This is a genomic window from Streptomyces sp. NPDC102437 (genome assembly GCF_044765565.1).
Taxonomy (GTDB): Bacteria; Actinomycetota; Actinomycetes; order Streptomycetales; family Streptomycetaceae; genus Streptomyces.
Map to the genome: position 1 here is coordinate 1 of NZ_JBIWKI010000032.1, position 57,671 is coordinate 57,671.

Sequence of the window (57,671 nt, forward strand, 5' to 3'; positions counted from 1 at the left end):
CGGCATCCCGCAGGCCGGCTTCAACTCCGCCGACGCCATCGCCAAGCTGAAGGCCCAGGGCGTCCCCGCGTCCAAGCTGCTGCTCGGCATCGGCTTCTACGGCCGCGGCTGGACCGGCGTCACCCAGGACGCGCCCGGCGGCACCGCCACCGGCGCCGCACCCGGCACCTACGAGGCGGGCATCGAGGACTACAAGGTCCTCAAGAACAGCTGCCCGGCCACCGGCACCGTCGCCGGCACCGCCTACGCCCACTGCGGCACCAACTGGTGGAGCTACGACACCCCGGCCACCATCGCCACCAAGATGAACTGGAAGAACCAGCAGGGTCTCGGCGGCACCTTCTTCTGGGAGCTCAGCGGTGACACCGCCGACGGCGAGCTGATCAAGGCGATCAACTAGAGGGGCCCTGGTGCCGTAGGAGCACCTGGTCACGACACCAGCGGACGGGGCGGTGGGCCGGTCAGCCCTCCGCCCCGTTTTCGTCCGTGTTGGGGTGATCCGGCGGGGTCCGACAGGACGTGGTTCACACGGCGTTCCCGCTCCGGCCGATGCGCAAGCGGATCACTCCGGCATGATGGAGCCGCACCCGCTCCGACCATGTGTTCCCAGGACCGCGGTGTGGCCCCGAGGACGAGGATTCCGCTTGTCACGCCAGGTTCTGACGGTCTGTCCCGAGCGGCCCGACGGCTTTCGAACGATCGGTGAAGCGCTGGCCAGGGCGCGCAACGGCGCCGTGATCAGCGTCCGTTCCGGCACCTACGCCGAGAGTCTGGTCATCACCGTCCCCGTCACCGTCGTCGCCGAGCAGTCCCGCGGCAGCGTCGAGATATGCCCGCCCCGCGGCAGCGCGGTGGTGCTCCAGGCCGAAGCCGTGATGCTCACCGATCTGGTGCTGCGCGGCCGCGACGAGGAGCTGCCGGTGGTGGACGCGCCGCGCGGCCAGATCGCGATGGACGGCTGCGACATCACCGGTGCGTCGTGGACCGCGCTGCTGGCCCGCGGGTCCGGCTCGGTGGCGCTGCGCGACTGCCGGGTGCGCAATCCGCGCGGCGCCGGGATGGTGGTGACGGACGAGCTGGTCACCATCGTCCGCCAGCACGCGTCCGCGTCCGGGTACGAGTGCGGTGCGGGTGCGGGAGCGGTCATGCGGGAGTACTTCGACGCTCTGCCCAGGGACCGTTCGTTCGGCAACGTGCGGCTGGCCCGGCAGGTCCTGGAGGGAATGATGACGCGTCAGGCGGGCCGGGTGAGCACCATGGCGGCGCCCGGTCTGGACGATCTGCGGCTGCTGCTCCCGGAGGATGTCGTACGCCCGCAGGCGGTGCCCGAATGACGCCGACAGCGGTGTGCGGCGCGGCCCCGGCCGCCGCACCGGACGGGTTGCGGCCGCGGCGATGGTGCTGCCGGTGGCCGGTCCGGCCGCCGCGGCCGACGGCGAGAAGGTCAGGCTGCCGGTGATGCCGGCGCGTCTCGATGCCGGTGATCCGTGCACCGGCAAGTCGAAGGCGCGGGCCACGGCGGTGCCGTGGGAGCAGCAGAACCTCCAGCTCGGCCGTACCTGGGAGTTCGGCCGGCACCTTCGCGCTGAACGGCTCCACGATCGGGGTGAAGCTGCTCGACCGTGGCGACGACTGGTCGAAGGGATGGGAGAAGGCACATCACGCCGCCGCCCAGATGAAGGTGACCTGCAGCTCCTGACGATCTGCCGCTTCGGGCCGGGCCCCCGCCGGGGGCCGGCCCGCCGTGATCAGCGATGAGGGATGTTGCATGGTCATGCGATGCGGTGCATAATCTTGCCATGTCCAAAGTCCTCACCTCCCTCCCCACCGGCGAGCGCGTCGGCATCGCCTTCTCCGGCGGGCTCGACACCTCCGTAGCCGTCGCCTGGATGCGCGACAAGGGCGCCGTCCCCTGCACGTACACCGCCGACATCGGCCAGTACGACGAGCCCGACATCGCGTCCGTGCCCGGCCGTGCCTCCGCGTACGGCGCCGAGATCACCCGGCTCGTCGACTGCCGTGCCGCGCTGGTCGAGGAAGGGCTTGCGGCGCTCTCCTGCGGTGCGTTCCACATCAGGTCGGGCGGCCGCCCGTACTTCAACACCACGCCGCTGGGGCGCGCCGTGACCGGCACGCTGCTGGTACGGGCCATGCTCGAGGACGGGGTGCAGATCTGGGGCGACGGCTCCACGTTCAAGGGCAACGACATCGAGCGGTTCTACCGCTACGGCCTGCTCGCCAATCCCCACCTGCGGATCTACAAGCCCTGGCTGGACGCGGACTTCGTCACGGAGCTGGGCGGCCGCAAGGAGATGTCCGAGTGGCTGCTCGCACACGGGCTGCCGTACCGGGACTCGACGGAGAAGGCGTACTCCACGGACGCCAACATCTGGGGCGCCACGCACGAGGCCAAGACCCTGGAGCACCTCGACACCGGCGTCGAGACGGTCGAGCCGATCATGGGTGTGCGGTTCTGGGACCCGTCGGTGGAGATCGCCACCGAGGACGTCACGGTCGGCTTCGACCAGGGCCGCCCGGTGACCATCAACGGCAAGGAATTCGCCTCCCCGGTCGACCTCGTCATGGAGGCCAACGCGATCGGCGGCCGCCACGGTCTCGGCATGTCCGACCAGATCGAGAACCGGATCATCGAAGCCAAGAGCCGCGGCATCTACGAGGCCCCCGGTATGGCGCTGCTGCACATCGCCTACGAGCGCCTGGTCAACGCGATCCACAACGAGGACACCCTGGCCGCGTACCACAACGAGGGCCGTCGCCTCGGCCGGCTGATGTACGAGGGCCGCTGGCTGGACCCGCAGGCGCTGATGATCCGCGAGTCGCTCCAGCGCTGGGTCGGCGCGGCCGTCACCGGCGAGGTGACTGTGCGGCTGCGGCGCGGCGAGGACTACTCGATCCTCGACACCACGGGCCCGGCGTTCAGCTACCACCCGGACAAGCTCTCGATGGAGCGGACCGAGGACTCGGCGTTCGGCCCGGTGGACCGGATCGGCCAGCTCACCATGCGGAACCTGGACATCGCCGACTCCCGTGCCCGGCTCGAGCAGTACGCGGGCCTGGGCCTGGTCGGCAGCGGCCACCCGACGCCGATCGGTGCCGCTCAGGCCGCCTCGACCGGTCTGATCGGCGCCATGGACCAGGGCGGCGCCCAGGCGATCGCCTCCCGCGGCGAGGCCACGGACGAGGAGACGATGCTGGACCGCGCCGCGATGGAGTCCGGCACGGACTGACACCGGACCCCGGCCACCGGCCGTACGCATCCGGACAGCGGGCCCCGGCGGATTTTCTTCCGCCGGGGCCCGTCGGCGTACGGGGAACAAGCACGTGCCACCGATGCCACGTCCCGGCAGGACCGACGCGGCTTCCACGTCACCGACGGTTCACCCACCGCTGATGAGGTGATCCACGTCGGTGCTCCCCGCCGGCCGGATCAAGGAGATTCCATGCCCAGTCAGCGCCTTTCCCGCAGTCACCTGATGGCCACCGGTGCGGTCGTCGTCGCCGCGGCCACCGTCGCGGTCGCCCTCACGGCGACGGCCGGTGCGTCCGGCACGAAGGAACACGCGAAGGCCGCCATCAAGGACGGCAGGGCGAAGAACGTCATCCTGCTCATCGGTGACGGCATGGGCGACTCGGAGATCACCCTCGCCCGCGACTACACGGTTGGTGCGGCCGGCCGCCTTGACATGGACAAGTTCCCGCTGACCGGCGCGTACACGACCTACGCCGTGCACGCGGACGGAACTCCCGACTACGTCACCGACTCCGCGGCCAGCGGCACCGGCTGGGCGACCGGCGTGAAGACCGTCAACGGCCGGATCTCCAAGACTCCGGGCAGCGACAAGGCCGTACCGACCATTCTGGAACTGGCGCAGAAGGGCGGGTACGCGACCGGCTCGGTGACCACCGCCGAGCTGACCGACGCCACCCCGGCCGTCCTGGCCTCGCACGCCACCGACCGCTCCTGCCAGGGCCCCGCCGACATGGCCAAGTGCCCCACCGACACCATCGCCAAGGGCGGCCCCGGCTCCATCGCCGAGCAGAGCGTGAACCACAAGGTCGACGTCCTCCTCGGCGGCGGCAAGCAGCGCTTCGACCAGAAGGTGACCGACGGCCGGTACAAGGGCCTGACCGTCACCGAGCAGGCCCGGAAGCTGGGCTACCAGGTCGTCACCGACAACGCCTCCCTGAAGGCGGTCAAGGGCGGCAAGCCGGTGCTCGGCCTCTTCGCGCCCGGCAACGTTCCCACCGAGTGGACCGGCAAGCCCGCCGCGGTCGGCGGTACCGACCCGCAGCGCTGCGTCACCTCCAACCCGAACCGCCCCGTCGGCACCCCTGAGCTCGCCGACCAGACCGCCAAGGCCATCCAGCTCCTGGAGGCGAAGCAGAAGCGCAACCACGGCAAGAAGGGCTTTTTCCTCCAGGTCGAGGGCGCGTCGATCGACAAGCAGGACCACGCGGCCGACCCGTGCGGCCAGATCGGCGAGACCGCCGCGTTCGACCGCGCGGTGAAGACGGCGCGCGCGTACGCCGCCAAGCACCCCGACACCCTCGTCGTCACCACCGCCGACCACGGCCACAGCAGCCAGGTCGTGCCCCTGGAGGCCCAGCCGCCCGGCCTGACCTCCACTCTGGTCACCGACGAGGGCCAGCAGATCAAGGTCAACTACTCGACCAACACGCCCGGCCAGTCGCAGGAGCACACCGGTACCGAGGTCCGGATCGCGGCCCAGGGCCCACAGGCCTTCCGGGTCCTGGGCGTCACCGACCAGACCGACCTGTTCACCACCCTCCGCGAGGCACTCCGGGTGCGCTGAACCACCCGGGGAACCGTCCCGCGGCCCCGTCGGCACGAGCGCCGAACAGTCGTGCGCGGAACCGGTTCTGTGTGCGCCGGTTCCGCAGGCGGGCTCGAGAGTTCTGCGCGTTCTCGGCTGGCTCAGCCGGGGGTGACGGTGTAGGTGAACGACTGCGAGGAGTCGCTGCCGCCCGCGCTGGTGAGGGTGACGGTGACCGTACCGGTGCCGCCCGGGGAGTAGGCGACGATGGTGGTGTCGTCGAGGATGTTGTAGGCGGTCGAGTCGGGGCCGTACGAGATGTCCACGACGTCGCTGAGGTTGGTGCCGATGATGGTGGAGGCCGTGCCGCCGTAGTCCGGCCCGGTGGTGGGGTCCATGCTGGTCACCGTCGGAGCGGCCACGTAGGCGAAGGTGAGCCCGTTGGTGGTGCCGCCTTTGGTCGTGACGCTGACCGGGACGGTCTGGGGGGTGGTCACGGGGGGAACCTGGACGTTCAGCGTGGTGTCGTTGACCACGGTGGGAACGGCGGTGTTGGAGCCGAAGGACATCGATGTGGCGGTCTGCAGGCTCGAACCGGTGAGGGTGACCGGGATGCCGCCGAGCGGTCCCATGGTCGCACTGAGGCCCGATTTCGTCGGAGGCGTGATGTAGTAGTACCAGACCGGCAATGTCGTTCCGCCCGGCGTGGTGACGGTGACCTGGACCGCAGCGTTGTTCGAGGGTGCCACAGCGGTGATCTGGGTGACGCTGTCGACCGTGAAGGTGGCCGATTTGGTGCCGAACTTCACACTGGTGGCGCCCGTGAAGTTCGTGCCGGTGAGGACGACCTGGTTACCGCCCGAGGTGGGTCCTTGGTTCGGGTCCAGAGTGACCATGGGCTTCTCCTTCGTGCTGGGTGTCTGCTTCGCCGGGATGGCGGCCCTGCTTGCGGAACCACGAATGGCCTGTGATGTCGGCGCCATTTCAGTGTGGTTGGGTCCTCGCGCAGGGCGTCCTGCATAAAACTGAAGCAGGCATTCCAGGGATGTAGCAGGGCACATATGATGCACTGAGTGGTGAATATGACAAGATGAATTAGTTCCCGGTGGCGAAATCTGCGCCCGAGTGCTTCGGTTGACCACTTATGCAGGGTCGCAACGGGTGGGACGATCAGGGGAACGCGCGGAATCGACTCCTGAAATTCGCGGGCGTTATGGGACCGCAGAGCATGAAATCCTCAACTCGCTCTGACACTCACCGTTTCGGGAGTCCGGTCGAGAGGAGTCGGCAATGCCAGTCGGTCAAGCCCCGCCAGAAATCGAGAAGTCCGGGAGTTCCTCGCCCGCTGCCCTGCCCCCGGTGGCCAACGCCGGAACGATCCCGGTGGGACCGGCACCCCATTCCGTCGCCATGCGGCCCGACGGGGTGCGCGCCTATGTGACCAACTCGGGCAGCAACACGTTGAGCGTGATCGACACCGCCGTGGACGCCGTCGTCACCACCATCGGTGTGGGGGCCGGCCCATGGGCTGCAGCGGTCACCCCCGACGGCCGGTACCTCTACGTGACCATGCCCGGCTCGGGAACCGTCGCCGTCGTCAGCACGGCCACCGCCACCCTCGTCGGTACCGTCGGCGGCCTCAACGCTCCGCGCGGACTGGCCGTCACACACGACGGGGCCCGTGTGTACGTGGCGAACTCCAGTGCCAACACCGTGAGTGTCATCAGCACGGCCACCAACACCGTCACCGCCACCATCACCGTGGGGAACGGCCCCCAGGCCGTCACCGTCCGCCCCGACGGGCTACGGGCCTACGTCAGCAACTCCACCGGCGGCACCGTGAGCGTGATCGACACGGTCGGCAACACCGTCGTGGCCACCCTGACCGGCTTCAACGCGCCGCTGGGCGTGGCCGCCACGCCCGACGGCACCCGTGTGTACGTGGCGAACTCCGGTGCCCGCAAGGTGAGTGTCATCGGCACGGCCACCAACACCGTCACCGACACGATCACCGTCGCGAGCAGCCCCTCCTATCTGACCGCCTCCCCGGACGGGACACTCGTCTACGCATCGATGACCGGCGCCGGCTCGCTGACGGTGATCAACCCCAGCAGCAACAGCGTCAGCGAAACGATCCCGGGATTCGCCGGACCCCACGAGGTGGCAACCACACCGGACGGCGGATACCTGTATGTCGTCGACCACGGCGACAACACGGTCGGCGTCCTGAGAAGGCCGGCCAGCATCTCCCCCAACACCGGCCCCCGGGGCGGCGGAACGACCGTGATCATCAAGGGCCGGGGTTTCCTCGGGACGACCGCCATCCGCTTCGGGATCCGGCCGGCCACGGACTTCGTCGTGGTCAACGACACCACGCTGAGCGTTACCGTGCCTTCCGCCATCAGATCAGCCGTACCCGTCACCGTGACCGCCAGCGGCGGAACGGCGATCGTCGGCCACTACTACTACCGCCGGCTGCCCGTCGTGAACCAGATCTCGGCCACCTCCGGGTCGATGAACGGGGGAAACACCATCACCCTCACCGGACAACGGTTCGTCGGGGTCAAGACCGTACGGTTCGGCACCGTCGAGGCACCCGCCACCGTCCTGTCGGACACCCAACTCACCGTGACCGTCCCGCCGTCGGCCCTCGCCCATACCGTCCCCATCTACATGGTCAGCCCGGGAGGCGTATCCGACAGCCTCTCCTATACCTACATCGGCAGCCCCGTCATCACCAGCATCAGCCCCACCTCCGGGCCCCGCACAGGAAGCCGCATCGTGAACCTCAACGGCACCTTCCTGTCCAAGGTCACCAGCGTCACCTTCGGCGGCGTGCGGGCCCTCTCGTTCAAGGTCATGTCCGACATCAAGGTCCAGACGGTCACACCGCCGACGTCCACCCCCGGCCCCGTGGCCGTGGTCGCGACGACCTCCACCGGAGCCACGGCCACGTCCCCCACGCCGTACACCTACACCTGACAGCAGGGGCGTCGCATGGCATCGGCTCGCTCGGTTACTCGGACACCGAGGCAGGCCCCCCCCCGGCGGGAGGAGCGACGATATGAGCCACCCGCGCGTGACCGTCGTCATCACCCACAACCGCAACGACGAACTGCTGCGCACCCTCGAACGGCTGGCGCAGTTGCCGGAACGACCGCCGGTGATCGGGGGACTTCCGGTCCATGACGCAAGCGGCGGCCTGCCGTACCCCGATCTCCTACGCAAGTAGTGGGATCGGGCCATCAAGCGACTCGGGCTGCCCGAATATTTGCGACACAAGCGGGCCACCGTGACCTTGACGAGCGGCGTGTCCGTTCACGAGGTGTCTCGCCGGCTCGGGCATCGCTCGATCAAGGTCACGGTGGACAAGTACGGCCACCCCACCCAGAACGGCCGGGAACGATGCCGTCAGGTGATCGAGGCGGCCGTGGCGCCGCACATGCTCACAGCAGGCCGAACGACGCCAGGACGCGGCGCTGACCCGGTGTCGGCCTTGCGGGCCAGTAGAGGTAGCAGACGCCGCCCGTGCCGCTTCTGACCTTGCCGTTCGCGTCGTAGCGCTTGGTGCGCAGCCAGATGTTCTCCCATTCCCGGCGCTTGTAGACCCGGCGCACCGCCTCGTTGTCCGGCGAGGCCGGGTCGTTCGCGATGATGTCGCCGTCGTCGGTGAACCCGATCACGGTCATCAGATGGCCGGAGGTGCCGTAGCCGGCGCCGGTCAGCTCCTCCTTGAGGAAGGACTGCGACGTTATGGCCGGGATGCCCGCGCGGACCAGTGCCTCCAGGTCCTCGATCGAGTCCAGCCGGGTCACCACCGAGCTCATCTCGTCGTACGTCGCGGCGTACGCGGCGTTGAACGGCCAGTTGCCGCAGCCCTCGTACTGGTAGTCGTAGGTGAACCGGGCGGCGTGGCAGACCTGGGGGTCGGCCAGGCCGGGCTTGACCCAGGAGAGGTCCTCGGTGGTGGGGCGGCGGCCCCAGTACTCGATGATCATCTGCGAGGAGGTGGGGCTGCACCAGGCCTCGCCGCCGTTGTCGTACTCGGGGTACTGGCCCGCGTGGACATTCTGCGAGTAGCGCGGGACCCGCAGCTCGCGGGCGAGGCCGGGGGTGCTGGCCGGCACGGTGAAGCGGTCCGGGATGTCGGAGGCCATCGCGCCGATCCGCCGGACGGTGGGCGTCAGGCGGCTGCCCGGGGTGCGGTGGAGGGTGAGCCGCAGCCGGTAGGAGTCCAGTCGCAGTCCGCTCGCCGGGTCGTCCACCGAGAAGGTGTCGGTCCAGATGGAGCTCTTGCCGTCGGTCTGGTCGTCGACGGAGGTACGGCGGATGTCGCCGTCGCCGGCGGCCCAGCGGCCCATGACGTACCAGGGTGTCCAGGTTCCGTCGGAGTAGCTGCCCAGGAGCTCGATCTGGATCCAGGTGCCCGCCGGGGTGTCGGCGTTCCAGGAGGCGATCACCTCGGTCGCCGGAACCGAGGACCGGTGGACCGGCGAGGTCCAGGTCGCGTACTCCCAGGTGGCGGTCCTGCCGGTGTGCGGATCGGTGTAGTCGGTGCGCGCCGTGGCGTGGTCGATCACCAGCCCGGGACGGCGGCCCGCGACGGCCCGCGTCCCGGCGCCGGTCCCGGAGCGCCAGTCGGTGTAGCTGTGCCAGAAACGGTTGTCCACGGCAGGAGCCTTGGCCGAGCGGGCGTGGGGCGGGGTGGCGGAGGGGGCGTCGGCGGACGGCAACGCCCCGGCGGCGGTCGCGGAGCCTGCGGACGACACCGCCCCGGCGGTGGCCGCTGCCGCCAGCGCGGCGGTCAGCACGGTTCGGCGTGAGGTCGGTCTGTTCATGGGCGAGACCCCCGGTCGGAAGCGGAATGGGAAATGGGGCCGGCTGGGGCCTCTCGTCCGGATCGTGCCGGGCTCGCGTGCCCCGGCGCCTGATCCGGCCTGACCCAAACGAAAGACCCCAGGTGCACGACAGTGCGCCAACTATTGCGGGTCGTGACCGGATCCGGCCAGCGATTCGACTCACGTCGGCAAACCAATATTGGTGTGGACCACTGACATGACCTGCGGTTGCTCCGGAGCGGCTCGTAGGCTGGTGGGCATGAACGACCTCTCGCTCCTCTCCGGGCGGCTGCACGCCCTGGCACCGTCCTGCGGACCGGTCCGGCTGATCGCCGTGGACGGCCACGCAGGCTCGGGGAAGAGCACCTTCGCCGCCCGCCTGGCCGCCGCGCTCGGCGGCGCCCCCGTCCTGCACCTGGACGACATCGCCGCGCACGACTCCTTCTTCACCTGGACCGACCGGCTGCGGAAGCAGGTGCTCGTACCACTGGAGCGCGGCGAGCGCGCGCGGTACGCGCCGTACGACTGGACCGCGCGGAGCTTCGGAACGCCGCGCGCCCTGGAGCCCGCGCCGGTGGTCCTGATCGAGGGGGTCGGGGCCGGGCGCCGGGCACTGCGGCCGTCGCTGGCCCGGCTGCTGTGGATGGACCTTCCCGCCGCACGGTCCTGGGAGCGCGGCCGGCGCAGGGACGGGCCGGCGCTCTCGGAGTTCTGGGACGGGTGGACGGCGGCCGAGGCGCAGCACTTCTCGGCCGACCCTTCCCGCCCCCACGCGGACACTCTGGTACGGCAGTTGCCGGTGGGGTACGAGTTGCTGGAGGGGCCCGGAACGGCAGCAGGAACGAACCATTCCGTCACGGACCGTGAGCACGTGGCCCCGTCGTCCTGAATGGTGAGAAATCACCCCGGAAGTGCCCCAACTCTGCTTGACCCGAGGGCGGTACAGGTCTTACGTTCTCAATGTGCGGCTTTTCGAAGCCCCGACAGACGCGAAGCCCCCGGTTGTTCCCCCGTGATCGGGGGCTTCGTTCTGCCCTCGCGCCCCCTCCCCCACACCGGTCCGGCGGATTCCGCTCACCCTGGGTCACGGCCTCCCTTCGGCCTGCGGCGCTCTTAGCCGCACACCCCCTGCGCAGGTACGATGCCTCTCGGTGCGGTCAATTCCCGTCCGTGGCAAAGTGATTCGGCGCCCCCGGGTGGGCAGAATCGTGCGGCGGGACATCCTGGGGGCACGGTTTGTGGGGGACCAGATGGACATCGGCACGCAGGGCGCACAGGCCCCGGCCGACCTCGCCTGGCTGCGCGGCGTGGACGCCTACACCATGGGCGCCTACCCACAGGCAGAAGAGGAGTTCAGGGCCGCGGTCCGGCTCGATCCCGGCATGGCGGACGGCTGGCTCGGCCTCCATGCGCTGAGGGTCGACACGACGACGGCGCTGCTGCGCATGTACCGCCATCGCGAGCGCTTCGGCGAGCAGCGCACCCGCCACAGGCGCACGCTCAACTCCTGGTACTGGCTGGGCTGGTGGGTGCAGCCGGTGCTGGAGAGCGCACGCGACCTGCTGCTGGCGCACGCCTCGCACTGGCTGGACGGCCGCCACGTCCCCGAGCTGGACCGCGCCCTCGCGGGCCTGCCGCCGGTGGACGCGGACCCGCAGGTACGCTTTCTGCACGCCTGCCGCTCGTACCTGGTCAAGGACTGGGAGCTGCTCGTACGCAACACCGAGCAGCTGGTGGACGATCCGCTGCTCGGCATCGAGGCGGGGCTGTTCGGCGGCATGGCCCGGGTGCGTCTGGAGATGTACGGGCAGGCCGAGCCGCTGCTCGCCACCGCGCTGATGCGCTGTCGCAGCGAGCAGCCGCAACGCAAGGAGCTGCGCTACTGGCTGGCCCGTGCGCACGAGGGCACCGGCCGCAGCGCCGCCGCCCTGCCGCTCTACCGGGCGGTGCACCGGATCGACCCGGCGTTCATGGACACCTCGGCCCGGCTCGCCGCGATCGCGGACTACGACGGCCTGGAGGGCTCCGACGAGGCGGCGGGCCTGGCCGCCGTGTCACTGGCCGGGCTCGGCACGGACGGCACCGTGTCGGAGGCGCAGCCGGAAGCGGATCCGCTGCCCGGCGCCGATCCGGTGGACGGCCGGGAGCTGCGGCCCGGCAGCGAGACGTCCGGCCTTCCGGGCGTCGTGATGCCGCCGCCGTCCGGCGGGGCACGGCGCAGGGGCACGGCGCCCGGACAGCCGCCGTCCCCGTTCCCCGCGGGGCCCAGCGATCCGGTGCTGCTCGCCGAGGCGCTGGCCGAGCTGGAGCGGATGGTGGGGCTGGAGCCCGTGAAGCGCCAGGTCAAGGCGTTGTCCGCGCAGCTGAACATGGCGCGGCTGCGGGCCGGTCAGGGCCTGCCCGTGCAGCCGCCGAAGCGCCACTTCGTCTTCTCCGGCCCGTCCGGGACCGGCAAGACGACGGTGGCCCGCATCCTGGGCCGGGTCTTCTACGCGCTGGGGCTGCTGGGCGGCGACCATCTGGTCGAGGCCCAACGGGCGGACCTGGTGGGCGAGTTCCTCGGCCAGACCGCGGTCAAGGCCAATGAGCTGATCGACTCGGCGCTCGGCGGGGTGCTCTTCGTCGACGAGGCGTACAGCCTCGCCAACAGCGGCTACAGCAAGGGCGACGCGTACGGCGACGAGGCGTTGCAGGTCCTCCTCAAGCGCGCGGAGGACAACCGGGACCATCTCGTGGTCATCCTCGCGGGCTACCCAGAGGGCATGGACCGGCTGCTGGCCACCAATCCGGGGCTCTCCTCGCGCTTCACCACCCGGGTGGACTTCCCGAGCTACCGGCCGCTGGAGCTCACCTCGATCGGCGAGGTGCTGGCGGCGGAGAACGGCGACGCGTGGGACGAGGAGTCCCTGGACGAGCTGCGTTCCGTCAGCGGCCATGTCGTCGAGCAGGGCTGGATCGACGAGCTGGGCAACGGCCGGTTCCTGCGCACCCTGTACGAGAAGAGCTGCGCCTACCGCGATCTGCGGCTATCCGGCTATCCGGGGGTGCCGAGCCGGGACGATCTGGCCACCCTGCGGCTGCCGGACCTGATGCAGGCGTACGGCGAGGTGCTGTCGGGCCGGGGTCCGGTGGACCGGGGGCAGCAGGAGCCACCGGCGCTGTGAGCCCGGTCTTCCGGAGGGGCGGGGCCACGGCCTCTCCAGCAGCCGGAAGTACGACCAGGGCCTCTCGTTTGGATCATGCCGGGCTCGCGTGCCCCGGTGCCTGATCCGGCCTGATCCAAACGAAAGACCCTAACGCACCGACGCGGTGAGTTCGCCGTATCCGGTCGTCGTGCTCGCGGGCTCCGCCGCGCGGCGTGGCACCGCCACCCGGTGGGCCGGGTCGCGCACCTCGCCGACGAGCATCTCCAGGACGTCCTCCATCGCGACCAGGCCGAGGATCCGGCCGGAGGCGTCGGCGACCTGTGCCAGGTGCGTGGCCGCCCTGCGCATCACGGTCAGGGCGTCGTCGAGGGGCAGCTCGGCCCGTACGGTCGCCATCGGACGCCATACGTGCTGGGGGACGGCCCGCTCGCCGTCCTCCAGGTCCAGCACATCCTTGACGTGGAGGTAGCCCATGAACGGACCGCCGCCCTCCGCGCACACCGGAAACCGCGAATAGCCCGTGCGTACGGTCAGCTCCTCGATCCGGTGCGGGGTGACGGACGGGTCCACGGTCACCAGGGAGGCGCGGTGCAGCAGCACATCGGTGACGGGCCTGCTGCCCAGCTCCAGGGCGTCCTCCAGCCTCTCCTGCGCCTCCGGCTCCAGCAGACCGGCCTGGCCGGAGTCCTCGACGAGCCGGTTGAGCTGCTCGCTGGTGAAGACGGCCTCGACCTCGTCCTTCGGTTCGACGCCGAAGATCCGGAGCACCAGCCGGGCGCAGGCGCCCAGTGCGGCGGTGACCGGGCGGCAGACGCGGGCGAAGCCGACGAGGCCGGGGCTGAGCCAGAGCGCGGTCTTCTCCGGCGCCGCCATCGCGAGGTTCTTCGGGACCATCTCGCCGATGACGAGGTGGAGGAAGACCACGAGGGCGAGCGCCAGGACGTAGCCGAGCGGGTGGATGAGGCCCTCGGGCAGGTGGATCGCCTGGAAGACCGGCTCCAGCAGATGAGCGACGGTCGGTTCGGCGACCGCACCGAGGGTCAGTGAGCAGACGGTGATGCCGAACTGGGCGGCGGCCATCATCTGCGGCAGGTTCTCCAGCCCGTACAGCACTTGGCGGGCTCGGCCCGAGCCGGCCGCCGCGAGAGGCTCGACCTGGCTGCGCCGTACGGAGACGAGGGCGAACTCGGCACCGACGAAGAAGCCGTTCGCCAGCACGAGGAGCGCGGCGAAGAGCAGTTGGACCAGGCTCATCGCGCGGCCTCCAGGACGTCCTCGGCCACCGGGACCTCGGCGGTGCGGACGAAGCGGACCTTCTCGGCACGGTAGTGGCCGACCTGGCGGACGGAGATCCGCCAGCCGGGCAGCTCGGCCCGGTCGCCGGGGGCGGGGATGCGTCCCAGCAGATCGGCGACGAGTCCGGCCACGGTCTCGTACGGCCCGTCGGGGACGTCGAGCCCTATCCGGCGCAGGGTGAGGACCCGGCAGCTGCCTTCGGCGTCCCAGGCCGGGCGGCCGTCCTCCGGGGCGGCGGGGGCCAGCTCGGGCCGGTCGGCGCCCTCGGCGTCGTGCTCGTCCCTGACCTCGCCGACGAGCTCCTCGATGATGTCCTCCAGGGTGACGACTCCGGCGGTGCCGCCGTATTCGTCGACCACGACGGCGATCGGCTGCTCGTTGCGCAGCCGCTGGAGCAGCTGTTCGACGGGCAGTGTCTCCGGGACCAGCAGCGGCGGTACGGCGATCCGTCCGGCGGGGGTGCGCAGCCGGTCGTGGGCGGGCACGGCGAGCGCGTCCTTGAGATGGATCATGCCGACGACCTCGTCGATCCGCTCCCGGTAGACGGGGAAGCGGGAGAGGCCGGTGGCGCGGGTGAGGTTGAGGACGTCCTGTGCGGTCGCCGAGGACTGCAGGGCGCTCACCTTCACCCGTGGGGTCATGACGTGCTGGGCGGTGAGTCCGGCGAGCGACAGGGTCCGTACGAAGAGGTCCGCGGTGTCCTGTTCAAGGGTGCCGGCCTCGGCCGAGTGCCGGGCCAGGGAGACCAGCTCCCCGGGGGTGCGGGCGGAGGCCAGCTCGTCGGTGGGTTCGACGCCGAGCAGCCGCACCAGCCGGTTGGCCACGGTGTTCAGCAGGCTGATCACCGGGCGGAACACGGCGGAGAAACGGTGCTGGGGACCGGCGACGAACCGGGCGACCTGGAGCGGCCGGGAGACCGCCCAGTTCTTGGGCACGAGTTCGCCGATCACCATCTGGACGGCGGAGGCCACCATCATCCCGATCACCACGCTGATGCCGGGGACGGCTCCGTCGGGCAGCCCGGTCGCGGTGAGCGGGCCGTCGAGCAGCTGGGCGAGGGCCGGTTCGGCGAGCATGCCGACGACCAATGAGGTGATGGTGATGCCCAGCTGGGTGCCGGAGAGCTGGAAGGAGAGTTCTCGCAGGGCTTCGACGACGGTACGGGCCCGCCGGTCGCCCTCGGCGGCGGCGCGCTCGGCGTCCGGCCGCTCCACCGTGACGAGCCCGAATTCGGCTGCCACGAAGAATCCGTTGGCGAGGATGAGAAGGAATGCCGCGCTCAGAAGCAGCAGGGGGGTGGTCATGCCGCCGCCTCCGGGGAAGGGGCGGCGCAGGTACTACCGGACGATCCGTCCATTGCTGGAAGGAGTCACTCCTTGGGTCGCAGGAAAGCCCCGCCGGTCTCATGGACCTCTGGTGCGGGGCGGGGTGCACAGGGGCACCTCCGCCCTCCAGAGTAATCAAGAAGAGGCCGTACGGGGCAGGGGGCTCAGCCGATGTCTGTTCCGGTGCCGCGGCTCTCGGCGAGGGCGCGGAGGGTACGGGCGTCACGGATGGCCTGCTGTTTGGCGATTCCCGGCTGGATGCCGAGGGCGGGCATGCTGGTCCCGTCGCTGAGGTCCAGAAAGACCCAGGGGTCGCCGACGCGCAGGTTGACCCGGAGGATCTCCGCCCAGGACAGCCGGCGCGTCCGGGTGAGATTGACCACGGTCACCCCGTCCTCGTTCGCGACGACCTTCGGGCGGCTGAGCAGCGCGAGCACTCCGAAGAACAGCAGTGCCGTGAAGACGAAGCTGGCCCGCTCCCCCGGACCGAGCTGCTCCAGGGTCAGCGCGACGACGGTGATGACGAGGAACATCACCGCCCCCACGGTCAGCAGGACCACCCGGGTCCGGGTCGGCCGGAACGTGACCGGGAGGGTGGGGAGTTCGGGCCGGGGTGCGGGGGCGGACATGTTGTCCTTCTGTCTTCCGGGTGGTCGCCGGGCCGTCAGAGGCGGCAGGCGTGGATGGCGGTGGTGAGGATGGCGCGGGCGCCGAGGTCGTACAGATCGTCCATGATCCGCTGGGCCTCCCGGGCGGCGACCATGGAGCGGACGGCGACCCAGCCCTCGTGGTGCAGCGGCGAGATGGTCGGCGACTCCAGGCCCGGGGTGAGGGCGACCGCGCGCTCCAGGTGCTCGACGCGGCAGTCGTAGTCCATCATCACGTAGGAGCGGGCGACCAGGACGCCCTGGAGGCGGCGGAGGAACTGCTGCACCTTGGGGTCGTCGTCCGGTGCGCCGGTGCGGCGGATGACGACGGCCTCGGACTTCATGATCGGCTCGCCGATGACTTCGAGTCCGGCGTTGCGCAGGCTGGTGCCGGTCTCCACCACGTCGGCGATGACCTGGGCGACACCGAGCTCGATGGCGGTCTCGACCGCGCCGTCGAGGTGGACGACGGAGGCGTTGACGCCGATGTCGGCGAGGTGCTTGGCGACGATGCCCTCGTAGGACGTGGCGATCGTCATGCCGTCGAAGTCCTGCGGACCCTTGGCCGTGCCGGGCTTGGTGGCGTAGCGGAAGGTGGAGCGGGCGAAACCGAGCTGGAGGATCTCCTCGGCGTCCGCGCCGGAGTCCAGCAGCAGGTCGCGGCCGGTGATCCCGATGTCGAGCCGGCCGGAACTGACGTAGATCGCGATGTCGCGCGGCCGCAGGTAGAAGAACTCGACCTCGTTCTCGGGGTCGACGAGGACGAGTTCCTTGGACTCCTTGCGCTGCTGGTAGCCGGCCTCATGGAGCATCGCCATCGCAGGCCCGGAGAGTGAACCCTTGTTGGGGACGGCGATGCGCAGCATGAGGTCAGGTTCCTTTGCGAGGAGGGAGTACCGGTGCGGATGTGCGGACGTACTGGTGCGGAGGTGGTGCTCAGAGGTGGGCGTAGACGTCGTCGAGCGAGATCCCGCGGGCGACCATCATCACCTGGACGTGGTACAGCAGCTGGGAGATCTCCTCGGCGGCGGCGTCCTTGCTCTCGTGCTCGGCGGCCATCCAGACTTCGGCGGCCTCCTCGACGACCTTCTTGCCGATGGCATGGACGCCCTTGTCCACGAGCTCGGCGGTACGGGAGGTGGAGGGGTCGCCGTTGGCGGCCTTGAGCTGCAGCTCGGCGAAGAGCTCTTCGAAGGTTTTGTTCGCCATGATGGTCTTAGAGTACGGGGTCGGCACCCGGTGCTCAGCGCCAGGGCTCGCTGACCGTACGCAGCGTGGCGGCGGTGGCGACGGCCGCGGTGACGGCTTCGTGCCCCTTGTCCTCGTTGGACCCTTCGAGGCCTGCCCGGTCGAGCGCCTGCTCCTCGGTGTCGCACGTGAGTACGCCGAAGCCGACCGGTACTCCGGTGTCGACGGCGACCTGGGTGAGGCCATTGGTGACGCCGTGGGACACGTATTCGAAGTGCGGGGTGCCGCCGCGGATGATCACGCCTAGCGCGACGACCGCGTCGTAGCCGCGGCCCGCGAGGACCTTGGCGACGACCGGGAGTTCGAAGCTGCCGGGCACCCGGAGCAGGGTCGGCTCGTCGATGCCGAGTTCGTGCAGGGCGCGCAGGGCGCCGTCGACGAGGCCGTCCATGATCTTCTCGTGCCACTGCGCGGCGACGACCGCCACGCGCAGGTCACCGCAGTTGCGTACGGACAGTTCGGGTGCGCCCTTGCCGCTCATGTCTCTCCTGTCGCTCGTTTCCGTGATCGTTACTGGTTGCCGCAGGTCGACGCCGTGGCGGTGTCGAGCCAGGGCAGGTCGTGACCCATGCGGTCGCGCTTGGTGCGCAGGTAGCGGAGGTTGTGTTCGCCGGCCTGGACGGGCATCGGCTCGCGGCCGGTGACGGCGAGCCCGTGCCGCAGGATCGCGGCCGTCTTGTCGGGGTTGTTGGTCATGAGCCTGAGGCTGTTGACGCCGAGGTCCTTGAGGATCTGGGCGCCGGCCGCGTAGTCCCGGGCGTCGGCGGGCAGGCCGAGCTCCAGGTTGGCGTCGAGGGTGTCGATGCCGCGCTCCTGGAGTTCGTAGGCGCGCAGCTTGGACAGCAGGCCGATGCCCCGGCCCTCGTGGCCGCGCAGGTATACGACGACGCCGCGGCCCTCCTCGGTGATCCGGCGCATGGACGCGTGCAGCTGGGGGCCGCAGTCGCAGCGCTGGGACTGGAAGATGTCGCCGGTCAGGCACTCGGAGTGGACCCGGACCAGGACGTCGCCGCCGTCGCCGAGGTCTCCGTGGACGAGCGCGACGTGCTCGACGCCGTCGGTGGTGGAGCGGTAGCCGTACGCGGTGAACGCGCCGAAGGCCGTCGGCAGCCGTACCTCGGCCTCGCGGCGGACGGTCGGCTCGGAGCTGCGGCGGTAGGCGATCAGGTCCTCGATGGAGATGATCGTGAGGCCGTGCTTGCGGGCGAACGGGACGAGCTGGGGCAGCCGCAGCATCATGCCGTCCTCGCCCGCGATCTCCACGATGGCCCCGGCGGGCCTCAGCCCGGCGAGCCTGGCGAGGTCGACGGCGGCCTCGGTGTGGCCGTTGCGGACCAGTACGCCGCCGGAGCGGGCGCGGAGCGGGAAGATGTGGCCGGGCCGTACGAAGTCGCCGGGGCCGGCCTCGCCGCCCGCCAGCAGCCGCAGGGTGGTGGCCCGGTCGGCGGCGGAGATGCCGGTGGTGACGCCTTGGACGGGGGACGCGTCGACGGAGACGGTGAACGCGGTGCGCATCGACTCGGTGTTGTGGTCGACCATCTGCGGGAGCGCGAGCCGTTCCAGCTCGTCGTTCTCCATGGGTGCGCAGATCAGGCCGCGGCACTCGCTCATCATGAACGCGACGATCTCGGGGGTGGCCTTCTCGGCGGCGATGACGAGGTCGCCCTCGTTCTCCCGGTCCTCGTCGTCGACGACCACGACGGGCCGCCCGGCGGCGATGTCGCGGATCGCCTGCTCGACCGGGTCGAGGCGGAGGTCCTCGGCGGCACCTTCGTGTTCCCGGTGCAGCCAGGTGGGCTGGGCAGTCATGCCGTGGCTCCTTCCAGAGCGGGTGTCCGCGAACGCAGCCACCAGTCGCGCATGCCCCACAGGACCAGGGCGCCGTACACGACGTAGATGAGACCGGAGAAGGCGAGCCCGCTGTGGAAGTTCAGCGGTACGCCGACCAGGTCGACCAGCAGCCAGGCGAACCAGAACTCGACCATGCCGCGGGCCTGGGCGAGCATCGCGACGAGGGTCCCGGCGAATATGTACGCGTCCGCCCACGGGCTCCAGGAGAGCGAGGGGAACGCGGTGAACAGGCCGCCGACCGCGAGAGTGCCGAGCGCGGCGCCGCCCAGCAGGTAGCCGCGCTCGCGCCAGGTGGCGAACCGTACGGCGATGGAGCCGTCCTGGGCCTGCTGCCGGCCCCGGGTCCACTGCTGCCAGCCCCAGACGGCCACGGCGATGACGACGAGCTGCTTGCCGACGCTGCCCGCCTGGTGCACGGAGGCGTTGGCCGCGACCAGGACGACGCCGGACAGCAGCTGGGCGGGCCAGGTCCAGATGGAGCGGAGCCAGCCCAGGGTCAGGGCGATCAGGCCGACGGTGTTACCGATCATGTCGGACCAGATGATGTGCTGCCCGAAGACGGTGAACGCCTCCGAGTTCAGCCAGTGCAGGGCGGTCACCGGACCGGCTCCTCGGGCGTCTGCGCGGTGTTGCCGAGCAGCCGCTCGACGTACTTAGCGATGACGTCCACCTCCAGGTTGACCGGGTCGCCGGGCTCCTTGATGCCGAGCGTGGTCAGGGCGAGGGTGGTGGGGATGAGGCTGATGGTGAAGTAGTCGGGTCCGGCGTCCACGACGGTGAGGCTGACGCCGTCGACGGTGATGGATCCCTTCTCCACCACGTAGCGGCTCAGGTGCGCGGGGAGGGAGACCTTCACGATCTCCCAGTTCTCGGAGATCCTGCGCTCGACGATGTGCCCGGTGCCGTCGACATGGCCCTGGACGATGTGTCCGCCGAGCCGGCCGCCGACCGCCATGGGGCGTTCCAGGTTGACCCGGGAGCCGGTGTCCAGGGCGCCGAGGCTGGACCGGTTCAGGGTCTCGGCCATCACGTCGGCGGTGAACTCGCCGTCGCCGAGGTCGACGACGGTGAGGCAGACGCCGTTGACGGCGATGGAGTCGCCGTGCTTGGCGCCTTCGGTGACCACGGGGCCGCGCAGGCGGAAGCGGGAGGCGTCGGCGAGCTGCTCGACGGCGGTGACTTCACCCAGTTCTTCGACAATTCCGGTGAACACTCAGTTTCCCTTCCGGGCAGGGCCGGGGACGGCGGTGATGCGCAGATCGGGGCCGATGCGGACGGTCTCGGTCACATCGAGGCGCAACGCCTCGGCGATGGTGGAGATTCCGGCGTCGGCGAGGGCCGCGGGGCCTGCGCCGAGGAGTACGGGAGCGAGATAGCCGACGACCTTGTCGACCGTTCCCGCGGCCACGAAGGCCCCGGCCAGGGTCGGGCCGCCTTCGAGGAGTACGGAGCGGATGCCGCGCCCGTGCAGGGCACGGAGCAGGGCGGGGATGTCCAGGCCTGGGCCGGCGGCGGCGCGCGGCAGCCGCAGGACGGCGGCTTCGGGCAGGTGTCCGGCGTCGGCGTCCTCGGCGACGGCGACCAGGGTGGGCGCGGTGCCGTCGAGGACCCGGGCGCCGGGGCGTACGGCGGTGGCGCCGGTGTCGACGACCACCCGCAGCGGCTGCGTGGCGCCGTCGATGCCGCGTACGCCGAGCTGCGGGTCGTCGGTGCGGGCGGTGCCGGAGCCGACCACCACGGCGTCGGCCTCGGCGCGCAGCCGGTGGACGTCGGCGCGGGACTCGGCGGAGGTGATCCAGCGGCTGGTGGCGTCGGCGGCCGCGATCCGGCCGTCCAGGGTCGCCGCGTACTTCCACAGGACGTACGGGCGGCCCAGGCGCACCGAGGTCAGCCAGGCCGCGTTGCCCGCCTCGGCCTCGTCCGCGAGGAGCCCCTGCTCGGCCTTGATCCCGGCCGCGCCCAGGGTGTCGCCACCGCCGGTGGCCTGCGGGTCCGGGTCGCCGACGGCGTAGACGACGCGGGCGAGCCCTGCCTCGATGAGTGCCTGGGCGCAGGGGCCGGTGCGGCCGGTGTGGTTGCAGGGTTCGAGGGTGACGTAGGCGGTGCCGCCCCGGGCCCGGTCGCCCGCCTCGCGCAGGGCGTGGATCTCGGCGTGCGGTCCGCCGGCCCGCTGGTGGAAGCCTTCTCCGGCCGGGCGGCCCGCGGCGTCGAGGATGACGCAGCCGACCACGGGGTTGGGGCTGGTGGAGCCGAGACCGCGTGCGGCGAGCGTGATCGCACGGCGCATGGCGGTGATGTCGGCTGCGGTGTCCACCGGGTCCTCCTGCCTCTTCGGGCACGGACTCCGGGGCCTGTCGATGACGACAGATGAAGCGGAACGCCACGGGGGAACGCCGGAAATGCCGGGAAAAAACGGATGGATCGGTCGCCCGAAAACCATCCGCCGACGGCGGCGTACCCGCGAAACGGCCCGCCGCGCACTGCCTCCCATCCGGACTTTAACCGTCGGTCCAGGAATCCCACCTGGTCAACCGGCCGCTGGATGCGGACGGGTCGCGGACTATAACCGCCGGTTCGGAATTGCACCGACCCCGGAGTGCGCTGCTGCTGGTACACGATCAGTGTGCCACGCCGGGCGGTGGACCATGCGGGTGAGTACCTGTGGACTGGCTCACAGGGCTGCCAGGACGAGGGCCCCTTCATCTGGATCGAGCCGAAGAAGTTGACGCTTAAAGGTCCAGACCTATTGATGCACTGGTCTAATCCTTTTAATCTCTGCGTCACCTCCGAGGAGCGGTCCCGCGGTATGCGCACACGCGGGCACCAATGTGTGCGCACACCCGGGCACCAACACGACCCACCCCTTTGCCAGTTGTGTTTCCGCCGAACCTCCCCGGGAGGAACCGAACGTGCTGTCCCCCACCCGCGCGAGAGCCACCCTGCTCGCAGCCGGCGTAGCCGTCGCCGGACTGCGGATGGACTCACTCGCCGCCACCCCGTCGGCCGCCGCCGACCAGGAGTCCTGTCGCCCCGACGGGCTCTACGAGACGCCCGGTGTCTCCGTTCCCTACTGCTCCGTCTACGACAGCGAGGGCCGCGAGAAGATGGGCGCCGACCACCAGCGGCGCGTCATCGGGCACTTCACCGGCCGGCGGACCGGCAAGGACGGCTAACCCGCTCATCTCGTCCCCGACATCCCCTGGGACAAATTCACCCATTTGAATTACGCGTTCGCCCATGTCGACGGCGGCAACAAGCTCTCGGTCGGCACCGACGGGCCGGACGACGCCTCGACCGGCATGACCTGGCCGGGTGTCGCGGGCGCCGAGATGGCCCCGGAGCTCCCCTGCAAGGGCCACTTCAACCTGCTCAACAAGTTCAAGAAGAAGGACCCGAACGTGAAGACCATGGTGTCGGTGGGCGGCTGGGCCGAGACCGGCGGCCACTTCGACGACAGCGGCAAGCGGGTGGACGGGCGGCTTCTACTCGATGGCGACCAACGCCGACGGCTCGGTCAACCAGGCCGGCATCGACACCTTCGCCGACTCGGCCGTCGCGTTCGTCAAGAAGTACGGCTTCAACGGCGTCGACATCGACTACGAGTACCCGACGCCCATGAAGGACTCGGGCAACCCGCTGAACTGGACGCTCTCCAACGCGCGCCGGGCCGGTCTGGTCAAGGGCTACGCCGCGCTGATGAAGACGCTGCGCGAGAAGCTCGACCGGGCGTCCGCCGCCGACGGCACGCACTACCTGCTGAGCGTGGCCACACCCTCGTCCGGCTATCTGCTGCGCGGGATGGAGACCTTCCAGGTCCAGAAGTACCTGGACTACGTCAACATCATGTCGTACGACCTGCACGGCGCCTGGAAGGAGTATGTCGTTTCCAACGCCGCCCTCTTCGACGACGGCAAGGACCCCGAACTCGCCCAGGCGAGCGTCTACTCGACCTCGCAGTACGGCGGCACCGGCTATCTCAACACCGACTGGGCGTACCACTACTTCCGCGGTTCGATGCCCTCCGGCCGGATCAACATCGGCCTGCCGTACTACACCCGCGGTTTCAAGAACGTGCAGGGCGGCACGGACGGGCTGTGCGGCCGGGCCGCCACCACCGACTGCCCGGCCGGTGCGGGCCTGACCAAGTGCGATGACGGCGCCGTCGGCATCGACAACCTCTGGCACGACAAGGACACCAACGGCAAGGAATCACCGGCCGGTTCCAACCCGATGTGGCATGCGAAGAACCTGGAGAAGGGTGTCGTGGGCGACTACGTCACCGACTACGGATTCCCCGCCGGCACCGAGCTGACCGGTACCTACGCCCGCAAGTACGACTCGACGCTGGTCACGCCCTGGCTCTGGAACGCCGAGAAGAAGGTCTTCCTGTCCACCGAGGACGAGCAGTCGGTCGCCGCCAAGGCGGACTACGTCGTCGACAAGGGCATCGGCGGCACCATGATCTGGGAGCTCGCGGGCGACTACGGTTGGAACGCGGCCAAGGGCCAGTACGAGCCGGGCTCCACGCTGACCTCGACGATGTACGACAAGGGCGAGGAGCCCGGCTCCACCGGTGACTGGGGTGCCTGGCAGGACCTCGGGGCCTGCTGACCTCTTGCCCGAACCGCCCGGCGGCGACCGGTTCGCCCCCCGGTCACCGCCGGGCTCCGCTGGCCGGGGTCCGGGTCCTTCGTTCGGATCAGGCCGGATCAGGGACCCCGCAAGCCCGGCGTGATCCGAACGAAAGACCCTGACCCGCCGGTGTGAACAGCTCGTCCTGGGCCGCGTCCCGCGCGGCGAGCAGCGCGCCGCGCAGCACCGCCGCGCCGCCCAGCCGGCCGGCCCTGACCTCGGTGCGCAGCGGTGACATCAGGGTCAGCCGCTCCTCGACCCGTGCCGCGAGCGCGTCACCGCCCGCGTGGCCGACCTCGCCCGCCAGCAGCACGCAGCCCGGGTCGAGGACGGCGGCGATGGCGGCGACGCCGAGCGCGAGACGGCCGGCGAGCGCGTCCAGGAACCCCTCGCCGTCCCCCTCGCCGGCCAGCGCGGCCCGCACGGCCGACGCGGCTCCCGGTTCCTTGTCGCCCTCGGCCGCGCCCGGGGGCACCGCGATGCCGTGGGCGGCGGCCAGTTCGCAGACCGGGGCCGAGCCGACCAGGGAGTGGAAGCCGCCGTCGCAGTTCAGCGCCGACGGCGCACCAGCCGTGCCGGGCACCGGCAGGAAGCCGATCTCGCCCGCACCGCCGGAGGCTCCCCGGCGGAGCTTCCCGTCCAGCATGACGGCGGCGCCGACGCCGTGGCCGAGCCAGAAGAGCACGAAGGTGTCGTGGTCGGCGGCCGCGCCGACGCGGTGTTCGGCGACGGCGGCGAGATTGGTCTCGTTCTCTACCAGCACGGTCGCGGGCAGCCGCTGCTGAAGCACCCGCACCAGCCGCCGGTGCCAGGCGGGCAGCCCGCTGGTGTCGCGCAGCTCGCCGGTTACCGGGTCGATCAGCCCGGGTGCGCCGATGCCGACGCTGTGCAGCGGACCGGCACCGGCCTCGCGCGCGGTGCGCTCCAGGAGTGCGGCGGCCTGTTCGGCTGCGGCCTCGGTGCCGGTGTCGCTGCCGATGGGCAGGGTCGCCTCGGCGAGCGTGGTGCCGAGGAGGTCGGCGACGACCACGGCGACGCTGCCGGTGCGTACGTCGAGGGCGGCGAGGTGGGCGCGGTCGGCGGCGATCCCGTACAGCCGGGCGTTGGGGCCGCGGCGCTCGGCACCGGCCTCGCCGACGACCCGGATCAGACCGGCTCCCTGCAGGCGCTCGACGAGGTCGGCGACGGTGGGCCGGGACAGGCCGGTCAGGGTCTTCAGCTGCGTGGCCGTCAGCGGGCCGTCCTGCTGGAGCAGTCGCAGGGCGAGCCGGTCGTTGATGGCCCGTGCGGTGCTCGGTGATGCGGGCATGCCGGGATCCTTCCAGATCGCTGACGTACTGATCGCTGACGCAGTGGACGCACCGGCGCACTATTTATCAGGCAGGGTTCCTGATAGTTTACTGCGCGCACCGTGGCGACGGGCACCGGGACCACCGGAGACAGCGGATTCCGAGAGAATCTTTCAGGGGAGGGCACGGCGGTATGACAGCGGATTCCACAGAGGCGGACTTCGGCACGGCGCAGGTGAGGCGGGCCAGGTTCGCCGTCGCCGCGGTCTTCACCGTGCACGGCGCGGTGACCGGCAGCTTCGCCACCCGGGTGCCCTGGATCCAGGACCACGCCGGGGTCAGCGCCGGTCAGCTCGGGCTGGCTCTCGCCTTCCCGGCGATCGGCGCCTCGCTCGCGATGCCGCTGGCCAGCGCGATCAGCCATCGCTTCGGCGCGAAAACCGCACTGCGCGGGCTGCTCGCCCTGTGGACGCTGGCGCTGGTCCTGCCCGCGCTGGCGCCCAACCTGCTGACGCTGTGCGCCGCGCTCTTCGTGTACGGGGCATCGGCCGGCATGTCGGACGTGGCGATGAACGCCCTCGGCGTCGAGGTGGAGAACCGCCTGGACAAGTCGATCATGTCCGGACTGCACGGGATGTGGAGCGTGGGCGCCCTGATCGGTTCGGCGGCGGGCACGGTGGCCGCGCATCTGGGCACCGACGCCCGGCTGCACCACACGCTGGCCGCCCTCGTGCTCACCGTGCTCGGCCTGATCGCGTGCCGGGGCGTACTGGATCTGCGCAGCGAACCGGACGAGGAGCCGCCGCCGCGCTTCACGCTGCCGCCGAGGTCTGCGCTGATCATCGGCGCGGTGGGCTTCTGCGCGGTGTTCGCGGAGGGCGCCAGTCTGGACTGGTCGGCGGTCTATCTCCGGGACATCATGGACACCTCCGCCGGGCTCGCCGCTGCCTCTACGACGGCGTTCGCGCTGACCATGGCGGTCGCCCGGATCGCCGGCGACAAGGTCGTCGACCGCTTCGGCGCGGTCAGGACCGTACGGTTCGGCGGTGTCCTCGCGACGGTCGGCGGACTGCTCGTGGTCGCCTCGCCGAACGCGGTCCTGGCGATGTGCGGCTTCGGGTTCCTCGGGCTCGGTGTGGCCGTGGTCGTCCCGCTCGCCTTCGCCGCGGCCGGGCGCAGCGGGCCGAACCCGAGCCAGGCGATCGCGGGCGTCGCCACCATCACGTACACCTCCGGGCTGATCGCCCCGTCCGCGATCGGCTCGCTGGCCGAGGCGACCTCGCTGGTCGTGTCGTTCGGCCTGGTGACGGTGCTGGCGTTCGGCCTGGTGCTGGGGGCCGGGGTGCTGCGGGCGGGCGATCGCAGATCGGTGTCGCCCTCGGACGCCGGCGCCCCGAGCGCGGCGGCCGTCGAGCAGCGTCCCTGATCCCCCGCGCCGGCGGACGGCCGGTGCGCCGCTCCCGGTCCCCCGCCCCACCTGCTTCGTCCGTGCCCAGGACGCCCGGCCCGGCCGCGAACGCTCCGCGGCCGGGCACTAGCATGACGCTGCTCATTTCCGCGGCGGCGACGTGCCCGGCGAGGGCCGCAGCGCACGACGACGCGGGGCGATTCCCCACCCTCATGGCCCGTCCTGTCGGCATGCGCCCGAACCGCGTGTTCCGCTGGTCATCGAGCAGCCACCGGGCCCCGGTCGGGCCGGCGGATCTCAGCACCACCCCAGCAACACATCGAGGAGCAAGACCATGGCGGGCTTCGGCTGGAAGCTGCACGGCGACGGCAAGAGCCTCGCACCGGGTGAGGTCGTGAGGCCGGACGAGCGGCTCACCTGGGGGCGCACGGTCGGTCTCGGCGCGCAGCACGTGGTCTCCATGATCGGGGCCTGCTTCGTCGCCCCCGTCCTGATGGGGCTCGACCCCAACCTCGCCGTGATGGCCTCCGGCGTGGCCACCATTCTCTTCCTGCTGATCACCCGGGGTCATATCCCGAGCTACCTGGGCAGCAGCCTCTCGTTCATCGGTGTCGCCGCCGTCATCAGCACGCAGGGAGGTGACGCGGCGACCCTCACCGGCGCCCTGCTGGTCGTCGGCGCGGTCCTCTTCCTGTGCGGGGCCATCGTCCGGGCCCTCGGGGCCCGCGTCATCCACGCGGTACTGCCTCCGGTGGTCACGGGTGCGGTGGTCATGCTGATCGGGTTCAACCTGGCGCCGGTCACCGCCGGCACCTACTGGCCCCAGGACCAGTGGACAGCGCTTCTGACCATGCTGTTCACGGGGTTCGCCCTCGTCGTGCTGCGCGGCTTCTGGTCCCGTATCGCGATCTTCCTCGGGCTGGCCTTCGGGTACGCCGCCTCCTGGGTCTTCGACCGCGTGTTCGGCAAGATCCACTCCCCCGCGGGCGGTGCCGAGGCGGTCGACCACTGGCGCCTGGACCTCTCGGGCGTGTCCAAGGCGGACTGGATCGGCCTTCCCGACCTGCATGCCCCGAGCTTCTCGCTCTCGGCCGTTCTGGTCGCCCTGCCCGTCGTCATCGCCCTCGTCGCCGAGAACGCGGGGCACGTCAAGGCGGTCGGTGAGATGACGGGCGAGCCGCTCGACGACCGGCTCGGGACGGCGATCATGGCCGACGGTGCGGCGACCGTGCTGTCGACGTCCGTGGGCGGCCCCGCCACCACCACGTACGCGGAGAACATCGGTGTCATGGCCGCCACGCGTGTCTACTCGACCGCCGCCTACTGGTGCGCTGCGGGCTTCGCGATCCTGTTCGGGCTCTGCCCCAAGTTCGGTGCCGTCGTGGCCGCCATTCCCGGCGGCGTCCTCGGCGGGATCACGGTCATCCTCTACGGCATGATCGGCCTGCTGGGCGCCCAGATCTGGGTCCGTTCCCGGGTCGACCTCTCCAACCCCCTGCACCTGGTGCCGACGGCCGCGGGTCTCATCGTCGGCATCGGCAATGTGAGCCTGAAGCTCACGGACAACTTCCAGCTCAGCGGCATCGCGTTGGGGACGCTGATCGTCCTCATCGGCTACCACGCGCTGCGCGTCCTGGCGCCCGCCCACATGACGGACGAGCCGCCGCTCCTCGAACCGGAAAATGCGGGGTACGACCGGGGCGTGCCGGACGGATCGTGATCGCGGGCGCCGCCATCGGTGAGGCCGTTCCGACGGGGAACGGCCTCACCGATCTGTTCGCCGCGCTGATCTGCTCGCCGCGCTGATCCGTACGCCGCGCGGCAGGTCGCGGCCCACGTCCGGGCCCGCGGGGTTCAGACGTCGACGGACACGTACTCCTTACCCTTGTCGTTCTCGATGACGACCTTCTGTACGTCATCCATGGGGACGGCCGCCGAGCCGTCGAGGTTGGCACCCTCCTTCTCGTCGGCGACGAGCCAGCTGCCCGCGATCTCGCGGCTGCCGTCCTTCGCGACGACCACCACGCGGCAGCGCTCACCCGCCGGGATGCCCGTGACCGAGGCATTGAGACGGATCCAGTCGACGGCCGGGGTCACCCGGAGCCTCATCTCAGTGCCGGTCGAGGCGCTGCGGCCCTCGACGACCTTCATGCCGCCCGGCTGAGCCGGTGGCACGGTCGCCGCGACCGAGGGGGCCGGGGGTGTCGCCTCGTGGGTGCGCTCGCCGGTGTTCTGGCCGATCAGGACGCCGCCGCCGAGGACGGCTGCCGCCGCGACCGCCGCGACCGCGCCCAGGACCGCTCTTCGCCGCAGCGTCTGCCCGGCGCGTTCGTTGCGGACCTGCCTCAGCGTGCGCTGGAGCAGCAGGTCACCGCCTTCCGGGGGCCCGTCGAGGAAAGCCTCCGGGGGCACTTCGCCGAGAGCGGACTCCATCTCCCGTAGCCCGTCCAGTTCGTCGCGGCACGTCTGGCACGACGCCATGTGTTCGTCGACGGTTCGCACCTCCTGCTCATCGAGCGCGCCGAGGACATAGGCGCCGAGCAGTTCGCTGTCGTGTTCCCTGGTGCTCACACCGCCACCCCCTTCAACGCCACCAGCTTCACTGCTTTCGGTCTGTCCGCGTACATGTCCCGCAGAGCCTTCAACGCATAGTGTGACCGGGACTTGACCGTCCCGGGTGGTATCCCGAGTCTGTTCGCCGCCTCGGCGACGCTCCTGCCCTGGAAGTAGATTTCCATAAGCACGTCCCGGTGGTCCGGGGAGAGCCGGTCGAGCGCCTCCATGACGACCATCGAGTCGACCACGGCGTCCGCGTGGTCCTGCTCGACGGGCTGGGTGGTCACCGACTCGGCGACCTCCGTGGGACGCGCGGCCTTGGCCCGGTACCGGTCCGTGATGATGTTGCGGGCCACGGTGAGCAGCCAGCCACGTACCGAGCCCTTGCCGTTGACCAGCGCGTCCGGGTGTTTCCAGGCCCGGATCAGGGTTTCCTGGACCACGTCCTCGGCGGCGCTGCGATCGCCGGTCAGGCGTTGCGCGTACGCGAGCAGGGCTCTGCCGTGTTCCTCGTAGAGGGACCGGATCAGTGCCTCGTCACCGGTGTCCTGTCTCTGCCGGCTGCGGGACCACAATGCCGCCATCCATCTTCTCCGTCCTCTCCTGGGCCGATGCGCTGAACACGGATGGCGGACCGGGCCGGTTCAATCCCCGACGGATGTGATCTGAATCACGGGCCGGCCGGGGGTCGCGCGAGGGGTCCCGGTCACCCCGCCTTGCACTGCCGGTCCTCGTTGATGCAGCGCACCAGCTCCGTCATGCGGTCCCCGGTCATCACGTTCACGAACATCGCGTGGTCGGTGATCGGATCGCGCAATTGCTCCGGGAAGGAGTCGACGGCGAACGGTGTGTCCTCCGGGAGTTCATAGGTGAGGGTGACGCGCAGTTGCGGCACGGGGAACGTGGCCCGCGGGCAGGTGCCGTCGGCGGCGGGGAACTGTGCGTGCGTACGGTGGTCGGGGCTGTCGGTGGCGAGGCCGTTCCAGCAGCTCGGGAAGTCCAGGGTGCGGGTCGGGCCGCTGCCCTGCGGGCAGCGCGCGTAGTTCCGGGTGAACCGGTCCGGGTAGCCGGAACAGCCCCACTGGGCGCGGACGTTCGCGCTTTCCGTGGTGGCGGCGACCGGGTCGCCCGTCACCAGCCGCAGGAAGCGGGGCATGCCGACGACCGAGCTGACCGGGTTGCCGCGGAACTCCACCCGCACCGAGGAGGCGGTGACGGCCTCGCCGGTGTTGCCGTGGGCGCCGACTCCGGCCTTGTGGGCTTCGCCGGTGCGGTCGAGGCGGCGCAGCACCGGCCAGTAGTACGTGGACCGGTCGCCGCCCGCGCAGGTGGTCTCGGCGGCGGCCAGAGTCCGGTCGGTGGACAAGGCGTCGGTGGAGAGATTGCCGACGTAGTCGTGGGTGTGGTGGGCGCCGTTCACGACGCCCGGGGAGGTCACGACGTTGTCCATGTTGTAGTGGCCCTGTTCGTTGCGGCCGCAGTCGACGGTGTACGAGCCGGTGGACGCGTCGGGCCCGGCCGCGGGCGTCCGCGTCGGCACAACGGTCCCGATGTCCACGTACTTGTCGTCGGCGGGCGCGCCGGACACCGTGGCGGCCCTGTCGGCGCCGAACGTCATGACGCCCAGGATCACGATCAGCCCGAGCGTCACGGGCAGAATCCCCCAGAACAGAAGGGAGTTGGGGAAGGGCAGCTTGATCCGCACGGAAGCAGAGTGGCATCAGGGGCCAGGTCAGGCAAGATTGCCCGCACGTCAGCCTCGAAACCTCCATCAACTCCCTTCCGGCGAACGTCAGTGGAACAACTGTCCGCGTACAGCACCGTCAGGGAACTGCCGGGTGTGCACGTTCGAGTAGAAGTTGGTCGGGCTCCCCTTGAGGCGTGCGATCAGCTCGGCGTCGGGGGTGCTGACGCTGCCGGAGATCGCGAAGATGTTCTTCGGTACGGGAGTGACGAACAGCGGGAGCCGTACGTCGCCGTTCTCGCCGAGCACTCCTTCGTGGATGTGTCCGGCCAGCGGAGCCCCGATGTTCACCCAGGCCATGGAGTAGTCGACGCGGTCCGGCCTCGGGTGCAGGAACGTGGTGCTGTGCCCGTCCGGGTCGCCCGCCCTCCCGGGCTCGTCGGCCGGGATCTCCTGGCCGCCGTCCGCGAGCGCGCGCAACTTGCCGCCCCTGATGATGCTGAGCGGGTTCACCGGCTTCTCCAGGAGCCGGAGTTGTCCGCGCACCGTGCCGCCGGGGGACTCCTCGGAGTGCAGGTCGATGTAGAAGCCGCCGGGGTCGGTGCGCAGCCGCCGGGCGAGCGCGGCGGAGGACATCGAGGTCTGCCCGGCGGCGGAATTCACCGAGGCGGGCATGGCCGTGCCGAACAGCTCAGCCTTCACCCCGCCGTCGCTGCCGGCCTGGCCCTGGTGGAGATGGCCGCGCGCCGGCCTGCCGATGCCGTTCCAGGTGAGGGCGAAGGTGACGCGGTCGCCCTTGACCTTGATGAGCGCGACGGCCTTGCCGTCCTGGGCGCCCTCGGCAGGCCCGTCCTTCTTCCGCGCTGCCTGGTCGCCGGTGAGCCGGGCGATCAGGGAGACGGCCGGTGCCCGCGCCGCTTCGGCGGCGGCCGTCGAGACCCGGGCGCCATCGGATCCCCCGGCGCCCGGGCCGTTCTCGGCTGACGCCGTGGCCGAACCGGCGAAACCGGTGAGACCGGCGACGAGCACGGCGACGCCCGCCGCGACAGTGAGCCTTCGCATGTCTTTCGTCCTTCCGGGAGTTGGGCTTTTAGGGCCCTTCGCGTCGACCAACGGACGCACGGACCGAACGGTTCAACGCCGTCCGCGATTCGGGGCGTCGGCAGACAGGACGGCGCTCGCTGAACCCGTACCGCGGACGGCACGTGTGGGCCACGGGGAACTCACCCCACCGCTCCTCACGACGTACGAGAGAGGTCATCACCATGCGCGCACGCAAGGCTCTGTTCGCGATCCCGCTGGCCCTGGGACTTGTCGCCTGCGGTACCGGGAGCGACGGCGACGCCGGCGCGGACCGGAAACCGGTCAAGGCGGCGCCCGGCACCGAGGTCACCGTGGCGGACGTCGGGCTCGGCCCCATCCTGGTCGACGGCCAGGGCCGCACTTTGTACGCCTTCACCAAGGACAAGGAGGCCACCAGCAACTGCGACGCGCAGTGCATCGCCGTGTGGCCCGCGCTGACCAGCCCTTCCCCCGCCGACGCGGGCAAGGGCGTCAAGAAGTCGCTGCTGCGCGAGGCGAAGCAGTCGGGGGGTGCCGTGCACGTCACGTACGGGGACTGGCCGCTGTACTACTACGTCGGCGACATGGCGCCCGGTGACGTCAACGGGCAGGGCCTGGACGGCGAGTGGTTCGCCGTGTCGCCCGACGGAAAACTCGTCCGCAAGTCCGCGTGACCGTCCCCCAGGCCCGGTCCCGTACCGCTCCGACTCCCGTACGCCCTTGATCCGGCGGGTCGTTGAACCGTTCCGCTTCCACGGTCGTTCCTGGAGCGGGGCGGGACACGCCCGCCGGACGACGCGTACGAGGGAGGAGCCTTGGCCGAGATCGAGATGCCGGGAGACGAGGTGCAACGTCTCGGTGAGCTGCTGGGCCGGGTGGTGGATCTCATCGACACCCGGCCGTCGGGCTACAACCCCGAGGACGTCGGCCCGCCACTGGTGCGCCCCGGCACGAACTTCGACGACGCGTGGAAGGACGGGCGCGTGCAGGTCAAGCGGAACAGCAAGGACCTCAAGGACGGCTGCGACGCCATCGTGAAGGCCTTCGCCGAATTCGACACCAAGATGGGCTCTTCGCTCACGGAAAGCGGCAGCCAGGGCGGTGGCGGCGACGCAACACCCGCCGGGGGTGCCACCCGGCCGTCGTCCTAGGTCGACGGCCTCATCGCTTCCCCCAACGCCCGGCCGACACGAGCCCGGCCCGAAACGAACTGAGGAGAACGGTCCCATGACCGCTGGTTCGCACACCTTCGGGATCGCCATCCCGGAGAACTGGACGGAGTACGACCTGCACGGCGACACGCTCGCCGAGCGCCGCGCCGAGATGCTGCGGCACGCTCCGCAGAAGGAGACCCGGGACGCCATCAACCACACGTTCCGCAGCGCGCGGCGCATCATGGAGGGCGCCCGCATGCGCGGCGCCGTCTATGCGGCGGGCACCACCGCAATGTACGAGGACGGCCTGCTGATGGCCGGGCTCATGGTGTTCAGCGTGAATCCGCCGCCCGGTGAGGACTTCTCCGCCAAGGGCATCGCCGAACAGTTCTCGGCCACCGGGGGCCGCCGCCGCGAGGGCACCACCCGGACCCTCACGACAGCGACGCTGCCGGGTGTCGGTCCGGTCGGCCGGATGACCGGCATCGAGGAAACGGAGATCGCCGACGGCATCTCGTACAAGATGGTGGTGACGCACACGTTCGTGCCGGTTCCCGGTGGTGAGCGGGTCCTGATCATCACCTGCTTCAGCCCGAACATTCCGCTCGCCGAGCCGCTGTGCGACCTCTTCGACGCCATCACCTCGACGTTCGCCTTCGGCGAGGAGGCGCCGGTGGCCGCCGGCGCGCCGGCCACCTGACCGACGCCGGCCTCGCACAGGGCCCGGCCGTTCCTTCCTGGGAGGGACGGCCGGGCCTCTTCTTCGTGTGTGCCGAAGGCCGGAAGGCCCCCGCTCCCCCGGTGGCCGGAGGGGAGCGGAGGCCTTCCGGCCTTGCTCTGTGGTGCGGTGCGACGTGGTGCGGTACGCCGTACTGCCGGTCAGTCCACCGTCGTCGCGGGCACGCGGACCGTGGTGAAGCGGCCGTCGCCGAGCTGCAGATGGGCGCGGCCGGGTTCGCTGTCCTGGCCCATCAGGCCGCGTGGCAGGCGGGCGCCGACGAGTTCGCCGTCGCCCATCAGGCGGGGCGCGAGCAGCGCGCCGCAGCGGTTGCGGCGTACGGCGGCCTGCCAGCCGCCGATGCCGCCGAGCAGCGCCTCGTTGTTGCCGGCCACGATCAGGCCCCAGCCGTCCCCGGCGCTGCCGCGGGCGAGCGCGACAAAGTCGGTGTCGAGCTCGGAGTTGATCATCATCTCGGCGTCGTCGACGAGGATGGCCCCGGCGGGGCTGTCCACCTTGCCGAGTGCGGCACGGAAGTCGGCGACCGCGACATCGGCGTCGGTGAAGACCTCCACGACGCCGGGCTGACCGGCGAGGCCACGCAGCGGCGAATTGCGGGGCGCGATCACCACGATCTTCGTGCCGGACGCGGTCAGCGACTTCGCCATGGTGAGCAGCACCGTGCTGCGGCCCGACCTCGGCGGACCGGCGACCACGAAGGACGGCACCTGTGACAAGTCGGTTCCGATGGCGGCGAGTTCGTCGCCGCCGACGCCGATCATCGACCACAGCGCGGAGACGCCGTGCGGCTTGCGGGCGAGGGCGTCCGCGAAGTCCAGCTCGTCGGGCAGGACGTCCACGCGGAACGGCCTGCGCTCGGCGGGCACGTCGGCGTCCCGTTCCCCGACCCGTTCGGCGAGTGCGCCCAGTGCCCGGGCCTGGCCCGCGCCGGTGGCGTCGGTGCCGTCGGTGCCGTCGGTGCCGTCGGTGCCGTCGGTGCAGGGGATCAACGCGACCTGGGCGCTGTTGATGTCCTTGGCGAGGACACCGCGGCCGGCCGGGAGGTCCTCGGGGACGTTGCGGGCGTTGAGGCCCACCATGGAGTAGTCGGAGCGGTCGTTGAGGCGCAGGACCAGCTTGTCCTCGGTGGAGGCGGAGAACCGGCTCTGGCCGAGGATGCGGTCGCCGGACAGGACCAGATGCACGCCGACACTCGCCCCCTCGCGCATCAGAAGGGTCATGGCGTCCATCAGGCTGCCCTGGTCGTAGTTGGCGAAGTCCCGCTCGAACGCCTCGAACCGGTCGACGAGCAGCAGGATGTGCGGGGGCCGCTCCGCCTCGGGCAGGGCGCGGCGCAGCTCGGTGAGGTCGGCGACACCCCGCCTGCCGAGGAGTTCACGGCGCCGACCGACCTCGGCGACCAGGCGGTTCAGAAGGCGGGCCACCCGCTCGACCTGACCCCGGTCCACCACGGCACCGCAGTGCGGCAGTCCACTGAGAGCCTGGAGGGCTCCGTTGCCGCAGTCGAGTCCGTACAGGTGGACGTCCGCGCAGCCGTGCGCGCCGGCGAGAGCGGCGGCGAGGGTGCGCAGCGTCTGGGACCGGCCGCTGCGCGGCGAGCCGACGATGTACAGATGTCCCATCTCATCGGGGTCGAAAGCCAGTTGACGCTGTGCCTGCTCGGTGGGTACGTCCACGAGGCCGTACCCCACCGGGGCGAGCCGGCCGTCCTCGGCCGCCTCGGGGGGCGTGGGCAGGTCGGCGAGCGTGAGGATGTCGGGCAGCGGGGGCAGCCAGGGGCGGCGGGCGGGAGGTACGGAGAGCTGGGTGGCCGCTTCGCGTACCGCGCCGACCAGGACCGACAGGTCGGTGACCGGCTGGAAGGTGTCCTCCTGGGCGTCCGGCCTGGGTATCGGGGCGCCGAGAGCCTCCCAGTGGAGTTCGGTGAGCACCGGCGCCGGGCGGTCCTCGTCCGAGTCCGAGGCGTCGAGGCGGCGGCCGCCGATCCGGCCGGTCTGGAACGGCAGCAGCGCCGCGTGGCCGAGCCTGGCGTGGGCGCGGCCAGGGGTGCGGGGCGAGAGCTGCCCGGAGTCGGGGGCGTCGATGATGTCGCGGCTCTCGCTGGTGTCGGTGGTGCGCAGCGCGATCCGCAGGTTGGTGTTGGCGCGGATGTCGGCGGTGACGGCGCCGGAGGGCCGCTGGGTGGCGAGGATCAGGTGGATGCCGAGGGAGCGGCCCCGCTGGGCGATGTTGACGAGTCCGGAGACGAAGTCGGGGAGTTCTCGCACCATCGACGCGAACTCGTCGATGACGAGGACGAGCCGGGCCATGGGGGCGAGTCCGGGGCGGCGGGTGCGCTTGTCGGTGTAGTCGTCGATGTCCTTGGCCCCGGCCTCGGCGAGGATGTGCTCGCGTCGCTTGAGTTCGGCGCCGAGGGACACCAGGGCCCGCCCCACGAGGTGGGTGTCCAGGTCGGTGACCATGCCGACGGTGTGCGGCAGGTCCTCGCACTCGGCGAAGGCGCTGCCGCCCTTGTAGTCGACGAGGACGAAGTTCAGCTCGTCCGGCCGGTTGGCGACGGCGAGGCTCGCCACCAGGGACTGGAGCAGTTCGGACTTGCCGGATCCGGTGGTGCCCGCGATCAGGCCGTGCGGCCCGTCGGCGGCCAGGTCGACGGCGAACGGACCGTCCACGCCCTCGCCGATCACGGCGCGGGTGCTGCGGGCGGCGATCACCCAGCGCGCGGCGACGGCGTCGGGGGTGGGCGGTTCGAGACCGAGTACGTCGAGGAGCCGGGCGGAGGCGGGCAGCAGGTTCTCGTCGGCGTCGTCGCCCACGTCGCGGATCGGCGCCAGCGCGCGGGCCACGCCCACGCACCAGGAGCGGGTCGGCGCGTCCATGCGGACCTCGTCGACGGGGTCCGCGTTGTCCTGCTCGGCGCGCAGCCACTTCGGTCCGGCCACGGCCACGGCGCGGCACTCCTCGGGCAGGAGCCGGGCCTCGTCGTCCACGCAGAGCGCGTACACGCCGACGGCCGGCCCGTCGCGGAGGATCTGGATGACGCCGGGCAGGGAGCGCAGTCTGCGGGCACCGTCGAGGACGACCAGGACGTCGGGTTCGCCCATGGCTCCGCCGCGCGGTGCCCGGTCGCCGGCCTGCTGCCGGGCGGCGATCACGGTGGTGAGTTCCGCGATGCGGCGGCCCACGGACTCGGCGCTCGCGCCGACCAGGGAGATGGTGTCCTCGCCGAGCGGCGCGCAGTGCGGCAGCCAGTGCACCCAGGACCAGCGGTCCGCGCCGCCCGCGCCGGACAGTACGCAGATCCGCAGGTCGGAGGGGCTGTGCAGGACGGCGGCCTGGGCGATCAGCCAGCGCACCAGCGGCTCGGCACTGTCGCCTCCGGCGACGCCCATGACGCCACAGGCGCGCAGCGGCACGGTCACGGGCACGGCGTGCGTGGTGCGGTCGACCCTGCGTCGGTGTTCCGGCTCGGCGGGGTCCTGGAGCTCCACGTAGGCGGGGCGGTCGGCGACGCCGAGCCGCATCAGCAGGAAGTCGTCGTCGCGCCAGCGGCGCTCCCACAGCCGCTGCCGCGGGCCGGTGGCGATCAGAAGGGCCGACGCCGGGTCCGGGGCGGCGAGGCGCCGGGCGTGCTGTTCGGCGAGCACCGCCTCGTCCACGTCCTGTTCCAGGACGGCCTTCTTCTCCTCGTACTCCTTGAGCTGGTTCTCGTAACTCTCCTTGCCGCGGCGCTTGTTGGAGAACTGGGAGATGAGGGCGACGACCGGGGAGAGGACACCGAAGATCAGGAACCTGGGGTTGTCGAAGATGACGAACGAGACGCTGGCCATCATCAACGGCGCGAAGATCAGCATGAGCTGGAGCTTGTTGCGGGTGGGTTTGCCGGGCGGTACGGGGAGCTGGAAGCGGTTGTTGACGGGCGGGGGCAGCAGCCGGGGCGGCCGGTTGTAGTCGAGGCCCACGCCGTCGTCGGAGGGCTGGAGGGCGGCGTCGGGCACGGAGGGCGCGGCCAGTTCGAGCAGGGCCGGGCCGACGGTGAGGACGCCGCCGAGCGGCCACTCTGTCCAGTCCTGCGCCTCGGTGCCGTCCCGTGTGACGTCGTCCTGGTCGACGGGGCGTACGGTCGCGGTGCCGTCGGCGTGCACCTTCAGGCGCGCCGCGGTCTTCGCGAGCCCTTCGGCGCGGAGCTGGATGCGGCAGGACGCGGCGGAGCCGATCTCGTAGTCGCCGGGCGACAGCCGGAACACCAGCCCGGCGTCGGCGCCGCCGATGCCGCGCAGTTCCACGACGCCGTCCGGCTCCGGGCCCGCCTCGGGTGCGGGGGCGTCCAGGGACAGCAGGCTGCCGGAGCGCAGGGCGGCGGCGGCCATCGGCTGGTCGGCGGGGAGCGGGGTGGCCCCGTGGTACAGGACGGGCGGTGTGTCCGGGGCGCCGCCGCGCAGCCGCCGGTGCAGTTGCTCGGCGAGTTCGCCCGCGGGGGCCTCGGGGTCGGCCTCGATCATGATGTCCGCGGTCTGACCCTGCTCCGGGTCGACGGCGGTGACGGTCAGACGCATCGTCAGTGCTCCTTGGGCACGGGGGTCACCAGGGGTGCGGGGATGTCGGCCGGGCCGGAGAGGGGCCCGGCCCGGCCGGCATCCGGGCGGGGTCACTTGCGGAGGCTGGAACCCATCTCGGAGTCGAACTGGGTCATGCCCTCGCCGTACTTCTTGATGTACTCGGAGATGCCGGTGAGGCCCTCGGTGACCTTGCCGTAGTTGTCCGTGTACTCCTGCACGAAGGGCTGGAAGTCGTTCTTCGCCGACGGGGTGTTGTAGCCGTCGGCGGTGAGCGCGTCCAGGTCGGACTTGATCTTGTTGAGCTGGGCGACCGCGATCTCGTACTCGTTCATGGTCTGCGAGGCGGCGGCGCTGGTCTTCTCGTCGTTGACGATGTAATCGGCCATCGGAATGTCTCCTGTTTCCAAGTCGGTGGTGCGGACGGTTGTTTCATGGACCATCTCGTGGATCCGCGCCCTACACACGACGGGTGCGACCATTCGGTTCAGACTTTGATGGGGACTTCTTCCGGCGGATTCGCCAATTCGGTGTCCTGGTTGGAGTTGACGGCGCCGATGGTTTTCGTGGGAAGCGAGGCGAGCGGCACCTCGGGGCCCTTGGTCTTGAATCCGTGGTCGTTCTCGACCTTCTTGCCGGCCAGCGAATTTCCCACGCCGTAGCCGAGTTTGATGCCCGCGTTCTCCAGGGTGGTCTGCGCGTCGGCGCCCTTGGCATCCACCTCGTAGCCGACGCTGACGGCCTGGCCGACGGCGCCCTTGAGGATGCTGGTGAGGGCCTCGTAGCCGTATTCGTGGAGCTCGGTGACGGAGGTGGGGCCGCCCGCGTAGGCGTGGTAGTCGTGGATCGCGGTGTGCTGCTCGTTGAAGGAGCCGTTGGCGTCGATCTCGGTGAGAGTTTTGCCGTTGGCGTCCTTCACCTGCACGGAGCCGTTGTTGTTGACCTTGACGTCGAACGTGGCCGGGTTGCCGTTGTTGTCGGTCGTGGTGACGGTGCCCTCCACGCCGTCCTTGGTGACGGTGAACGTGGTGTTCTCGCCGCCCGCGGTGTTGCTGAACGAGGTGCTGCCGTCCGGGTTCTGCGTGATGGTGACGTTGCCCGCCTGGTCGGTGGTGGTGGCGGCGCCGTTGGCGAAGGTGGTGGTGGCGCCGCCGCCGTCGGGGGTGACGACGGGCGCCGCGCCCGGCCCGCCGGTCACGGTGGTGTTGTTGCTGAAGGTGACCTGCGGGAATCCGGCGGGCCCCTCCTGTCCTGCTCCGGGTTGCGCCTGAGCCACGCCGGGCCCGGTGAGGGTGCCGTCCGGTCCGACGGTGACCTTGTCGCCGGGCTGGTTGCTGCCGGGCACGGACACGTCGAAGCTGCCGTCGCCGTTGGCCTTCACGTCGAACGGGCCGCCGTGGACGGTGGAGGCGCCCTTGCCGCCGACCGGGATGTCCGCGGAGGGACCGCCGCCGTTGCCGCCGACCGTGAAGGTCTCGGGGCCCGGCGCGGGGTCACGGTTGAAGGGGTTGTGCGGGCCGTCCACGATGTCGGACTTCTGGCCCGGCGTACCGGCGTTCTCCACGTCGCCGGGGCTCTTGCCGAAGGTGGTGTTGTTGGTGTCCACGCTGGTGTTGCCGCCGAAGAAGCCGTCGTGGTGGACGACGGGGCCGCCTCCGGGCGTGGGCACGGTGATGCCGCTGTTGCCGTCACCGGTGACGGTGCTGATGGAGGTGTTGCCGGGGTTGTTGCCGATGGGGTTGCCCGCCGTGTCGATCGGAAGGTTGGTGACCGGGTCGACGTGGGTGCCGGAGGGGCCGAGGCTGGTGACGCCGCCGGGTGCGAAGGTGCCGGTGGCCGGTCCGTACGTGACGGAGAACTCGCCGTCGGGTCCGCCCGCGTTCGGGCCGTGCACGACGGTGCTGCCGGGCTCATGCACCGGGTCGGCACCGTGCGTGGTGATCGTGGGTCCGTCCGGGCCGTTGGACAGGGTGTTCTGGCCGCCGGTCATCTCCGGTGAGCCGAACAGGCCCCAGCCCTCCTGCTGCGGGGTGTTCACCGTCACCTGTGTGTTGGTGCCGGTGATGCCGGCGCCGCTCGGCGAGTTGTTGACCGTGGCCTGGCCATTGTTGTCGACGGTGTGGCTGACGCCGGAGTCGTGGTGGACGGTGGTGGTGGCCGGGCCGGTGCCGTCGTTGCCGATGGTGGTCGTGAACCCGTCGCTGGTGAAGGTGGTGGTCTGCCCGTCCGTCGAGAGGGTGGCGCCGTTGGCGTTGGTGATCGTGCTGGGGGCCGGTGCGGGCACCGGTCCGCCGCCCGCGGCGTTCGGTGGCGGCGGCGGCACCTTCGCCTCGGCCCCGTCGGGGGTCTGTGCGGTGATCGTGCCGTCGGCGCCCGAGTTGACGGTCGTGGGCGGACCGCCGGGTATCTGGCTGTGCGTGAAGGTGACATCGCCGCCCGGGTTGACCGTGGTGTTGACGCCCTGGGTGTTGACGCCGTTGGCGCCGACATCGGCCTGCGCACCGGCGGCTGAGGTGTCGGTGAAGGTGGCCACGGGGTTGTTGCCGGCGTCGGTGTTGGCGGTGATGGTGACCGGGCCGTTGGTGACGGTGCCGGTGTTGTCCACGCTGAAGTTGCCGTTGTTGTCGGCGGCGGTGGTGCCGTTCGCCCCGGTGGTGACGGTGCTGTTGGGGCCCGCCGGGGCGTTGTTGCTGATGGTGCCGTCGTTGTTGATCGTGCTGTTCGCGGTGTTGGTGCCGTTGACGTCCGTCTGGGCACCGTTCCCCGTGAGGGTGGTGCTGCTGCCGCCGGAGGTGGTGACCTGCGTCGGGGTGCCTGCGTCGCCCGGGTTGACGGTGACCGAGGCGGGCCCGCCCTGCGGTCCGACCGTGGTCGGGCCGTCTCCGCCGGTACTCACCGACGTACCGTTCTGGCTGACGGTCGTGACGCCGTCCGGGCCGTGATTGACCTGGACCGGGTTGATGGTGCCCACGCTGCCGCCGATGCCGTTCGGGCCGTGACTCGCCTGGATCGGGCCGTTGCTGACGGTCGTTGTGCCGTTGTTGCCGACCGTGACCGTGGTGTTGTCCGGACCACCGGTGTTGACCGTCTGGCTACCGGCTGCCGTGGGCGCGGATTTGGTGACGGTGCCGTCCTCATGGACGCTGGTGGTGCTGCCGTCGGCGGTGGTGACCTGGGCGGGATTTTCGCCGGCGGGCGGTTTTACGGTGACCGAGGTGGGGCCGCCCTGCGGTCCGACCGTGGTCGGGCCGTTCCCGCCCGTACTCACCGACGTACCGTTCTGACTGACGGTCGTGACACCGTTCGGACCCTGGCTGACCTGGACCGGGTTGGCGGTGCCCACGCTGCCGCTGATGCCGTTCGGGCCATGACTCGCCTGGATCGGGCCACTGCTGACTGTCGTGGTGCCGCTGTTGTTGACGGTCACGGTGGCGCCGTTGGGGCCGTGGACGGTGACCGAGTGGCCGCCGCCGTTGTCCACGGAGATGGTGGTGTTGCCCGCGTTCACCGGATTCCCGGGGGTCGGCTGCGGCACGGCCGGCGGGACCGGGTTGCCCTGTGCGTCGTTGGCCGTGATGGTGCCGTCGGGAGCGACGTGGATCTCCTGGTCGCCGTGGGCGATGCTCGCCGAGCCGTCGTTGTTGACCGTGGTCGAGCCGCCGATGGTGACGCCGTCCGCGCCGTGGCTGATCCCGTCGACCTGGAACTTGCCGTTGGGGTTGATGGTGAACGTCGTGCCGTCCGGGGCGCTGAACTTGATGTCGAGCGGCGAGAAGTCGACCTTGCCGCCGGGGCCCGCGGCCGTACCGCCGCCGTAGCCGTCGGTGGTGATCCCGCTGACGGTGACGCCGCCGTCCGGTCCCGTCGAGACCTGTGGCTGGCCGCCGGGCGGGGTCACGTCGAGGCCGCCGCCGGGCTTGGTGGTGACGGCGGTGCCGTCGGGGCCGTTGAAGGTGACCGGGGCCACGCCGTTCGGGCCGCCCACGGCGATGTCCCCGTTCGGGTTGACCGTGATCGGCGGCTGGGGGCCGGAGGGGTTCAGGTCGAACTGTCCCTGCGGGTTGACGGCGACCGTTCCGCCGTCGGGCGTGCTGAACTTGATGTCGACGGGCGAGAACTCCACGTTCCCCCCGCCGCCGGTGGCCGTACCGCCGCCACCGCCGTCGGTCGTGATGTTGCCGGTGGTGATGGAGCCGTCCGGGCCGACCGAGACCTGCGGCTGGCCGCCGGACGGGGTCACGTCGAGCGAGTTGCCCGGACCGTTGAACTGGACCGTGTCGGGGGTGGGGCCGCCGGTGGTCACCGTGAACCCCGTGTTGTCGAGCGTGGTGGCGGGGCCGCCCGGCGTGGTGATGGTGGCGCCGCCGCCCGGGGGGATGCTGGTGTTCACGTTGGTGTCGGTGAAGGTGACCGCGCCGCCCGCGTTGGCCGGGGGCAGGTTGACGTTCTGGCCGCCGCCGTCGCCATTGATGACGCTCACGTTGCCGTTGTTGCCGACGGTGGCCTGCGTGCCGTCCGGCAGAGCGAATCCGCCTCCCGGGGTCCCCGTGTTGCCGATGAGCGTGGTGTTGCCGAAGTTGATGTCGACGTTGCCGTCGGCGGGGTTGTGGGTCGCCACCGGCTGTCCCGCCGGGGGGCCGTTGAAGACCGAGTTGACGCCGTTCGTGTTGTCCGTGGTGAGCCCGCCACCGCCCACCGTCGTGGAGCCGCCGTTGTCGGTCAGGGTGAGGCCGTTCGGGGTGGAGACCGTGTTGTTGTTGACGGTGAACTCCGGTGTGGGGCCACCGCCGTCGCCGCCGGGCGAGCTGAACGTCGTGGCGCCGCCCGGCCCCTTGGAGACCTCGCCGAACGACCCCGAGGTCGTGAAGCCGCCGTTCGGGCCCAGCTCCGTGGAGAGCGCCGGCTTCTCCGACTGCGCGGGCGCGAACTCGCCGCCGAGCCCGCCGATGATCTTCTCCTTCGTGGTCGGGCCCTGGATCGGGGTGTCGATCGTCGTCGTGGTGCCGTTCGAGGTGATGACGTCGCCGTCCGGGCTCTTGATGGTGTTCGTGCCGTTCGCGGTCGTCGAGGTGAACCCGTCGGGTGTCGTGGTGGTCGTCGACGTCTGGGGCGCCGGGACTCCGAAGGGCAGGTCGTCGGGGGCCTGGACCTGGTCGGCCTTGGGACCGGGCGGAGTGATCTTCGTCTCGGTCTTCGCGCCGTCCGGGGTCGTGACCTTCGTCTTGACCTCGCCCGTGGTGGGGTCCGACTTGGTCGTGCCGTTGATGCCGTGGAAGCCGGTCTTCTGCGCGCCCTTGGTTTCGGAGAACAGGACGTTGGTGGGCTTGAACTTGCCGTCGACGACACCGAGGCTGTTCACGGAGAACGCCTTGTCGATGTTGCTCTTGAACTTGCCCTTGGTGGTGAAGGCGTCCTTGATGCTGGTGGCGAACTTCGTCCCGCCGAACAGCGTGAAGGCACCGGCCGTGGCGGCGCCGAGCGCGGCGCCCGTGACGGCCGAGGCCGCGTCGAACTTCTTCCTGTCGACCGCCGCCGTGATTCCGCTCGCCAGGAAGCCGAGGGAGAACTCGGTGGCCCCATCGATCAGGAACTTGACGCCGAGGGCCGCACCGGGGGACGTCTTGAGACCCACGAGCCCCTTGGACAGCGGGTCGATGATCTTGCGGACGAACGTCGAGTTCTTCAGGGCAGCCGAGACCGCCCCGGACGCCGTCCCGACGCCCTTGCCCACCTTGGCCAGGAACGGCGCGAACTTCGCCAGCTTGCCCGCCGCCCCGACGATCTTCCCGAGCCCGCCGAGCAGCACACCACCGGGCACAAGGGTGAGCAGGCCGATGATGATCTCACCGGCGTCGATCTTGCCCTGCGACACCATCCGGATCACCGAGACGGCGAACAGGATCGCGCCCAGGATGAGACCCACGACCGGGAAGAACACGGCGACGATGCCGATGATGACCCCGGCGATGATCTCCACCAGCGGGTTGTCCGCGAGGAAGTCACCGAACTGCTTCACGAAGTCCCGTGCGGGGATGGCCTGTTCGGCGGCCTCATCGAGGATGATCGTGGCCTTGTTGGACCCGTCCTCCCGCATCCGCTGCGCCGCGCGGCCGAGCTCCTCGGCAGCCGACAGCGCCTCCTTCGCGGCGCTCACCTCGCCCTGCTGCGTCTGGTGGGTCTCGGCCTGCTCCGGGGTGGCGTCCGCCGCGAGGTCCGGGACCTCCGTCTTCGCGGTGGCGGCGACCTCCTGGCCCTGATCGATGGCCCGGTCCAGCAGGTCCTGGGCGTCGGTCAGGGTGTTCGCGTACTCGTCGTAGGCGCCCGCGGCGGTACGGAAGGAGTCCCTGGTCTTCTCCAGGAGCCCCGGCAGGTCCTTGGTGATCCGCGTCTTCAGGGCGTCCATCGCCTGGCCCTTGCCGCGGCGCAGCGCCCCGTCGGCGCGCAGCAGGTCGACCGCCTCGCCCGCTCCGTCGCCCAGCTCCTGATAGGTCCTGGCCAGTGTTCTGATCGCCTCCGGGTTCCCGGGGGTCGGGTCCTCCCCGAACCCGAGCACCTCCCAGCCCGTGGTGTGCCGACGCGCCATGTCCAACTCCTCTCGGCTACACGCTCGTTCGGCACCTCCTAACGGGGCGTCCCACGTTTTGGTTCAGCTCGTTGAACCGCCCCGGGGTTCCGCGCGTGTGACGGCCGACGCATCAGCAGTGCGCGTCACCAGGCCCCGTACGGAGGAGGACGAGAAAGATGCGCGACGCCCCGAGGACGACGAACGAAGCGCGGCGGCCGGCACCGTTGCGCACGACGGCGCGGGTGACGGCGGTGTGCGGCCTGGTGGCCGTCACCTGGCTGGCGCTGCCCGCACCGGCGCAGGCCCTGGGATCCGTACGGGCTCCGGATTCCGTACGGGTTCTGGACTCCGCACCGGCACTGGCGGCCGTGCGGATGCAGCCTTCCCGGGCGCTGCGGGCCGACGAGGTGACGAAGTACTACGTGGTCAAGTCCGCTCAGGAGAACGGCGGCGAGCAGGAGACGCTGTTCGGGATCGCCCAGCGCACCCTCGGCGACGGCGACCGGTTCGAGGAGATCCTGGTCCTCAACAGCGGGCGCCAGCTGCCGGACGGTTCGGCCTTCGTGAGTCCCGACCAGCTGACCCCGGGCTTCCCGCTGATCCTGCCGGAGGATGCGGACGGACCCGGCGTGGAGTTCGGTGTCCTGCCCGAGGAGAACGCCGACGCGGCGAAGCCCCCCGCACGGAGCGCCTCCCCCGCGCCCCGCGCCGCGGCCGGCCGGGGCTCGGGACAGTTCGCCGGGCTCGGCGCCCGGCTCGGGTCGCCGTGGCTGATCGGGGGTGTCGCCGGCGCCGCCGTCCTCACCGTGGTGATCGTCGCGCGGCGTCCGATCGGCCGGGCCGTGCGCGCCACCGGCTCCGGGATCGCGCGGGCCGCCCGGGTGCTGCGGCCGCGGCTGCCGCGCCGCCTGGCGCTCGCGCTGCGGCGGCGTCGGCGGGGCGCGCTCGCGCGGCGGCTCGCGGCGGACACCCGTACGCCGGTGATGGTGCGGCAGGCCCTGCGCGAACTGATCCCCGCCGACGCCGCGGAGGCGGAGCGTCCGGTGCGGGTCTACAGCGTCCTCGCCGAACCCACGAAGCTGCTCGCGTCGGTGTCGGGGGCGCACACGGCGCCCGTGCCGTGGACCGCGCTCGAACCGAATCGCTGGGAGCGCACCGGACTTCCCTCCGTCATCGAGGGCGATCCGGCGGCCGATGTGACGCTCGCGCTGCCGCACCTCGCCCGGATCGGGGTGAGCGAGCGGGGAGCGCAGGTCATGGTGGACCTCGGGCAGATCAACGGCGCGCTGAGCGTCAGCGGTGACCTCGTCGTCGCCCAGGACACCGTGGCGGCGCTGGTGCGCGGGCTGCTCGAACTGCCGCGACAGAGCACAGTGGTGGTGTCGGTGGACCCGGGCGCGAGCGCCCTGCCCGGCCTCAACGGTCTGGTCCGGGTCCGCTCCGTGTCGGAGGTGAAGGGCAAGGCCCCCGAGGAGATCCTCAACTCCGCCGAGGAACTGGGCATCGGCCTGGTGCGGGGGGCCGCCCGTACCGGTGAGGTCACCGGCTTCGTCGTCCTCCAGGACGCGCCGACCACCGAGGAGGCGCGAGCGCTCGCGGACCTCACCGGGCCGGAGGGCGGCGGCTGGATCGTGCTGACGGTGGGCGACGTACCGGGTGCGCACTGGCGGTGGTACGCGGAGAACGACGGCAGCGTCGACCTGGGCGTACTCGGTCTGCGGGTGGTCGTTCCCACGCAGACGCTGGCGGGGGCGGGCACGGGGCGGGTCTGACGGCTCGCAGCCCGGCAAAAGATTTCTCGGGAACTGAACCTCCCCGCCACAGCGGCCGTTTTCACAGTGACAGTGACCGGCCAGAAAGAATTCCGGGACCAGAAACTCCGCCCCGGCAGTCGGCCGACTCCTCCCCTGCTGCCGGGGCGGGTCATTACTTCAGCACTTCCGCACTCAGCGAAAAGCAAATTCCCAAGATTTCCGAAAGAGGGATACGCATGCGTAAATTCACCTACGTCCCGGTCGTTTTCACGGTAGCCGCGGTCATGCTGACGGCGGCCTGCACGAGCTCCCAGGGCACGGCGGCGACCACCACCGGCTCCGCCGGGCGCACCGCCTCGACGGGCAACGGTGCGCAGCCCTCGCAGGCGGGCCGCCTCAGCGTCTGGAAGAGCGAGCAGCTGGGCCCGGTCGTGACGGACGGCGCGGGCTTCACCCTGTACCGCTTCGACAAGGACACGGCGAAGCCGCCCGCTTCCCGCTGCGCGGGCGACTGCGCCACGGCCTGGCCGCCGGTGCTCGCCGACGGCGCGAGGGCGGGCCGCGGTATGGACCCCGGGCTGCTCGGCTCGGTGAAGCGCGCGGATGGCACCACGCAGCTGACGCTCGCCGGATGGCCGCTGTACCGCTACGCGCAGGACACGGCGCCCCGGCAGACCCGCGGGCAGGGCGTCGGCGGCACCTGGTTCTCCGCCGCGCCCGACGGCACGAAGGCGAAGGCGCAGGCACCGGCGCAGGAGGAGCCCCCGAGCAAGCCGAAGGACCTGCCCGCGCTGTCCACGGTCGACGACGAGGAGCTCGGCACGATCGTCCGCGACGGCAAGGGGCGTACGCTCTACCGCTTCACCAAGGACACCGCCTGGCCGATGAAGTCCAACTGCTCGGGCGCCTGTCTGGAGAAGTGGAAGCCCGCCGAGCTCGTCGACAAGAAGGACATCAAGGGCATCGACCCGAAGCTGATCATCCCGAACAACCGCCCCGACGGCACGAAACAGCTCACCATCGACTGCTGGCCGCTCTACTGGTACACCGGCGACGAGCAGCCCGGTGACACCAAGGGCCAGGGCGTGAACGGCACTTGGTTCACTGTGCGGCCCGACGGCAAGCTGGCCAAGTAGTCGGGCCGGCCCGGTCCGGGACCGGGCCGGCACACTCAGGACAACCGGTCGTCCTGGCCGGGGAGCCCGGCCAGGAGCGCGCCGAGCTCCCCGGCCAGCCGGTCGGTGTGGGTCATGTAGAAGTAGTGGCCTCCCGGAACGAGACGGAGCGTGAAGGAGACCGAGGTGTGCGCGCCCCAGGCCGAGAGTTCCGGGACGGTCACTCCCGGATCGTCCATGCCCTGGTAGGCGATGACCGGCACGGGGAGCGGGCCGCGGTGTTCGTACACGTACCCGAGGCCGAGCTCGTTGTCGCGGCGCGTCTGGCGGAGCAGGATGTCGTGCAGGGCCTTGGGCATGGACTCCCAGTCGAGTTCGGACGGCCAGAAACGGCGCATCCCGTCGAGGACCTCTTCGTCCGAGAGCTTGTCCAGGGCTTCGAAGGGCGGGGCCACGTCGGGCGGCTGCCGGCCCGAGACCAGCAGTGCGCGGGTCGGCGGTAGGCCTCGTTCCAGGAGCTGCCAGACGAGTTCCAGCCCCACGATGGTGCTGAAGCAGGTCGCGAACACGGCGTACGGGCGCCCGGCGATGCGCGGTTCGAGTTCGGCCGCCAGCTCGGCCGCGAGGCCGGGCACGGTGAGTTCGCGCGGCGCCCGCGTGCGGCGGCCACGGCCCGGCAGGTCGGGAACCACCAGGCCGGTGCCGGCGGGCAGGGCCTTGCGCAGCTGGGCGAACATGCCCGCGCCCCCGCCGCCTGCCGGAAGCGCCACGACCAGCGAGGTCTCCGCGGGCGCGTCAGACGTCGAGGGCGACATCGTAGGTTTCGAGCCAGTTGTTGATCTCAACGAGACCCTCCAGAACGATGCGTCCCCCCGCGAGGGAGTCCGGTCCGCCGGCGCCGAGCTCCGCGACCGCCGCCTGGTTGAGCAGCGCGGTGAGCGGGGCGTCCGGCCGTCCGGCGATCTTGCCGAACTCGGCGACGACCGAGGCGTCGTAGGCGGGATCCTGGGTGCGCGGGAAGTGGCTCTTGCGCCGGCCGAGCACCGTGTCCGGCAGCAGATCGCGCGCGGCGGCCCGCAGCAGGCTCTTCTCGTGCCCGTCGAAGGTCTTGAACTTCCACGGCACGTTGTAGACGTACTCGACGAGCCGGTGGTCGCAGAACGGGACGCGGACCTGGAGGCCGGCGGCCATGCTCATACGGTCCCGCCGGTCGAGCAGGATCTGGGAGAATCGCGTGAGGTTGAGGTAGGTGATCTCGCGCATCCGCCGCTCCGGGCGACTCTCCCCCGCCAGGACGGGCACCTCGGACAGGGCCTCCTCGTAGCGGCGGGCGTGGTAACCGGTGATGTCCAGCTCGGCGTAGAGGGCGGGGTCCATCAGGCCCGCTCCGGAGGCGTCGTCCTCGGAGTGCCGGGCCAGCCACGGGAAGGTGTCGGCCTCGACGACAGCGGGGTCCTGGAACCAGCTGTACCCGCCGAAGAGTTCGTCGGCGGACTCGCCGGAGAGGACCACCGCGCTGTGTTCTCGGACCGCACGGAAGAGCAGGTATCCGGAGGTGCTGAGGTCGCCCATGCCCATGGGCAGGTCCATCGCCCGCAGGACGCCCGCGCGGGCGTCGGCGTCGGTCAGGCTGGAGCTGTCGAGCACCAGGGTGGCGTGCTCGGTTCCGCAGTGGTCCACGACGTCCCGGATGAACGGTCCGTCGGGTGTGGCCCGCATGTGGCTGGCGCGGAAGTGGTCGGCATACCCGACGAAGTCCACGGAGAACGTGGCGAAGGGGCCCCGGCCCTGCTCGGCGGACCAGGAGGAGGCCAGCGCGGTGAGCGTGCTGGAGTCCAGTCCGCCGGAGAGCAGCGAGCAGACCGGGCCGTCGGCCACCAGTTGCTCGCCGACGGCTCCGGCGAGCAACTCGCGCACGGTACGGACGGTGGTGTCCAGGTCGTCGCCGTGCTCCGCAGCGGTCAACTGCCAGTAGCGACGCGTCCGGACGCCGCCTGGGCCGATGCGCAGCACATGGCCGGGACGCAGCTCGTTCAGTCCGTCCATGATGGCGTGGCCGGGGGTCTTGCCGGAGGAGATGATCTCCCGGAGCCCGTCGGCGGTGAGCCGCCGCTCCAACTGTCCTTGCTCGAACACCGCCTTGGGCTCGGATCCGAACAGCAGGAAGGAAGCGCCCCGGTGGTAGTAGAGCGGCTCCACCCCCATGCGGTCGCGGACCAGCAGCAGTTCCTCGGTGCGCAGGTCCCAGAGCGCGATGGCGTACATGCCGACCAGGCGGTCGACGAACGACTCGCCCCACTCCAGGTAGGCACGGGCCAGGAGTTCGGCGGTGCCCTCGGTGCGCAGCCGGTGCCCGCGGCCCTTGAGTTCGGCCCGCAGGTCCACGGCGTTGAAGACGGTCCCGGTGCAGACGGCCGCCACCAGCTCGGCGCCGTCCTCGGCGACGACGGTCACTTCGTCGCTCCCGCCCGGGTCGGCGGCTGCGAGCCGGGTCCGGCCGAGCGCCGCATGGCCGGTTGTCCAGTGGCCGGAGCCGTCGGGACCGCGGTGGGTCAGACTCTGTGTCATCCGCCGGACGGTGCCGTCCTCGGCGGTGAGGTCGCGGGTGAAGTCCACCCAGCCGGTGATGCCGCTCATCTGATTCCTTCAGCAGTGTCGAAAAAGGGGCCGTGCGTCACTTGAGCGCCAGGAATCCCTCGAAGCAGACGTACTTCTGGACGGTCATCACATCGACGAACCCGGCCCGGGAGAGCAGATCGAGGTTGCCCTGCGTGGAGAACGGCTCAAGGACCCGCTTGAGGCTGCGGCTCTTTCCGACGATGTCGTCCGGGGTGTAGCCCTGTTCGAGTTTGTACTCGGTGTAGAGCTGGGTCATCACGTCCTGGAAGCGGGCGTCGGGGCCGCGGACCTTCTCGAACATCAGTAGTGCGCCGCCCCAGTTGAGAGCCTGGTAGATCTCGTCGACCACTGTCTGGCGGAACTTGGGCGGCACGAACTGCAGTGTGTAGTACATGACGACGAGGTCCGCCTTCTCCCAGGTGACCTGGGAGAGGTCCTGGTGCTGGATCTCGATGCTGTCGATGTCGCGGCACTTGCGCCGAGCGATGGTCACCATGTCCTGCTCGCAGTCGACGCCGATGATGCGCGGCGACTTGTGCGCGTGCCTGCGGGCGAGACGCTCGGTGAGGCTGCCGGTGGAGCAGCCCAGGTCGTAGACGGTGCTGTCGGGGCCGACGAAGAAGTCGGAGAGTCGCTCCACGAGTTCGTGGCCGGTGTCGTACAGCGGAACGCTCTTGGAGACATGGCCGTCGAAGTTCTTGCTCGCTTCGCCGGCGAAGTTCCAGCCGGCGTTGGACGCCTGTATGCCGTCGCCCACGACGGCCGCGGCGGGTCCGTTCAGTTCGGTCGGTGCGGTCATTTCGGTACCTTCCGTTGAGGGGGTGGAGCAGAACGCGCGGGAACTCAGTCCTCCTTGGTCGCGACCCAGATGAGGTAGTCGGAGGCGGACCCGAAGGGCCGCTTGTCGTAGCCGCCGTAGGTGCGCTCCAGCCGGAAGCCCGCCTGCTCGATCAGCCTGCGCAGTTCGGCGGGGTGGCGGTAGTAGAGCGTCTGCGTGGAGTGCCGCCGCTCCAGTACCAGGCCCTCTTCGTCGAGCGTCTCCGTGATGCGTCGCCGGGTGGCGATCTGGCGGACCTCGTCGACGCTCGACGCGTCCCAGATCGCCACTCGCCGGCCGGTGACGGGGTGGCGCACCTCGCAGGTGAAGCGGAGCCTGTTCTGCATGTCGGCGACGGCCGGCGCCCGCAGTACGGGCACCCCCGCCGCCCAGCGTCCGCCGGGGGCGACATGGGCGCGTACGGTCTCCAGGGCCGCGCTCAGCGCGTCGTCGTCCTCCAGGAAGAACAGCGGCTGGCCGCCCATCGTCACGAGCGGGAACTCCCGCTCCAGGCGCGCCGTGCACATGTCGCCCTCGATGAACGACACGGTTCCCTCGATGCCTTGGTCCTTGGCCTTGGCCCGCGCCCTGTCGAGCATCGCGGGGGCCAGGTCTATGCCTACCGCCTCGCCCGCCGCACGGGCGAGCGGCAGGGTGATCCGGCCGGTGCCGCAGGCGAGTTCGAGTACCGGACCGCCGGTCTCCTTCGCCAGGTCGACGAAGAACCCGACGTCGGGCTGGTCGACGCGGAAGGGCAGTACGTCGTAGACCTCCGCCTCCAGGGCGAATGCCGCAATCATGTCCGAGCTCATTGTTCCTCGTTCCTCCGGGTTCCTGTGCGTCCCTGGCAAGGGCTTTTTGCGGGGCCTGCGGGCGGAAGGCGCCGCGCGGGTCACGCCTCCTGGGCGGGCATCTTCCGCAGGCCGCGCAGCGGTGACAACGTGCTCCAGACGATGGCGGTCATGGACCCGATCGCGCCGACGAGCAGGGTGGTGCGCAGGCTGGTCGCCTCGCCGAGCACACCGCCGGCGAAGACGCCGACCGACACCAGCCCGTAGCCCAGGAAGCGGTACGTCGCGTTCACCCGTGCCAGGAAGGCCCTGGGGGTGTAGGCCTGCCGGACGCTGGTGATCATGATGCCGCCGATGGTCCAGCCGTACCCGGCGACCGCGAAGCTGGCGATGAGCCAGGGAATCGCGATGGCGTGGCGCTCCGGGCTGAACGCGACCAGCGCGAACGGGATCGAGGCGATCACCGAGGAGGCGATGATGACGCGCCCCGGTCCGATGCGCTCGCTCAGCCGGCCCACGGTCATCGAGCCCACGAGTCCGCCCACCGCGGCGGCGGAGACGACGGCGCCCATCGTTCCGGCGCTCAGGCCGATCTCCCGGATGGCGAACAGCGGGAACATCGCCACGACCCACTGGCTGAACATGTTGAAGAGCGCGCCGATGCCCACCAGCGAGCGCAGCACCGGATCCCCGAAGGCCATCACGAGCCCCTCCTTGAGGGAGGTGAGGCCGTTCGGCCTGTGCTCGGGCTGCTCGGGGACCTTCTCGTCGATCTTCATCGCGGCCAGGCAGCCGCCCGAGACGAGGAAGCTGAGCGCCTGTCCGAGCAGGGTGATCGGCGCGGTGAGCCACTGCACGAGCACACCGGCGAGGCCGGGCCCGCCGACCTGGGCCACCGAACCCGACGCCTGGAGAAATCCGTTGGCTTTCACCAGCTGTTCCTGCGGCACGACGCTGGGGAGCACGGTGGTGTAGCTGATGTCGAACACCACCGTGCCCGCGCCGAGCAGGAAGACCGCGGCGATCAGTATCGGCAGCGTCAGCAGGTCCGTCAGCGCGAGCGACACCACGGCGATCATCAGCGCCGCGCGGGTCAGGTCCGCCGTGATCATCACAGGTATCCGCCGGCGGCGTTCGATCCAGACACCGGCCCACAGCGAGAACAGCAGGAACGGCAGCCAGCGGGCCGCACCGATGATGCCGAGCTCCCCCGCGTCGGTCTCCAGGACCAGGATGGCCAGGAGCGGGAGCGCCATTTCGCTGATCTCGTAACCGATGAGCGCCGCAGACTGTCCGGTCCAGAGCTTCACGAAATTGCCCTGCCGGGTCAGCGGCGGGTGGGCGGGTTCGATGCTCTTCTCTTCTTGCACTGCAGTGGCTCCAAGTGGATGGTCAGGCGGTGAATGAGACGTTGTACGTACGCAGCCACCGGTCGACCTCGATGAGCGGCAGCAGGAAGTGAAGATTGTCGGCCATGGTCAGCATCTTGGTGTCCCCGTAGGCGAGTTCGCGCACCTTGGCACCGTCCAGCATTCCGGCCAGTGGTGAATCACGGTCCGCCACGAGCGCGTCGAGGGCGGCACGCTGTGCCTCGGCGTGGGCCGGGGCGAAGGTCGCCGGATAGCCGCTCTTGCGCCGCATCAGCACCGACTGCGGCAGCAGGTCCTCGGTGGCGGACCGCAGCAGGCTCTTCTCGCGCCCGTCGGAGACCTTCATCTTCCACGGGACGTTCCATACGTATTCCAGGAGCGTGTGGTCGCAGAACGGGACCCGCACCTCCAGGCCGACGGCCATGCTCATCCGGTCCTTGCGGTCCAGGAGGTAGAGCAGCGGGCCCTGGAGGCTCAGGTGGAGGACCTCGCGCATCCGCGCCTGAAGGCCCGACTCCCCCGGGAGCCTCGGCACCCGGGCCAGCAGGGTGCGGTAGCGGTCCTGCTCGTCGTCCTGCGGGCGGATCCGCGCGGTCACGTCGGGGGCGAGGCAGTCGGTGAGCCTGGGCGCGTTGCCGAGCCAGGGGAAGGTGTCGCCGAAGACGCTCGCGCGGTCGAAGAACCACGGGTAGCCACCGAACACCTCGTCGCCCGCTTCGCCGGACAGGGCGACCGTGGAGGTCTTCCGGATCTCCTGGAAGAGCAGGTACATGGAGGTGTCGAACTGACCGAGGCTGGGCATGTCGCGTGCCGCCAGCGTGGCGGGCACGCAGTCGGGCAGCACCGCCGGGTCCAGCGTCACCATGGTGTGGTCGACACCCAGGTGGCGGGCGGCGGCCAGCGCGAAGGGGGTGTCCCGTTCCGGGCGCAGGGCGGTGGCGCGGAAGTCCTCCTCGGCACCCTCGAAGTCGACCGAGTACGAGCGCAGCGCGTCCGGTCGGTTGCGGGCGGCGAGCGCGGTGATGGCGCTGGAGTCCAGACCGCCGGAGAGCAGGGAGCACAGCGGTACGTCGGCCACCATCTGGTGGGCGACGACATCCTCCAGGATCTCGCGCACCCGGCTCACGGTGGTGGGGTAGTCGTCCCGGTGCTCGCGGCTGACCAGGCGCCAGTACGGGGTCTCGTGCGCCCCGGAGCGGTCGACGCGCACGAGATGGCCCGGCTGGACCTGCCTCATGTCCGTGAACGGCGTCTCCCAGGGCATGGCCAGGCGCGGGTTGAACAGGATGGGCAGCTTCGCCTCGCTGGTGCGGGCGGTGAAGAGCGGGTTGGCGAGGATCGCCTTGGGCTCGGATCCGAAGAGCAGTCCGCCCTGGTAGGCGTGGTAGTAGAGCGGCTTCACACCGAGCCGGTCGCGGACGAGGATCAGCTCCTCGCGCCAGGCGTCCCAGATGGCGAACGCGTAGATGCCCTGGAGCCGGTCCACGAAGCCGGCCCCCCACTCCAGGTAGGCGTGCAGCACGACCTCGGTGTCGGAGGAGGTGCGGAAGTGGTGGCCGCGGCCGGTCAGTTCGGCGCGCAGCTCACGGAAGTTGTAGAGCTCACCGCTGTACGTCAGCACGACGGGCGCGTCGGAGCCCCGGCGCCGCGTCTCCATGGGCTGGGCGCCGCCCGCCGGGTCGACGACCGCGAGCCGGCGGTGGCCCAGTGCCACATGAGGGCCGAGCCAGATCCCGGAGTCGTCGGGGCCGCGCCGGTGCATCGAGCCGGTCATGGCCTCCACGGTCGTGCGCTCGAGACCGGGATTCCGGGTGAAGTCGATCCAGCCGGTAATGCCGCACATCACAGAGCCCCTTCGCTGCGTTTGAGTACGTGACCGCTCTGCCGGGCCGGCAGCCCGGTCAGGAAGGCGTCGAGATGGACGAGGCGCTGGCCGTCGACACCGGGGCACTGCCAGCGCAGGTCGAGCCGTGGCGGCCGCTCGTCGTCGTGGAAGTGGACGGCCTGGAGTGCGCCGCCCTCGTCGAGGGTGAGCATGGGGTTGGCGACCAGGAAGTCCCGGACCTCGGGGCTGTCGCACAGGACCCGCACCAGCAGCCGCCGGTCGCGGAAGTGGTTGGGCGGCAGGGAGACGTGCGGGTGCATCTTCCGCTTGAACTGGAAGGTGCCCTTGCTGAGGAACGGCTCGCCCCCGGACAGGTCGACCCGGGTGAAGCCGTGCTCGGCTGCCCATTGGAGGATCAGGATGAACAGCGCCATGTAGGTGCCGGAGCGGTACGCCTCCTGCGAGCCGCCGTCGACCCCGGCGAGGCGGATGACCAGGGTGCGCCCCTCCAGCCGGCACAGCATGCCGGCGACCCGGCGGCCGGACTCGCACAGGAAGAACATCGCGCCGTGCCGGAAGACGCACGTCCGGGCGCTCTCCTTGGCCTCCGAGCGGGCGGCGTCGCCGTGCCGGCGGCCCATGGTCGGCAGGTGCATGTGGTCGTAGAAGGAGTCGAAGTCGGCTTCGTCCCGCGAGACTTCGAGGGTGCGGACCCGGGAGCGCAGCTCACGGGCGTGCTGCTGGCGGGCCTTGCGGGAGATGCGCCGGAGCACGGCGGCAGCGGGGTCGTCTGCGGCGTCCAGGGGCACGGTCAGGGTGATCCGGAACGGCAGCAGCAGGCTGTGCCGGGGCAGCGGGGCGGGCACCCTGCGCCGGTGGTGGCCGACGGCGAGGATGTCCGTCTTCGCGGCGGCCCGGCCGTCGGCCAGTTCCGCCCAGGAGGTACCGGACCGGGTGCGGACCGAGGGTGTTCCGCGCCGCTGCTCCAGGAAGGGCAGTACGTACGTCAACTCGTGCTCCAGGCCCGCGTACGCCAGCACCGGGCCGTGGCCCTGGGGCACCGAGAGGGTGAGCCGTGGCCGGGCCAGCGCCTCGGTCACTCCCCGGGCCGCCAGGACGAGCGGGCCGCCGCCGTTGTTCCAGACGTACCGCCAGGAGTGTGGGATCACCGACTCTCCACAACGTCGCCCGCTGTCAGGCCGTGGCCCTCGGGCACCCCGGACAGGGACGGTTCGAGGGAGTCGACCCTGTTGTCGGCGTCCACGAAGACCACGCTGGGCTTCATCGAGCGGGCTTCCTCGTCCGTGACCTGGGCGTACGAGATGATGATGACGAGGTCGCCCTTCTGCACGAGCCGGGCCGCCGCGCCGTTGACCCCGATGACGCCGCTGCCGCGCTCGCCCTCGATGACGTACGTCTCCAGGCGGCTTCCGTTGTTGATGTCGACCAGGTGGATGAGTTCGCCGGGCAGCAGGTCGGCGGCGTCCATGAGGTCGGCGTCGATGGTCAGCGAGCCGACGTAGTTCAGGTCGCACTGGGTGACCGTGGCTCTGTGGATCTTCGACTTCAGCATCGTCCGGAACAAGGCGGGCGTCCTCTCGAATTCACTGCGGTTTCAATGGGTTTGGGCCGTGTCACTCGGTTGCCAGCAGGAGCCGCACCTCTTCGTCCGACATGCGCAAGATCTCCAGCGCCGCCGCCGCCCGCCCCTTCAGGTAGCCGCGCGGGGCGAGTTCTTCGAGCGCGGAGGCCACGCCCCCGGGGGTGGGGTCGCAGTACAGCGCCCGCAGCGGCAGGGTCACCGCGAGCAGCCGGTTGATCCGGACGAGGAGCCGGGCCGCGAGCAGGGAGTGGCCACCGAGGGCGAAGAAGCTGTCCCGGGTGCCGACCGGGCGGGCCGGCGAGAGCACTTCGGTCCAGAGCGTGACGAGCAGCTCCTCCAGGGCGTCGCCGGGCGGCGGGCCCCCGGCCGCGGCGTCGGTCCCGGTGTCCGCGGGGGCGGGCAGCGCCCGGTTGTCGACCTTGCCGTTGACGGTCAGGGGCAGGGCGTCCAGGGCGACCAGCGCGGACGGAACCATGTAGTCGGGCAGCCAGGTGTGCAGCTCGCGCAGCAGGTCCTCATCGGGCGGCGCGATGTCCGCGGGGGTGTAGTAGCCCACCAGGCGCTTGTCGCCGGGCACGTCCTCGCGTACGAGGACCGCGCAGCCGGTCACGCCCGGCAGGCGGGCCAGGGCGGCCTGCACCTCGCCGAGCTCCACCCGGAAGCCCCGCAGTTTGACCTGGTGGTCGCCGCGGGCGAGGAAGAGCAGCTCCCCGTCCGGGAGCCTGCGTACCTGGTCGCCGGTGCGGTAGAGCCGTCCGCCGACGGCACCACTGAGGGTGTCGGGAACGAACTTCTCGGCCGTCTGCCCCGGGCGTGCCAGATAGCCGCGGGCCAGGGCCTGCCCGCCGAGGAGCAGTTCCCCGGCGACGCCGACCGGTACGGGACGCAGCGCCTCGTCGACGACGTACACCGGGCAGCCGGCCAGCGGGCGGCCGATGGTGGGCGGCCCGTCGCCGGTGATGGGGCGGCCGGTGACGTTGTTGGT

At 70.7% G+C, this 57,671-nt stretch carries 44 protein-coding genes, 1 pseudogene and 1 riboswitch (1 of these 46 running past the window's edge); of the genes and pseudogenes, 16 read left to right on the plus strand and 29 right to left on the minus strand.

Annotated elements, in window-relative coordinates; genetic code table 11:
* From ACIRJP_RS31300 to ACIRJP_RS31315, 4 genes are all read left to right on the plus strand, one after another.
* On the plus strand, positions 1-400 hold a 400-nt coding region (locus tag ACIRJP_RS31300), incomplete at its 5' end, for a glycosyl hydrolase family 18 protein (RefSeq protein WP_404181323.1).
* Between the two features lie 244 nt (positions 401-644).
* Positions 645-1,334, plus strand: a complete 690-nt coding sequence (locus ACIRJP_RS31305) for a hypothetical protein (protein ID WP_404181326.1) — start codon at positions 645-647, stop codon at positions 1,332-1,334.
* A 465-nt stretch (positions 1,335-1,799) separates the two neighbouring features.
* Entirely contained in the window at positions 1,800-3,248 is a 1,449-nt protein-coding gene (gene argG, locus ACIRJP_RS31310; protein WP_351264708.1) for an argininosuccinate synthase, read from the plus strand.
* A 213-nt stretch (positions 3,249-3,461) separates the two neighbouring features.
* A complete protein-coding gene (locus ACIRJP_RS31315) occupies positions 3,462-4,835 on the plus strand; it encodes an alkaline phosphatase (protein WP_404181329.1) in 1,374 nt (457 codons plus the stop codon).
* A gap of 122 nt (positions 4,836-4,957) precedes the next feature.
* On the opposite strand, the gene ACIRJP_RS31320 is transcribed toward ACIRJP_RS31315, so the two are convergent.
* A complete protein-coding gene (locus tag ACIRJP_RS31320; RefSeq protein WP_404181332.1) occupies positions 4,958-5,692 on the minus strand; it encodes an IPT/TIG domain-containing protein in 735 nt (244 codons plus the stop codon).
* A gap of 394 nt (positions 5,693-6,086) precedes the next feature.
* Between ACIRJP_RS31320 and ACIRJP_RS31325 the strand changes: the two genes are divergently transcribed.
* Positions 6,087-7,778, plus strand: a complete 1,692-nt coding sequence (locus ACIRJP_RS31325; RefSeq protein ID WP_404181335.1) for an IPT/TIG domain-containing protein — start codon at positions 6,087-6,089, stop codon at positions 7,776-7,778.
* A gap of 82 nt (positions 7,779-7,860) precedes the next feature.
* Positions 7,861-8,028, plus strand: a complete 168-nt coding sequence (locus ACIRJP_RS31330; RefSeq protein ID WP_404181338.1) for a hypothetical protein — start codon at positions 7,861-7,863, stop codon at positions 8,026-8,028.
* 214 nt (positions 8,029-8,242) lie between these two features.
* On the opposite strand, the gene ACIRJP_RS31335 is transcribed toward ACIRJP_RS31330, so the two are convergent.
* Positions 8,243-9,634: a peptidase C39 family protein gene (locus tag ACIRJP_RS31335; protein WP_404181341.1), complete on the minus strand. Its 1,392-nt coding sequence runs from the start codon at positions 9,632-9,634 to the stop codon at positions 8,243-8,245.
* 259 nt (positions 9,635-9,893) lie between these two features.
* On the opposite strand from ACIRJP_RS31335, the gene ACIRJP_RS31340 reads away from it, so the two are divergent.
* Positions 9,894-10,523 carry a uridine kinase gene (locus tag ACIRJP_RS31340; protein ID WP_404181344.1) on the plus strand — a complete coding sequence of 210 codons (630 nt, stop codon included), beginning with the start codon at positions 9,894-9,896 and terminating at the stop codon, positions 10,521-10,523.
* Positions 10,524-10,884: 361 nt separating this feature from the next.
* Positions 10,885-12,798 (plus strand): AAA family ATPase, encoded by a 1,914-nt coding sequence (locus ACIRJP_RS31345; protein WP_404181346.1) that lies wholly within the window; start codon positions 10,885-10,887, stop codon positions 12,796-12,798.
* 129 nt (positions 12,799-12,927) lie between these two features.
* Here ACIRJP_RS31345 and ACIRJP_RS31350 read toward each other — a convergent pair whose 3' ends face one another.
* From ACIRJP_RS31350 to ribD, 10 genes are all read right to left on the minus strand, one after another.
* A complete protein-coding gene (locus ACIRJP_RS31350) occupies positions 12,928-14,034 on the minus strand; it encodes a hemolysin family protein (RefSeq protein ID WP_266735727.1) in 1,107 nt (368 codons plus the stop codon).
* Positions 14,031-15,380: a hemolysin family protein gene (locus tag ACIRJP_RS31355; RefSeq protein ID WP_404181350.1), complete on the minus strand. Its 1,350-nt coding sequence runs from the start codon at positions 15,378-15,380 to the stop codon at positions 14,031-14,033. The genes ACIRJP_RS31350 and ACIRJP_RS31355 overlap by 4 nt, the downstream gene beginning before the upstream one ends.
* 185 nt (positions 15,381-15,565) lie before the next feature.
* Positions 15,566-16,030, minus strand: coding sequence for a PH domain-containing protein (locus tag ACIRJP_RS31360; RefSeq protein ID WP_358943930.1), 465 nt, complete (start codon positions 16,028-16,030; stop codon positions 15,566-15,568).
* 35 nt (positions 16,031-16,065) lie between these two features.
* Positions 16,066-16,914, minus strand: a complete 849-nt coding sequence (gene hisG, locus ACIRJP_RS31365; RefSeq protein WP_404181353.1) for an ATP phosphoribosyltransferase — start codon at positions 16,912-16,914, stop codon at positions 16,066-16,068.
* 70 nt (positions 16,915-16,984) lie between these two features.
* Positions 16,985-17,257 (minus strand): phosphoribosyl-ATP diphosphatase, encoded by a 273-nt coding sequence (locus tag ACIRJP_RS31370; protein WP_018524273.1) that lies wholly within the window; start codon positions 17,255-17,257, stop codon positions 16,985-16,987.
* A 34-nt stretch (positions 17,258-17,291) separates the two neighbouring features.
* Positions 17,292-17,777, minus strand: a complete 486-nt coding sequence (gene ribH / locus ACIRJP_RS31375) for a 6,7-dimethyl-8-ribityllumazine synthase (protein ID WP_124718909.1) — start codon at positions 17,775-17,777, stop codon at positions 17,292-17,294.
* Positions 17,778-17,806: 29 nt separating this feature from the next.
* Positions 17,807-19,105 carry a bifunctional 3,4-dihydroxy-2-butanone-4-phosphate synthase/GTP cyclohydrolase II gene (locus tag ACIRJP_RS31380; protein WP_404181357.1) on the minus strand — a complete coding sequence of 433 codons (1,299 nt, stop codon included), beginning with the start codon at positions 19,103-19,105 and terminating at the stop codon, positions 17,807-17,809.
* Positions 19,102-19,746, minus strand: coding sequence for a nicotinamide mononucleotide transporter family protein (locus tag ACIRJP_RS31385; protein WP_124718907.1), 645 nt, complete (start codon positions 19,744-19,746; stop codon positions 19,102-19,104). Before ACIRJP_RS31385 ends, ACIRJP_RS31380 begins: the two co-directional genes overlap by 4 nt.
* On the minus strand, positions 19,743-20,360 hold the full coding sequence (locus ACIRJP_RS31390) for a riboflavin synthase (RefSeq protein WP_404181362.1): 618 nt from the start codon (positions 20,358-20,360) through the stop codon (positions 19,743-19,745). The genes ACIRJP_RS31385 and ACIRJP_RS31390 overlap by 4 nt, the downstream gene beginning before the upstream one ends.
* The gene (ribD, locus tag ACIRJP_RS31395) at positions 20,361-21,461 is read right to left on the minus strand and encodes a bifunctional diaminohydroxyphosphoribosylaminopyrimidine deaminase/5-amino-6-(5-phosphoribosylamino)uracil reductase RibD (RefSeq protein ID WP_404181365.1); all 1,101 of its coding nucleotides are present in this window, start codon (positions 21,459-21,461) and stop codon (positions 20,361-20,363) included. It lies immediately after the preceding gene.
* Positions 21,462-21,620: 159 nt separating this feature from the next.
* Positions 21,621-21,751, minus strand: a riboswitch (FMN riboswitch).
* 305 nt (positions 21,752-22,056) lie between these two features.
* Between ribD and ACIRJP_RS31400 the strand changes: the two are divergent.
* Positions 22,057-23,695: pseudogene (locus tag ACIRJP_RS31400) on the plus strand (glycoside hydrolase family 18 protein); the annotation flags it as partial.
* Between the two features lie 151 nt (positions 23,696-23,846).
* Here the strand turns inward: ACIRJP_RS31400 and ACIRJP_RS31405 are convergent.
* Complete coding sequence (locus ACIRJP_RS31405; protein WP_404181368.1) at positions 23,847-25,088, minus strand: ROK family protein; 1,242 nt, start codon at positions 25,086-25,088, stop codon at positions 23,847-23,849.
* Positions 25,089-25,261: 173 nt separating this feature from the next.
* Here ACIRJP_RS31405 and ACIRJP_RS31410 point away from each other — a divergent pair, with 173 nt between their 5' ends.
* Both ACIRJP_RS31410 and ACIRJP_RS31415 read left to right on the plus strand, forming a co-directional pair.
* Entirely contained in the window at positions 25,262-26,494 is a 1,233-nt protein-coding gene (locus ACIRJP_RS31410) for an MFS transporter (protein ID WP_404181371.1), read from the plus strand.
* Between the two features lie 316 nt (positions 26,495-26,810).
* Positions 26,811-28,196 carry a uracil-xanthine permease family protein gene (locus tag ACIRJP_RS31415; RefSeq protein WP_404181374.1) on the plus strand — a complete coding sequence of 462 codons (1,386 nt, stop codon included), beginning with the start codon at positions 26,811-26,813 and terminating at the stop codon, positions 28,194-28,196.
* A gap of 134 nt (positions 28,197-28,330) precedes the next feature.
* On the opposite strand, the gene ACIRJP_RS31420 is transcribed toward ACIRJP_RS31415, so the two are convergent.
* The 4 genes from ACIRJP_RS31420 to ACIRJP_RS31435 form a co-directional block, all read right to left on the minus strand.
* The gene (locus ACIRJP_RS31420; RefSeq protein ID WP_404181377.1) at positions 28,331-29,047 is read right to left on the minus strand and encodes a zf-HC2 domain-containing protein; all 717 of its coding nucleotides are present in this window, start codon (positions 29,045-29,047) and stop codon (positions 28,331-28,333) included.
* Positions 29,044-29,616 (minus strand): sigma-70 family RNA polymerase sigma factor, encoded by a 573-nt coding sequence (locus ACIRJP_RS31425; RefSeq protein WP_072489594.1) that lies wholly within the window; start codon positions 29,614-29,616, stop codon positions 29,044-29,046. The genes ACIRJP_RS31420 and ACIRJP_RS31425 overlap by 4 nt, the downstream gene beginning before the upstream one ends.
* Positions 29,617-29,738: 122 nt before the next feature.
* Positions 29,739-30,737 carry a DUF1996 domain-containing protein gene (locus tag ACIRJP_RS31430; RefSeq protein WP_404181381.1) on the minus strand — a complete coding sequence of 333 codons (999 nt, stop codon included), beginning with the start codon at positions 30,735-30,737 and terminating at the stop codon, positions 29,739-29,741.
* Between the two features lie 87 nt (positions 30,738-30,824).
* Positions 30,825-31,778, minus strand: a complete 954-nt coding sequence (locus ACIRJP_RS31435) for a CHRD domain-containing protein (protein WP_404181384.1) — start codon at positions 31,776-31,778, stop codon at positions 30,825-30,827.
* A 203-nt stretch (positions 31,779-31,981) separates the two neighbouring features.
* Here ACIRJP_RS31435 and ACIRJP_RS31440 point away from each other — a divergent pair, with 203 nt between their 5' ends.
* From ACIRJP_RS31440 to ACIRJP_RS31450, 3 genes are all read left to right on the plus strand, one after another.
* The gene (locus ACIRJP_RS31440; protein WP_404181387.1) at positions 31,982-32,452 is read left to right on the plus strand and encodes a hypothetical protein; all 471 of its coding nucleotides are present in this window, start codon (positions 31,982-31,984) and stop codon (positions 32,450-32,452) included.
* Positions 32,453-32,593: 141 nt separating this feature from the next.
* Entirely contained in the window at positions 32,594-32,929 is a 336-nt protein-coding gene (locus tag ACIRJP_RS31445; RefSeq protein ID WP_404181389.1) for a hypothetical protein, read from the plus strand.
* A gap of 76 nt (positions 32,930-33,005) precedes the next feature.
* Positions 33,006-33,632 (plus strand): hypothetical protein, encoded by a 627-nt coding sequence (locus ACIRJP_RS31450; protein WP_404181390.1) that lies wholly within the window; start codon positions 33,006-33,008, stop codon positions 33,630-33,632.
* A gap of 179 nt (positions 33,633-33,811) precedes the next feature.
* Here ACIRJP_RS31450 and ACIRJP_RS31455 read toward each other — a convergent pair whose 3' ends face one another.
* The 3 genes from ACIRJP_RS31455 to ACIRJP_RS31465 form a co-directional block, all read right to left on the minus strand.
* A complete protein-coding gene (locus ACIRJP_RS31455; protein ID WP_404181392.1) occupies positions 33,812-38,227 on the minus strand; it encodes an FtsK/SpoIIIE domain-containing protein in 4,416 nt (1,471 codons plus the stop codon).
* 92 nt (positions 38,228-38,319) lie between these two features.
* Entirely contained in the window at positions 38,320-38,616 is a 297-nt protein-coding gene (locus tag ACIRJP_RS31460; RefSeq protein ID WP_391731589.1) for a hypothetical protein, read from the minus strand.
* A gap of 98 nt (positions 38,617-38,714) precedes the next feature.
* The gene (locus tag ACIRJP_RS31465) at positions 38,715-44,810 is read right to left on the minus strand and encodes a hypothetical protein (protein WP_404181395.1); all 6,096 of its coding nucleotides are present in this window, start codon (positions 44,808-44,810) and stop codon (positions 38,715-38,717) included.
* 158 nt (positions 44,811-44,968) lie between these two features.
* Here ACIRJP_RS31465 and ACIRJP_RS31470 point away from each other — a divergent pair, with 158 nt between their 5' ends.
* A complete protein-coding gene (locus ACIRJP_RS31470) occupies positions 44,969-46,564 on the plus strand; it encodes a hypothetical protein (RefSeq protein WP_404181398.1) in 1,596 nt (531 codons plus the stop codon).
* Positions 46,565-46,782: 218 nt separating this feature from the next.
* Positions 46,783-47,682 (plus strand): SCO0930 family lipoprotein, encoded by a 900-nt coding sequence (locus ACIRJP_RS31475; RefSeq protein ID WP_404181401.1) that lies wholly within the window; start codon positions 46,783-46,785, stop codon positions 47,680-47,682.
* 35 nt (positions 47,683-47,717) lie between these two features.
* On the opposite strand, the gene ACIRJP_RS31480 is transcribed toward ACIRJP_RS31475, so the two are convergent.
* The 9 genes from ACIRJP_RS31480 to ACIRJP_RS31520 all read right to left on the minus strand — a co-directional run.
* Positions 47,718-48,476 (minus strand): thioesterase II family protein, encoded by a 759-nt coding sequence (locus ACIRJP_RS31480; protein WP_404181404.1) that lies wholly within the window; start codon positions 48,474-48,476, stop codon positions 47,718-47,720.
* Positions 48,457-50,298 carry an asparagine synthase (glutamine-hydrolyzing) gene (gene asnB / locus ACIRJP_RS31485; protein WP_404181407.1) on the minus strand — a complete coding sequence of 614 codons (1,842 nt, stop codon included), beginning with the start codon at positions 50,296-50,298 and terminating at the stop codon, positions 48,457-48,459. Before asnB (ACIRJP_RS31485) ends, ACIRJP_RS31480 begins: the two co-directional genes overlap by 20 nt.
* Before the next feature lie 37 nt (positions 50,299-50,335).
* Positions 50,336-51,079 (minus strand): methyltransferase domain-containing protein, encoded by a 744-nt coding sequence (locus ACIRJP_RS31490; protein WP_383713779.1) that lies wholly within the window; start codon positions 51,077-51,079, stop codon positions 50,336-50,338.
* A gap of 44 nt (positions 51,080-51,123) precedes the next feature.
* Positions 51,124-51,897 (minus strand): class I SAM-dependent methyltransferase, encoded by a 774-nt coding sequence (locus tag ACIRJP_RS31495; protein WP_404181410.1) that lies wholly within the window; start codon positions 51,895-51,897, stop codon positions 51,124-51,126.
* Positions 51,898-51,989: 92 nt separating this feature from the next.
* The gene (locus ACIRJP_RS31500; protein WP_404181413.1) at positions 51,990-53,258 is read right to left on the minus strand and encodes an MFS transporter; all 1,269 of its coding nucleotides are present in this window, start codon (positions 53,256-53,258) and stop codon (positions 51,990-51,992) included.
* A gap of 22 nt (positions 53,259-53,280) precedes the next feature.
* Positions 53,281-55,101 carry an asparagine synthase (glutamine-hydrolyzing) gene (asnB, locus tag ACIRJP_RS31505; protein WP_404181416.1) on the minus strand — a complete coding sequence of 607 codons (1,821 nt, stop codon included), beginning with the start codon at positions 55,099-55,101 and terminating at the stop codon, positions 53,281-53,283.
* Positions 55,101-56,252: a GNAT family N-acetyltransferase gene (locus ACIRJP_RS31510; RefSeq protein WP_404181419.1), complete on the minus strand. Its 1,152-nt coding sequence runs from the start codon at positions 56,250-56,252 to the stop codon at positions 55,101-55,103. The genes asnB (ACIRJP_RS31505) and ACIRJP_RS31510 overlap by 1 nt, the downstream gene beginning before the upstream one ends.
* Complete coding sequence (gene panD / locus ACIRJP_RS31515) at positions 56,249-56,668, minus strand: aspartate 1-decarboxylase (protein ID WP_266735773.1); 420 nt, start codon at positions 56,666-56,668, stop codon at positions 56,249-56,251. Before panD ends, ACIRJP_RS31510 begins: the two co-directional genes overlap by 4 nt.
* 49 nt (positions 56,669-56,717) lie before the next feature.
* Positions 56,718-57,671: the 3' portion of an amino acid adenylation domain-containing protein gene (locus ACIRJP_RS31520; protein WP_404181422.1), read on the minus strand. 4,050 nt of this gene lie beyond the right edge of the window; 954 of the gene's 5,004 nt are visible here — the last part of the coding sequence; its start codon lies beyond the right edge, outside the window — the gene reads right to left on this strand; the stop codon is at positions 56,718-56,720.

Excerpts from the sequence above, each read along its gene's own strand:
- argG (WP_351264708.1), top strand. The coding sequence starts at position 1,800 with ATGTCCAAAGTCCTCACCTCCCTCCCCACCGGCGAGCGCGTCGGCATC.
- ACIRJP_RS31315 (WP_404181329.1), top strand. The coding sequence starts at position 3,462 with ATGCCCAGTCAGCGCCTTTCCCGCAGTCACCTGATGGCCACCGGTGCG.
- ACIRJP_RS31320 (WP_404181332.1), bottom strand. The coding sequence starts at position 5,692 with ATGGTCACTCTGGACCCGAACCAAGGACCCACCTCGGGCGGTAACCAG.
- ACIRJP_RS31325 (WP_404181335.1), top strand. The coding sequence starts at position 6,087 with ATGCCAGTCGGTCAAGCCCCGCCAGAAATCGAGAAGTCCGGGAGTTCC.
- ACIRJP_RS31330 (WP_404181338.1), top strand. The coding sequence starts at position 7,861 with ATGAGCCACCCGCGCGTGACCGTCGTCATCACCCACAACCGCAACGAC.
- ACIRJP_RS31335 (WP_404181341.1), bottom strand. The coding sequence starts at position 9,634 with ATGAACAGACCGACCTCACGCCGAACCGTGCTGACCGCCGCGCTGGCG.
- ACIRJP_RS31340 (WP_404181344.1), top strand. The coding sequence starts at position 9,894 with ATGAACGACCTCTCGCTCCTCTCCGGGCGGCTGCACGCCCTGGCACCG.
- ACIRJP_RS31345 (WP_404181346.1), top strand. The coding sequence starts at position 10,885 with ATGGACATCGGCACGCAGGGCGCACAGGCCCCGGCCGACCTCGCCTGG.
- ACIRJP_RS31350 (WP_266735727.1), bottom strand. The coding sequence starts at position 14,034 with ATGAGCCTGGTCCAACTGCTCTTCGCCGCGCTCCTCGTGCTGGCGAAC.
- ACIRJP_RS31355 (WP_404181350.1), bottom strand. The coding sequence starts at position 15,380 with ATGACCACCCCCCTGCTGCTTCTGAGCGCGGCATTCCTTCTCATCCTC.
- ACIRJP_RS31360 (WP_358943930.1), bottom strand. The coding sequence starts at position 16,030 with ATGTCCGCCCCCGCACCCCGGCCCGAACTCCCCACCCTCCCGGTCACG.
- hisG (WP_404181353.1), bottom strand. The coding sequence starts at position 16,914 with ATGCTGCGCATCGCCGTCCCCAACAAGGGTTCACTCTCCGGGCCTGCG.
- ACIRJP_RS31370 (WP_018524273.1), bottom strand. The coding sequence starts at position 17,257 with ATGGCGAACAAAACCTTCGAAGAGCTCTTCGCCGAGCTGCAGCTCAAG.
- ribH (WP_124718909.1), bottom strand. The coding sequence starts at position 17,777 with ATGAGCGGCAAGGGCGCACCCGAACTGTCCGTACGCAACTGCGGTGAC.
- ACIRJP_RS31380 (WP_404181357.1), bottom strand. The coding sequence starts at position 19,105 with ATGACTGCCCAGCCCACCTGGCTGCACCGGGAACACGAAGGTGCCGCC.
- ACIRJP_RS31405 (WP_404181368.1), bottom strand. The coding sequence starts at position 25,088 with ATGCCCGCATCACCGAGCACCGCACGGGCCATCAACGACCGGCTCGCC.
- ACIRJP_RS31410 (WP_404181371.1), top strand. The coding sequence starts at position 25,262 with ATGACAGCGGATTCCACAGAGGCGGACTTCGGCACGGCGCAGGTGAGG.
- ACIRJP_RS31415 (WP_404181374.1), top strand. The coding sequence starts at position 26,811 with ATGGCGGGCTTCGGCTGGAAGCTGCACGGCGACGGCAAGAGCCTCGCA.
- ACIRJP_RS31425 (WP_072489594.1), bottom strand. The coding sequence starts at position 29,616 with ATGGCGGCATTGTGGTCCCGCAGCCGGCAGAGACAGGACACCGGTGAC.
- ACIRJP_RS31435 (WP_404181384.1), bottom strand. The coding sequence starts at position 31,778 with ATGCGAAGGCTCACTGTCGCGGCGGGCGTCGCCGTGCTCGTCGCCGGT.
- ACIRJP_RS31440 (WP_404181387.1), top strand. The coding sequence starts at position 31,982 with ATGCGCGCACGCAAGGCTCTGTTCGCGATCCCGCTGGCCCTGGGACTT.
- ACIRJP_RS31450 (WP_404181390.1), top strand. The coding sequence starts at position 33,006 with ATGACCGCTGGTTCGCACACCTTCGGGATCGCCATCCCGGAGAACTGG.
- ACIRJP_RS31455 (WP_404181392.1), bottom strand. The coding sequence starts at position 38,227 with ATGCGTCTGACCGTCACCGCCGTCGACCCGGAGCAGGGTCAGACCGCG.
- ACIRJP_RS31460 (WP_391731589.1), bottom strand. The coding sequence starts at position 38,616 with ATGGCCGATTACATCGTCAACGACGAGAAGACCAGCGCCGCCGCCTCG.
- ACIRJP_RS31465 (WP_404181395.1), bottom strand. The coding sequence starts at position 44,810 with ATGGCGCGTCGGCACACCACGGGCTGGGAGGTGCTCGGGTTCGGGGAG.
- ACIRJP_RS31470 (WP_404181398.1), top strand. The coding sequence starts at position 44,969 with ATGCGCGACGCCCCGAGGACGACGAACGAAGCGCGGCGGCCGGCACCG.
- ACIRJP_RS31475 (WP_404181401.1), top strand. The coding sequence starts at position 46,783 with ATGCGTAAATTCACCTACGTCCCGGTCGTTTTCACGGTAGCCGCGGTC.
- ACIRJP_RS31480 (WP_404181404.1), bottom strand. The coding sequence starts at position 48,476 with ATGTCGCCCTCGACGTCTGACGCGCCCGCGGAGACCTCGCTGGTCGTG.
- asnB (WP_404181407.1), bottom strand. The coding sequence starts at position 50,298 with ATGAGCGGCATCACCGGCTGGGTGGACTTCACCCGCGACCTCACCGCC.
- ACIRJP_RS31490 (WP_383713779.1), bottom strand. The coding sequence starts at position 51,079 with ATGACCGCACCGACCGAACTGAACGGACCCGCCGCGGCCGTCGTGGGC.
- ACIRJP_RS31495 (WP_404181410.1), bottom strand. The coding sequence starts at position 51,897 with ATGATTGCGGCATTCGCCCTGGAGGCGGAGGTCTACGACGTACTGCCC.
- asnB (WP_404181416.1), bottom strand. The coding sequence starts at position 55,101 with ATGTGCGGCATTACCGGCTGGATCGACTTCACCCGGAATCCCGGTCTC.